Source organism: Streptomyces sp. NPDC044061, from assembly GCF_056434305.1.
Genome location: NZ_JBWKFL010000023.1, coordinates 1 through 56,788, shown reverse-complemented (window position 1 = coordinate 56,788; position 56,788 = coordinate 1). Strand labels below are relative to the sequence as shown.

Here is a 56,788-nt window from a genome sequence, read left to right as displayed (position 1 = left end):
CACCCGATCGAGGGGGACCGACGGTGGCGCCCGCCTTGACTCCGCCGTCCTTGCCGGCCGACGGGGTCTCGAAGGACTCGAGCGCCTCCAGGACGTCCTGGACCCGGGAGATCTCGGTGTTGATGTCCTCGCGCCTGCGCACCAGGATCTCCAGTTCGCGCTTGCCCTCCTCGACCGTCCGCCGTGCCTCGCGGATCGCCTCGGCCTTCAGCTCCTCGGCCTCCCTGACCAGCGTGGCCTTCTTCTGCTCGGCCTCCTTGAGCAGACCCTCCGCCTTCTTGACGGCGGCGATACGGACCTTGCCCGCCTCGGAGCTCGCCTCCGACACCAGCTCCTTGGCCTTCGCCTGCGCCTTGGCCAGCTGCTCCTCGGCGGCCTTGATGAGCGCGTCGCAGCGGTCGCCCGCGGACTTCATCGTCTCGGCGGCCTCGCGCCGGGCCCGCTCGTGCAGCTCCTCGATCTCGGTGGTGAGGCGGTCGCGCAGCTCCTCCGCGCGCTCCCTGATGGCCGTCGCGTCCCGGCGGGCCCCGACCAGCAGCTCGTCCGCGTCCGTGCGGGCCTTCTCCACCCGCGTATTGCCCTCGACGGTCGCCTCGGAGACGATCCGCTCGGCCTCGCTGCGGGCCGCGCCCACCATCGTGTCGGCCTGCGACTCGGCGTCGGCGGTGGTCTTCAGCGCCTGCTGCTGGGCCTCGGTGAGCAGCTTGTCCGCCTCGGCCGTGGTCTCCGTGATGAGCGTGTCGACCTGCTCGGCCGCCTCCGAACGCCGCTTGTTGGCGTCCTTGCGGGCCTCGTCGAGGGTCCGCTCGGCCTCCTGGCGCGCGGAGTTGACCAGCCGATCGGCCTCCGCCTCCGCGTCCGCCCGGAGCCGCTCGGCCTCGCCGCGCAGCCGCTCCGCGTGCTGCTGGGCCGAGCCGACCGTCTCGGCGGCGTCGGCGCGCAGCCGCTCGGCGTCGCCGGTGGCGTCCGCGACGAGCTGCTCGGCGTTCGCGGTGGCCTCGGCACGGACGCGCTCGGCCGCGGCGGCCGTCTCGGTGCGCAGCCGCTCCGCCTCGTTGCCGGCCTCGGTGATGAGCGTGTCCACCTGGGTCGCCGCGTCCGAGCGGATGCGGTTGGCGTCCTCGCGGGCGTCCGCCCGGGTGCGGGCCGCGGCCTGGTCGGCCTCGGCGAGCGAGTCCGACGCCTCCGTGCGCACCCGCTGGGCGTACTCGCCCGCCTCGGAGCGCAGCCGGTCGGACTCGGCGATCGCCTCCCCGACCGTACGCTCGGCCAGCGCCCTGGCGGCCTCCGCCTCCTCGTTCGCCTCCCGCCGGATCCGCGAGGCGTCCTCGCTCGCGCGCTCCCGCTCGGCGTAGGCGTCGGCGCGGACCCGGTCCGCCTCCTCCTCGGCCTCGCGGCGGGTACGGTCCGCCGCGTGCTCGGCGGCCGAGCGCAGCCCGGTGATCTCCTCCTGCGCCTGCTCGTGCAGCCCCGTGACCGAGTCCCGCACCTGCTGGGCGTGCTGCTCGGCGGCGGACACCATCTCGGTGGCGCGCCGGTCGGCCTCCTCGACCAGCCGGGTCGCCTCGGTCTGCGCGTCCTCCACGCGCCTGCGCGCCGAGGCCAGCAGCTCCTCGCTCTGCTCGCGGGCCCGCTCGCGCTCCTGGTCGGCCTCGCCGCGTGCGGCACCGAGCAGTTCCTCGGCCTCACGGCGGCGCCGGGCGGCCTCCTCCTGGGCGGCGGCGAGCGTCTCGGACGCCTCGGTGCCCAGCCGCTCGGCGGCGGCCTGAGCCTCCGCGCGGACCCGGTCGGCGGTGTCCTGGGCCTCGACCTTCAGCCGCTCGGCCTCGGCGGCGGCCTCCGAACGCAGACGTACGGCGACGGCCTCGCCCTCGGCACGCGAGACGGACGCGTCCGACGCGGCCTCGTCGCGCAGCCGTTCGGCCTCGGCCTCGGCCTGCTGCTGGAACGTACGGATCCGCTCGGCGGACTCCGCGCGCAGCCGCTCGGTCTCCTCGGCGGCCTCCCGGCGGATCCGGGCCGCCTCCGCGCGGGCGTCGGCGAGCGCCTGCTCGGCCGCCGCCAGCCGCTCCTGGGCCTCCGTCTGCAGCCGGGTCAGTTCCTCGGCGGCCTCGGCGCGACGGGCCTCGACCGCCCGCTCGGTCTCCTCGTGCAGCTCGCGCGCCGCCTTCTCGGCGTCCGCCCTGACCGTCTCGACCTCTTCGGCGGACTCCGCGCGCAGCCGCTCGGCCTCCTTGCGGGTGCGCTCCAGGGTCTCCTCGGCCTGCCGGCGCAGCGCGGTGGCCCGCTCGATGGCCTCGGTGCGGACCTTCTCGCTGTCGCCGGCCGCCTTCTGCCGCAGCTCGTCGGCGTCCGCCTTGGCCTTGGCCAGCAGCTCCTCGGCGGACCTGGCCGCCTCCTCGATCTGCACCACGGCCTCGCGGCGGGCCTCGGCGCGGATGGACTCGCCCTCGGCGACCGCGTCGGCGCGCAGCTGCTCGGCCTCGCCGCGCAGCCGGCGGGCCTCCTCCTGCAGTTCGACCGTCTTGGCGCGGTACTCCTTGGTGTCGTCCTTCGCCGCGCCCTTGAGCTGCTCGACGATGTCGTGCGCCTCGGCGCGCAGCCGGTCCGCCTCGGCCTCGGCCTCCGTACGGATCCGCTCGGCCTCCTCGGTGGCGGCCTTGGTGGTGTTCCTGGCCTCCTCCGACGCCTTGTTGAGGACGTCCTCGGCGGTCTTGGCGGCCTTGGACAGCTGGGTCGCGCTCTCCTCGGCGGTGATCGTGCGGGCCTTCTCGGAGGCCTCCGCGACGATCTTCTCGGCCTCGGCACGGGCGTCCGCGACGAGCTGCTCGGCGTCCGCCCTGGTGGTCTCGGCCTCCTTGGTGGCCTCCTCGACCAGCCGGGCGACCTGCTCCTTGGCCGTGCGCGTCCGGGTCTCGTTGGCGGCCTCGGCACCGGAGAGCGCCTTGGCGGCCGCGGTCTCCGCCTCGGTGACCAGCTTCTCGGCCTCGGACTGCGCCTTGCGCAGCGCCTCCTCGGCCTCGGCCATGCGCTGCTCGGCGGCCCGGCTCAGCTCGCCGGCCTGCCGGCGGGCGGAGTCCGACTCGGTGGCGGTGGAGCTGCGCAGCTGCTCGGCGTGGTCGGTGGCCTCCTGGGCCTGCGTGGAGGCGGCGTTCAGCAGCCGCTCTGCGTCCGTGCGGGCACGGCGCAGGATCTGCTCGGCCTCCGAGCGGGCGCTCTCGGCGTCGCTCTGCAGCCGCTCGCGGGCCTCGCGGGTCAGCCGCTCGGCCTCGGCACGGGCGGCGGTCATCGCCTGCTCGGTCTCGGCGCGCGACTCGTCCAGCAGCCGGCGGGCCTGCTGCTCGGTGCGGGAGCGCAGCTGCTCGGCCCACGCCACGTTCTCGTTGACGTGCGACTCGACGGTCTGCCGGCGCTCGGCCAGCTCCTGGTCCAGCTGCTGCCGGCGGGTGACCGCCTCCTGGTGCAGCTCGGCCTGGAGGCGGGCGGCCTGCTCGGCGTGCTCCTGCAGGATGCGCTGGGTCTGCGCGCGGGCCTGGCTCAGCTCCCGCTCGGCGTCCTGGCGCAGCTGATCGGCCTGAATCTGGGCGTTGCGGAGCAACTGTTCGGCCTGATAGCCGATGTCACCGCCGTCGTAGGCGGGCCGGGTCATCAGGGTGCGGCGCGCCTCGTGCAGCTTGGCGCGCAGCACCTCGACCTGGTAGCCGAGGTCCTCGGCGTGCTGGATCGCCTTTTCCCGCTCGGTCTTCAGCCGCTTCATCTCGGCCTCGAACCGAGAGAGGTGGTCGACGTCAGCCGCCGGCTCTCGCTCCTGGCTCTCGTAGCCCCGCACTGCGCGGTCCCATCCGTCCCCTGGTCAGCTTCTCCAACGAGCTCCGTCCATCCGCCGAACGGGGCCCCCGGGGAATGGTGTCAGATCAACGGCGGAGCACGGGCTGCTGCCCCGACGCTCGTCCCCCGAAACCCGGACCCCGGTGGTCCCTCCGTCAAAGGTGACGTCGTCCGCCCGGAGGGCGGGCCTCGCGGCGTCCGGTGCGTGCGATCGCAAGGCGCTGGAAGGTCCTCGTAGCGGAGCTACCAGGGCCTTCCGGCAACGCGGCGAGCGTGCGTGCCAGGCGTCGCGAGGCAGACGTCACCTTTGACGGAGGGACCGGGTCGTCCCGGTTGTGGCGACGACCGCCCCCAACCCTACCGGCCCTTATGTACGGGGGTCAGTGCTCGGGCGACTCAACCGGGGCCGAAGTGACCAGTTCTGTCAGGACGCCGTGGCAATCCTTGGGGTGCAGAAAGGTGATCCGCGACCCCATGGAGCCACGTCGTGGCTCGTCGTACAGAACGCGTACGCCCTTGCCGCGGATCTCCGCGGAGTCCCCGTCCACATCCGCCGTACCGAACGCGATGTGGTGGACGCCCTCCCCGTTCTTCGCCAGCCACTTGGCGACCGTGGAGTCCTCCCGGGTCGGTTCCAGCAGCTGGAGGTAGGAGGCGCCGCCGTCGGACGTCTCGTTGATCTTGAGCATGGCCTCGCGTACGCCCTGCTCCTCGTTGACTTCGGTGTGGAACACCTCGAAGCCGTACGTGGCCCGGTAGAACTCGACGGTGGCGTCGAGGTCGTGGCAGGCGATCCCGATGTGGTCGATTCGCGTCAGCATGGATTCAGTGCAGCGCCCCGGAGGTGGTTACGCAACGTGCGCGCGATCACACCGTAAGGCCGATGACGGGTTCCGGTACCGGTCAGTACATTCGAAGTAAACCCTCGTTCACTCCTCGGCTGTGCAGGCCGGTAAGGGGATCGCAGCTCATGTCTTCTGGAACGAACACCTCGGTGATCGTCGCGGGCGCTCGCACGCCCATGGGACGGTTGCTCGGCTCGCTGAAGTCCTTCTCCGGAGCCGATCTCGGTGGCTTCGCGATCAAGGCCGCCCTCGACCGTGCGGGGATCGGTGGCGACCAGGTGCAGTACGTGATCATGGGGCAGGTGCTGCAGGCAGGTGCCGGGCAGATCCCGGCCCGCCAGGCCGCCGTCAAGGCGGGCATCCCGATGAGCATCCCGGCGCTCACCATCAACAAGGTGTGTCTGTCCGGCCTGGACGCGATCGCGCTGGCCGACCAGCTGATCCGCGCCGGCGAGTTCGACATCGTCGTGGCGGGCGGCCAGGAGTCGATGACCAACGCCCCGCACCTGCTGCCCAAGTCCCGTGAGGGCTTCAAGTACGGCGCGGTCGAGATGCTCGACGCGATGGCGTACGACGGCCTGACCGACTCCTTCGAGGGCATCGCCATGGGCGAGTCGACGGAGAAGCACAACACGCGCCTCGGCATCGCCCGCCCGGAGCAGGACGAGATCGCCGCCCTGTCCCACCAGCGCGCCGCCGCCGCGCAGAAGAACGGCGTCTTCGAGGCCGAGATCACCCCGGTCGAGATCCCGCAGCGCAAGGGCGAGCCGGTCGTCTTCAGCAAGGACGAGGGCATTCGCGGCGACACGACCGCGGAGTCGCTGGGCAAGCTGCGCCCCGCCTTCACCCGGGACGGCACGATCACGGCCGGCACCTCCTCGCAGATCTCGGACGGCGCCGCGGCCGTGGTCGTGATGAGCAAGGCCAAGGCCGAGGAGCTGGGCCTGGAGTGGCTCGCGGAGATCGGCGCGCACGGCAACGTGGCCGGGCCGGACAACTCGCTGCAGTCGCAGCCGTCCAACGCCATCCAGCACGCCCTGAAGAAGGAGGGCCTGGGGGTCTCCGACCTCGACCTGATCGAGATCAACGAGGCCTTCGCCGCGGTCGCCGTGCAGTCAATGAAGGACCTCGGCGTGTCCACGGAAAAGGTGAACGTCAACGGCGGCGCCATCGCCCTCGGTCACCCGATCGGCATGTCCGGCGCCCGTCTCGTGCTCCACTTGGCGCTGGAGCTCAAGCGCCGCGGCGGCGGTGTCGGCGCGGCCGCGCTGTGCGGTGGCGGCGGTCAGGGCGACGCCCTGATCGTGCGGGTACCGAAGGCCTGAGTTCCTCTGTACGTCTGCGAAGTGAACGGAGCTGTTTGATGCAGGACGTCTCCTCTCTGGTGGCCCAGGCCAGGGAAGGCCGGCCGCGTGCCGTGGCCCGGCTCATCTCCCTGGTGGAGGGGGCGTCCCCGCAGCTCAGGGAGGTCATGGCGGCGCTCGCGCCGCTGACCGGCAACGCCTACGTGGTGGGCCTGACGGGCTCCCCCGGCGTCGGCAAGTCGACCTCCACCTCCGCCCTCGTCACGGCGTACCGCAAGCAGGGGAAGCGGGTCGGCGTCCTGGCCGTCGACCCGTCGTCCCCGTTCTCCGGCGGCGCCCTGCTCGGCGACCGGGTCCGCATGTCGGACCACGCCTCCGACCCGGGTGTCTACATCCGCTCGATGGCCACCCGGGGTCACCTGGGCGGTCTGGCCTGGGCCGCGCCCCAGGCGATCCGCGTGCTGGACGCGGCGGGCTGCGACGTGATCCTGGTGGAGACGGTCGGCGTCGGCCAGTCGGAGGTGGAGATCGCCTCCCAGGCGGACACGAGCATGGTGCTGCTGGCCCCGGGGATGGGCGACGGCATCCAGGCCGCGAAGGCCGGCATCCTCGAGATCGGCGACGTCTACGTCGTCAACAAGGCGGACCGCGACGGCGCCGACGCCACCGCCCGCGAGCTGAACCACATGCTCGGCCTCGGCGAGTCCCGCGGCCCCGGCGACTGGCGTCCGCCCATCGTCAAGACGGTCGCGGCCCGCGCGGAGGGCGTGGACGAGGTCGTGGAGGCCCTGGAGAAGCACCGGGCCTGGATGGAGGAGCGCGGGGTCCTCGCCGAACGCCGCAGGGCCCGCGCGGCCCGCGAGGTGGAGACCATCGCCGTCACGGCCCTGCGGACACGCATCGGCGACCTGCACGGCGACCGCCGCCTCGACGCGCTCGCGGAGCGCATCGTCGCCGGGCGACTGGACCCGTACCGCGCGGCGGACGAGCTGGTGGCGGGGCTGACGGAGAGCTGAACGTCGTCAACACGGCCCACTCGCTGCTAGGTTGACGGCATGTTCCTCTCCTTGGCGTAGAGCGCACCGGATCGCGGGGCCCGACGGTACGGGCCACCGCGTCCCTCGGTGTCCCCTCTCCGCCTCTCCCCGAGGAACTCCAGCGTGTCCACGCACCCTGCGCGGCCCTCGTACGCCGCCGTCCTGCGCGTCCCGCATGCCCGCCGGACCTTCGCCGCTGCCCTGATCGCCCGCCTGTCCTACGGCACCGTGTCACTCTCGGTGATGCTGTCCGTCATCCGGGCCACCGGGTCCTACCCGGTCTCCGGCGCCGTGATGTCCCTGTTCGGCGGCGCCACCGTCTTCCTGATGCCCCTGCGGGCGTCCCTCGTCGACCGGTACGGTCCGCGCCGCGCCCTGCGCCCGCTGGCCGCCCTCCACGGCACCTTCCTGTGTGCCCTGGCAGCGCTCACCTGGCGCCCCGGGGCGCCGGCGCCGCTCATCGCCGCGGCCGCCGCCCTGGCGGGCGCTTGCGCACCTCCGCTGGGGCCCACCATGCGCGCCCTGTGGGCCGAACTGGTCGCCGACCGGAGCCTCCTGCAGCGCGCCTACGGCCTGGACGGCGTCGCCGAGGAACTGCTGTTCGTGTCCGGGCCCGCGCTGATCGGTGTGCTGGCCGGCTTCGCACCGCCGGCGTCCGGCATCCTGCTGAGCGCGCTGCTGAACGTCGCCGGCACCTGCGCCTTCGTCATGTCCCCGGCGATGACCGGGCCGCACCCCGCCCCGCGCCGGAAGGAGTCCGGCGGCGGGCGTGGCCTGCTGCTCCCGGTCGCCGTGGCCACCTCCGTCGGACTGGCCCTCAGCGGCGTCGAACTGCTGGTGACGGCCTTCGCGGCCGAGCGCTCGTACGACACCGCCCTGGTGCCCTGGGTCCTGGGCGCGCTGTCGGCGGGCAGCGCGGTGGGCGGGCTGGTCAACGGGGCGGTGCGGTGGCGTACGGCCGCCCGCGTACGGCTGTGCCGGTGCGCGGTGGCCCTGGGCCTGGTGATCGCCGCGGCGGGCCTCGCGCCGGGCCTGTGGACCCTCACGGCGGCCATGGCCTGCGCGGGTGCGTTCGTCGCTCCGGCCCTGACGACGGCCTACCTGCTGGCCGACGAGACCGCAGCGGAGGGCTCCCGCACGCGGGCCGGGGCATGGGTGAACACCGGGGTGAACGCGGGAAGCGCGGCCGGAGCGCCGGCGGCGGGGCTGCTGATCGGAGCGCTGCCGCTCGGGACCTGTTTCCTGCTGTCCGGGGCGGTGGCCGTGCTGGCTGTGCTGGCGGTGTTGCCGACGAGGTCCTGGCAGCGCCCAGGGCTGGGCTCCCCCGCTGCCCGGGTGCCTCCTGCCCAGCTCAGGGACGCCCCCGCTGCCCCCTCAGATGCTCGGCGATCGGCTTGAGCGCCTTGTCCAGCTCTATCAGCGCCTCCGGCGAGAGCAGATCGATGAAGTGCCGTCTGACCGACGCCACGTGATGCGGCGCGACCTTCTTCATCGTCTCCATGCCGTGCTCCGTCAGCACGGCGTACAGCCCCCGCCGGTCGGACTCGCAGTTCTCGCGCCGCACCAGGTTCGCGTTCTCCATCCGTGTGATCTGGTGCGAGAGCCGGCTCTTGGACTGCAGGGTCGCGGAGGCCAGGTCGCTCATCCGCATCCGCACGTCGTCCGACTCGGAGAGGTTCACGAGGATCTCGTAGTCGTTCATTGTCAGGCCGAACGGCTGCAGATCCTTTTCGAGCTGGTACGTCAACAGCCTGTTGACCTCCAGGTGGGTGCGCCAGGCGCACTGCTCCGCATCGGTCAGCCAGCGCGTGGCCGTCTCGGTCTCCATGAATGAAGTCTACCTAAGAAGTTGAATGGCGAACTACTTCGGGTGGTGTGACTGTGCGCACGCGTTCGACGTCACACTCCGCAGACTACCGCTCACAGCCCGAAGCGACGCTGGAGGTCCCCCAGCTGTCCGGGAAGGCGCGGTACCCCCGACGATTGCGGACCGTGTCCACCCGGTGCCGCTCCGCCACCGCCGGGGACCCCCGGTTCGGGCGGAACCACTCCTGTCGCCTGCTCGGCCATGAGGGTCTCACTGGACTGCAGCAGGACCGTCCCCGCCCCCACGAACTCGAACTGGTGCTCCTCGCCGGAAGCCCCGCCGAGGCCCGTCATCGCACGTAGACCGCCCATGACACCCGTCAGATACCCGTGGTCGTAGTGATGACAGGGTGACGGGCAGTCGGCCCACCCGACGAGCGCCTGGGGGTCCACCCGGATCGGAGGTTCCATGAACACCACCGGACCGTTAGATGCGGCCACAAACTTCCCGGTTCCGATAAGGGTCAGAAAACCTGGCACGATCGATTGTTTGAGCGCGAGACTTGGCTGAAAAGCGAGCAGATTGCCAGCGCGAATGGTCAAGTTCCCGTCGTCCAGGTCATAGGAGTTGACGTCGAAGGCCCGGTCGGCCAGCAGCATCTTGCCCGAGCCCTCCGCCACGACCCAGTCGCTCGCGTGCAGTGGCGAATGGAACGAGGTACGGACAAGTCGGTCGAGTCGGCCGTGCCCGACGCCGTTGAACTCGATCGCCCCGTAGTAGGCGATCATCTTCCCCTTCTGCAGGAACCACTGCCCGCTCCTGAGCTCGACGCAGAACGTGTACTTGTTCACGTTGTCGTCGGCGGGGAGGGTCATCGGGTCGTGCACCACGGGGCCGCCGGGGGTTCCGTACGCGCTCACAGCTTCTCCTCCGAGGCCTGGACGTACACTGTGCCGCTGCCGCTCAGCTCCAGCTGGAAGGCCTCGCCGGAGCCGCGGCCCACCATGTCGCGCCAGCCGAGCGCGGTGGAGAGCTTGTTGCGGACGTCGCCGTGGTGGGCGACGTAGGCCTGCGGGTCGACGTGGACCGGGCGCTGCGGGGTGATCGGGATCTCGAAGACGCCGCCGTGCGCCATCACCGCCACCGAACCCTGGCCCTGGAGGGTGGTCGTGAACAGGCCCTGCCCGGTGACCTGCCCCCTGACCAGGCCCATGACCCCGCCCTGCGAGCCCATGAACATCGTGCCCTGCCGCAGGGTGCCCTCGAAGGCGAGCAGCCGGTCGGCCTCGACGTACAGGGTGTCGCCGGAGAGGTTGATGACGTGCACATGGTGGCCGCCGTGCCCGAAGAAGACGGACCCGCTGCCCTCGACGCTCATCAGCGGGGTCGCCTCGCCGGCCACCCGCCGCCCGAGCATGGACATCAGCCCGCCCTGGCCGCCCTGCAGGTTGGGCGTGAAGGACACGTCCCCCCTGTAGGCGAGCATCGCGCCGCGCTGGCTGAACAGCCGCTGCCCGGGCAGCACGGTCGCCTCCACCATCTTGGAGTTGATCTCCCGGAAGCTCATCTCACAGGTCCCCCGCGATCGTGTTCCGCTCGCTCGGTTGCACGTACACCAGCCCGTCGCCCTCGAAGCGGATCTGGAAGGCCTCGCCGCCGCCCTCGCCGAAGAGCGTGCGGAACGTCACACCGGACTGGAAGGACTGCCGCACATTGCCCTGGTGGGCGATGTAGGCGCCCGGGTCGACGATCAGCGGGTACTGCGGGCTGACCCGGAGCACCACGGCCGGGCCGTCGGACATGATCGCCGCCTGACCGTGTCCCTCGACGGTGGTCGTGAACAGCCCGTTGCCCTGCGAGGCGCCGCGCAGCCCGGTAAACGTCGTACCCGTCCGCAGCCCCGCGTCCGTCGCCAGCAGGTTGCTCGACTCGACGTAGAGCTTGTCCCCCTGGAGTCCGACCAGGTTGATCTCGGACGCCCGGTCGGCGAACCAGCAGGTCCCCTGTCCCCTCACCTCCATCACCGTCATCTGCTCACCGGTGAGCCGCCGGGTCACCATCCCGCGCAGCCCCTCGCCGCCACCGCTCAGCTTCTTGAAGGCCATCTGCCCGTCGTACGCGACCATCGAGCCGTTCTTCGCCTTCACGGCGTCCCCGGTCATGTCGACGGCGAGCACCTTGCTCCCTTGGAGTCGGAACATCGCCACGCTGGGAAAGTAGCGGCCGAGCGGGTGGGCGGAACAGGGCCCGTGGGTGGACCGCGACCCTGAGCGCACCCCCAGGGGCGAGGTTTGTCAGAATGAGGGAGCGCTTGTGCGTGCGTTCACAAACCGGCAGCCCCTCCTCGCAAACTCCCACCGAAGGTGATCCGTGGACATCAAGACCGCCACCGCCCTCCGCCGCCTCCGCCTGGTCTCCGCCCCGGAGGCCGTGTCCTTCCTGGTCCTGCTCGTCTGTTCGGTGCTGAAGCGCACCACGGACTTCAACGCGGTGCCCGTGATGGGTGCGGTCCACGGTGTGCTGTTCGTCCTGTACGTGATCTTCTGGGCGGACGCCTGGAACCGGACCAAGTGGGGCTTCGGCACCGCAGCCCTCTACTTCGTCCTCTCCGTGCTGCCCACCGGCGGCTTCTTCGCGGAGCGCAGGCTGCGCCGCGAGGCCGAGGACGCCGTCATCGCGGCCCGCGCCCGCAAGGAAGGGGTCGTGAACGCATGATCGTCGCCTTCTCCGTGACGCCCCTGGGGGTCGGTGAGGACGTGGGGGAGTACGTCGCCGACGCCGTCCGCGTGGTCCGCGAGTCGGGCCTGCCCAACCGCACCGACGCGATGTTCACCTCCGTGGAGGGTGAGTGGGACGAGGTGATGGACGTCGTGCGGCGAGCCGTCGCCGTCGTCGAGGAGCGGGCGCCCCGTGTGTCGCTCGTCCTCAAGGCCGACATCCGGCCCGGTGTGACGGACGGGCTCACCTCCAAGGTCGAGACAGTCGAGCGGCATCTGGCGCAGTAGCGCCGGCCGGCGCGCGCGAACCCCGGTCCCGGCGGGCCGGGGTTTTCTTCCGCCCTCGTCTTTGAGCGATCGCTCAAAGGGGTGTACTTTGCCTCTCAGGCACAGTTTGAGCACTCGCTCAAAAGCCGCTCTGACGTGGGGGAACAGCATGGGTCTCTATATAGAGACGTATATTCGCGCCGACCTGGACGAACTCTGGGCGCGTACCCAGGACCCCGCCCGGCACCAGCGCTGGGACCTGCGGTTCACCGAGATCGCCCACCTCCCGCGCGCGGAGGGCGAGCCGCAGCGCTTCCGGTACGCCACCCGTCTGCTGCCGTTCCTCACGGTGTCGGGCACCGGCGTCGCCGCGGGCGAGAGGGACCGCCCCGATGGCACCCGCACCTCCGCCCTGCGCTTCGCCTCCCCGCACCCGCTCTCGCTGCTCGCCGAGGGCAGCGGCTACTGGCGGTACGTGCCCGACGCGCACGGCGTCCGCTTCCTCACCGGCTACGACTACCGCCCCCGCTGGGGCGCCTTCGGCGCGTTCGCCGACCGGCTCGTGTTCCGGCCGCTGATGGGCTGGGCGACCGCCTGGTCCTTCGATCGGCTGCGGCTGTGGCTGGAGCGAGGCATCACCCCCGAGCGGGCCCTGGTCAACTGGCTGGCCGAACTGGCGGTCCGCGCGCTGGTGCTCACCGCGTGCCTGACCGGTCTGGGGCTGAAGTCCGTCATCCGCGTCTTCGGCCCGTTCGGGGCCGCCGTGGCCTACCTGTGCCCGCTGCTGCTGGTGGTCGTGATGTCGCTCGCCCTCCTCAAGGCGCCGCTCGCCTGCACCCCGGCCGCCCGCCGCTGCCTGCGCGCCCCGGTCACCCGGACGCGCGCACCCCGCCTCCTGCGCACCCTGGAGAAGCACGGATGACCACGACGGCGCCGCCGCGCTCGATGTTCCGCACCGTGCTCGGGGACGACTTCGACCGGCTCCACCCCCGGCTCAGGCGCCGCTTCTCGGTGGGCCTGGCGAGCGGCGAGGCCTGCACCGGCCGGGGCGTCATGGACCGGATCTGGCACGGCCCGGCGTTCGTGAAGCCGTTCCTGGCCCTCGGCGCCACCCGCAACATCCTCGTCCCGCGGCCCGGCCGGAACATCCCCTTCGTCATCGAGAACGTGCCGTACACGGACACGTTCGGCCGTGAGACGGTGACCTTCGTGCGCACCTTCGACCTGCCCGGCCGAGCCCGCCGCTTCGACGCCCAGATGGTGCTCAGCCCCAAGGGCGACCGCATCCTCGACTACCTCGGCACCCACCAGCACCTGGCCAGCGAACTCCACTTCGCCGCCGAGCCGAACGGCTCGCTGCTCATCCGCTCCGGAGAGCACCGCTTCCGGGAGGGCCCGGTGGACGTCCGCGTACCCGAGCTGATCGGCGCCACGGCCGAGGTCCGCGAGTCCTACGACGACACCGCCGGCCGCTTCCGCATCCGGGTGAGCGTGGTCAACCGCCGCTTCGGACCGCTCTTCGGCTACGAGGGCTCGTTCACGGCGTCGTACACGAGCGTCGGCGCCGGCGGAGTGCGCCCAGGACTGCGCCCGGTGCGGGAGGAGGCGCGCGCATGAGCCCGGAGACGGCGAAGTCCCAGGAGACGAAGACCAGGCTCCTGGAGGGCGCGCTGCGCACGCTCACCGAACAGGGCATCGCGAAGACCTCGGCCCGCACCGTGGCGGCCGCGGCCGGGGTCAACCAGGCGCTGGTCTTCTACCATTTCGGATCCGTGGACGAACTGCTCGCGGCCGCCTGCCGCTACGGCGCCGAGAAGGCCGTGGCGCACTACCGCACCCGGCTCGCCGCCGTCTCCTCCCTCTCCGAGCTGCTCTCCGTCGGCCGCGAGATCCACGAGGGGCAGCGGGCCGACGGCCACGTCGCGCTCCTCGGCCAGCTCCTGGCCGGCGCGCCCACTCATGCCGCCCTGGGACCGGCCGCGGCCGGCGGCCTCGAGCTGTGGATCACCGAGATCGAGCAGGTCCTGCGCCGGGTGCTGGCCTCGACCCCGTTCGGCGAGTTCGCCGACCCGGCCGGCCTGGCCCGCGCCGTCGCCGCCTCCTTCGTCGGCATCGAGCTGTACGAGGGCGTGGACGAGGCGGGGGCGCACGCCGCCCTGGAGGCCCTGGAACAGCTGGGCGCGCTGGCCGCGGCCATGGAGGAGCTGGGTCCGGTCGCGCAGCGCGCGGTCCGCCACCACCTGCGCCGCACGGGCCGCCGCTGACCCGCGGACGGCGCTCCCTCCGTCAGCGGCGCCAGGAACCCCCGGGAAGGAATCGTGACGGATCTCACCCGGATGTCCGCCGGGCGACCGAAAGCCGAGACAGGGCTGACCGGCATATGACCGGCCGGTAGGGTCTGATGACGTGCCGAAGCCTCTCAGCCTTCCCTTCGACCCCATCGCCCGCGCCGACGAGCTCTGGAAGCAGCGCTGGGGAAACGTGCCCTCCATGTCCGCGATCACCTCGATCATGCGGGCGCAGCAGATTCTGCTGGCCGAGGTCGACGCGGTGGTCAAGCCGTACGAACTGACCTTCGCGCGCTACGAGGCCCTGGTGCTGCTCACCTTCTCCAAGGCCGGCGAGCTGCCGATGTCCAAGATCGGCGAGCGGCTGATGGTGCATCCCACGTCCGTGACGAACACGGTGGACCGGCTGGTGAAGTCCGGTCTGGTGGCCAAGCGACCCAACCCCAACGACGGTCGCGGCACCCTGGCCGTCATCACCGACAAGGGCCGCGAGGTGGTCGACGCGGCCACCCGTGACCTGATGGCGATGGACTTCGGTCTCGGGGTGTACGACGCCGAGGAGTGCGCGGAGATCTTCGCGATGCTGCGCCCGCTGCGGATCTCGGCACACGACTTCGACGAGGAGTGACCCGGGGCAAGATCTCCCGGAACGGGCGGTTACGCTCGACGGCATGAAGAAGAGCGTGCTGACCCGCTACCGCGTCATGGCCTATGTCACCGGTGTGCTGCTGGTCCTGCTGACCCTGGGTGTGATCGCCAAGTACGGGCTGCACATCGACGGGGCGGAGAAGTTCACCACCGTCGTCGGCATCGCGCACGGCTGGCTCTACGTCGTGTACCTGGTCTTCGCCTTCGACCTGGGCGCCAAGGCGAAGTGGCCGGTCGGCAAGCAGCTGTGGGTGCTGCTCGCGGGGACGATCCCGACCGCCGCCTTCTTCGTCGAGCGCAAGGTCAGCCGCGAGCTGGAGACCAGGGTCGCCGACCCGGCCCCGGCCGTCGCCGAGGCGTAGCCTCCACCGCCGCACGGGTGTCGTGTGGCGGTTCCCCATCGACATTTACTAGGACGTCCAAGTAAATTCGACGGTATGGACGCTCACGCCATCGAGGAGGGCCGCCGCCGCTGGCAGGCCCGATACGACTCCGCGCGCAAGCGCGACGCAGATTTCACCACGCTCTCCGGCGATCCCGTGGAGCCGGTGTACGGGCCCCGACCGGGGGACGCGTACGAGGGATTCGAGCGGATCGGCTGGCCCGGGGAGTACCCCTTCACGCGCGGGCTCCATCCGACCGGCTACCGCGGGCGCACCTGGACGATCCGCCAGTTCGCCGGGTTCGGCAACGCCGAGCAGACCAACGAGCGGTACAAGATGATCCTCGCCGCGGGCGGCGGGGGCCTCTCGGTCGCCTTCGACATGCCGACGCTCATGGGCCGCGACTCCGACGACCCCCGCTCGCTCGGCGAGGTCGGGCACTGCGGGGTCGCGATCGACTCGGCCGCCGACATGGAGGTCCTGTTCAAGGACATCCCGCTCGGTGACGTCACGACGTCGATGACGATCAGCGGGCCGGCCGTTCCGGTCTTCTGCATGTACCTGGTCGCCGCCGAGCGGCAGGGCGTGGATCCCGGGGTGCTCAACGGGACCCTCCAGACCGACATCTTCAAGGAGTACATCGCCCAGAAGGAGTGGCTCTTCCAGCCGGAGCCGCATCTGCGGCTCATCGGCGACCTCATGGAGTACTGCGCGGCCGGCATCCCCGCCTACAAGCCGCTGTCCGTCTCCGGCTACCACATCCGTGAGGCGGGCTCGACGGCCGCGCAGGAGCTGGCGTACACGCTCGCGGACGGCTTCGGGTACGTGGAGCTGGGGCTCTCGCGCGGAATGGACGTCGACGTCTTCGCGCCGGGACTGTCCTTCTTCTTCGACGCGCACCTCGACTTCTTCGAGGAGATCGCCAAGTTCCGGGCGGCCCGGCGCATCTGGGCCCGCTGGATGCGGGACGTGTACGGCGCGAAGAGCGACAAGGCGCAGTGGCTGCGATTCCACACGCAGACCGCCGGTGTCTCGCTGACCGCGCAGCAGCCGTACAACAACGTGGTGCGTACGGCCGTGGAGGCGCTGGCCGCCGTGCTCGGCGGGACCAACTCGCTGCACACCAACGCCCTGGACGAGACGCTGGCGCTGCCCAGCGAGCAGGCCGCCGAGATCGCGCTGCGCACGCAGCAGGTGCTGATGGAGGAGACCGGGGTCGCCAACGTGGCGGACCCGCTGGGCGGTTCCTGGTACGTCGAGCAGCTGACCGACCGGATCGAGGCCGACGCGGAGAAGATCTTCGAGCGGATCAAGGAGCGGGGGCTCAGGGCGCACCCGGACGGGAAGCACCCCATCGGGCCCATCACCTCCGGCATCCTGCGCGGCATCGAGGACGGCTGGTTCACCGGCGAGATCGCGGAGTCCGCGTTCCGCTACCAGCAGGCGCTGGAGAAGGGCGAGAAGAGGGTCGTGGGCGTCAACGTCCACACCGGCTCCGCCACCGGGGACCTGGAGATCCTGCGGGTCAGCCACGAGGTGGAGCGGGAGCAGGTCCGGGTGCTGGGCTCCCGGAAGGCCGCGCGTGACGAAGCGGCGGTTCGCGGGGCGCTGGACGGGATGCTCGACGCCGCACGGACCGGGGCCAACATGATCGAGCCGATGCTGGACGCCGTGCGGGCGGAGGCCACGCTGGGCGAGATCTGCGGAGTGCTGCGGGACGAGTGGGGGGTGTACACCGAGCCGGCGGGCTTCTAGGCGCCGTCGCCCGGTGTGGGCGTACCAGGGGGCTCCGCCCCCTGGGCCCCCGGCCTCATGCCCATCCACCGTCCGACTCGGCCGGCCGGGAAGGTACCCCGTCGGCCTGCTGGGACGTCAGGCCCAGGAGCAGCACCCGGGTGAAGCTGCGCACCCAGTCCTCGTCCGCCGGCTTGCCGCTGACCAGGGTGCGGTGGACCACCGCGCCCGCCACCATGTCGAAGATCAGGTCCACGGTGCGGGCGGCCTCGGCCGGATCCGGTTCGGGGGGGAGTTCGCCGCGCCGCTGGGCCCGGGCGCGGCCCTCCAGGACCAGCCGCATCTGGCGGTCCACGATCGAGGCGCGGATGCGTTCGCGCAGGGCGTCGTCCCGGGTGGCCTCCGCGACCACGGCCATCAGGCCGCTCCTGGCCTCCGGCCGCGCCAGGATGGCCGCGAACTGCAGGACCACGCCCTCGATGTCGGCGGCCAGACTGCCGCGGTCGGGCAGCTCCAGCTCGTCGAAGAGCTCGGCGACCGCGTCCACCACCAGCTCGTGCTTGCCCGCCCAGCGGCGGTACAGCGTCGTCTTCGCGACCCCGGCCCGCGTGGCCACGTCTCCCAGCGTGAGCCTGGACCAGCCCAGTTCGACCAGCGCCTGGCGCGTGGCGGCCAGGATCGCGGCGTCCGCGGCCGCGCTGCGCGGGCGTCCGGTACGGCCGACGGGGGTGCGACTCTGCATCTTCCGACCATAACCGGCGGGTCCTGCGGCGTCGTGAGGGAGATCACCGAGGCGTGGTGTCGCGCGGGGTCCTCCTGCCATTACGCTACGACTCGTAGCGAAAGCTCGTGTGGGACGTACACGGGCGACGACCACCGGCGTGGGGTGGGGACCCGGCGCCAACCACACCGCTTTTTCATTCATGCGCGGGAACGGGGGAGGATAGACGCATGCAGCCACGGAACATGTCCATGAGCGGCGTCGTCGACCTCGCCGCGGTGAAGGCGGCCCAGGAGGCCAAGGCCAAGGCCGAGCAGACGCGCGCCGAAACCGCCCGGCAGGGCGGGGTGGGGGCCGTCTCGCCGGCCGATCTCGTCATCGACGTCGACGAAGCCGGCTTCGAGCGCGACGTCCTGCAGCGCTCCGCCGAAGTCCCGGTCGTCATCGACTTCTGGGCCGAGTGGTGTCAGCCCTGCAAGCAGCTGAGCCCGGTCCTGGAGCGGCTGGCCGTCGAGTACGACGGGCGCTTCCTCCTCGCCAAGATCGACGTCGACGCCAACCAGATGCTGATGCAGCAGTTCGGGATCCAGGGGATCCCGGCCGTCTTCGCCGTGGTGGCCGGGCAGGCCCTGCCGCTCTTCCAGGGCGCCGCCGACGAGCAGCAGATCCGGCAGACCCTGGATCAGCTCGTACAGGTCGCCGAGCAGCGCTTCGGGCTGACCGGCCTGACCGTCGACCCGGACGCGCAGCCGGGCGGGGCGCCCCGGCACGAGGTGCCGGTGGGGCCCTACGACGCCCTGCTGGAGGCCGCCGTGCAGGCTCTCGACGCCGGCGACCTGGGCGGGGCCGTCCAGGCCTACCAGAGCGTACTGAGTGACGACCCCGGCAACACGGAGGCCAAACTCGGGCTCGCGCAGGCCGAGTTGCTCCAGCGGGTGCAGGGCATGGACCCGCAGCGGGTGCGCAAGGAGGCCGCCGAGCAGCCGGGTGGCGTGGACGCGCAGATCGCGGCCGCCGACCTGGATCTGGTGGGCGGTCATGTCGAGGACGCCTTCGGGCGGCTCATCGAGACCGTGCGGCTCACGGTGGGTGACGACCGGGACGCGGTGCGGCGCCGGCTGCTGGACCTGTTCGAGGTCGTGGGCCCCGAGGATCCGCGGGTGATCGGGGCGCGCCGGGCACTGGCAAGGGCGCTGTTCTGACCAGTCACTAAACGCCACGGCTTGTGATGCCGGGGTGAAAGATTTGCCGACGAGGCGTCAGGGCGGCCGCGCTTTACCAAATCTTGGTAATCGCGGCTGCTGTTACTGCGAGTAAATCGAGGCCGTTGGTCTGTCTGGTTTCGTCCAGGGATCAACGGCTTTGCTCTGCCCCTTGATGCGACCCAGCGTGGCACTCCGAGACCGGTCGGTCGTCCTCCGGTTATCCGGCCGTTACTAGCCAGTAACGAACCCCCTTGTGCCCGGCGCGAGAATGCACCACGATCGGCGACGCTCGGTCCATTCCCGTACCCCGGCATCCGGTCGGGTCGCGGGAGACTCTGGGTCCCCACCGGGCAGAGCCGGCGGCAGTGGCGCCGGCTCTAGGACAGGGGGGTCTTCGCCACCGGCGAAGCCTGTCCAGAAGGTTGTGCGTGATGCGTGTCAGGCGCGACCAGTGGTTGTCGCTCGGGGGTGATCGCCGGTGATTGGGGCGCGGTTCGCGCCTCGGAGCGCAGGCGCTCTCCTTCCCGAGGACGTAGCACTTCTCCCATCCCTGCCTGGCTGAGCCGCCGACTGGGGCGAGTCCGGGCCAGGAGATGTACGTCCGAGAAGGAGGAAATATGGAGTCCCAGGTGCGTGGCGGGACCAGATGGAAGCGGTTCGCTGTGGTCATGGTGCCCAGCGTCGCCGCTACGGCCGCGATAGGTGTCGCCCTGGCACAGGGCGCTCTCGCTGCATCGTTCAGCGTGTCCGGCCAAGAGTTCAAGGTGACGGCCGACACTCTCCACGGCGAAGGTTTCGCGCAGTACGGGGCAGTCGACGCCGGTTACACGCTCGACGGGAAGAAGACGGCCCACGCCGTCGCCGTCTCGTCGTTCAACGACGCGACCATCACCAACATGTGCCAGTCCGTGGTCACCCCGGACGTGCCGTTCCTCGGCAATGTCACCCTCCGCCTGGAGGCTGGTGGCGCCGGTCACGACAAGGTCCAGGCCCACAACCTGTACATCGACGTCGACGACCTGCAGGCCGACGCGACGTTCAACGGCATCGACATCGGTGTGGCCGCCAAGGACGCCAGCAAGGGTCCGGGCATGAAGGGCAACGGCGAGCAGGCCAACCCCTTCGGCTTCGCCCAGCAGGCCGACTCGGCCGACCTGAGCAACGTGAGGCAGACGGCGTGGGCGACCACCGCCGGAACCTTCAAGCTCAGCGGTCTGCACATGTCGCTGCACAAGGGCGACGGCAAGGGAATCGAGTGCTACTAAGCACTCGGTGACGGGCGGGGGAGCCGACGGTGCCCCCGCCCGTCGCACCTTTCGGCCGCGTCTTCACGCGCGGCACACATCATCACCACAGCAACGCCGCACCAGGGAGCTGTTTTCCATGAGCGCCGAGATCTCTGCCGCCGAATCCGGCCAGTTCCACCGTCGGAGGCTGCAGTTTCGCGCCTGGCGGGGCACCCGTCCGTTCTGGGCCGGGCTGTACGTCCTGCTCAGCGGTCTTCCGATCATGTACTTCCCGTACTTCCACCTCCAGCTCGGTCATCTGACGCTGGCGATGGCGACCACGGCCGGGGCCGGCTCCCTGATCATCGGTGTGCTGCTCGTCGTACTGGGCGTCAGCCTCTGGTTCCAGAAGCACGTGAGGACGTTCGCGGGTGTCGCCGCGATCCTGCTGGCGCTGGTTTCCCTGCCCGTGTCCAACTTCGGTGGCTTCATCATGGGCTTCCTGCTCGCCCTCGTCGGTGGAGCGATGGCCATCGCCTGGGTGCCGGGCGCGCCGCCGCAGCCGGAGCCGCCGGCCGGGGCCGCCCCGGGCGAGGGCGCCGCCCCCGAGACGGCACCGCTGCCGCAGCAGGCCGCGGACGGGATGGGCGAGTCGTACGACCTGTCAGGAAAGAGCCCGGCCAACGAGGCGAACGGGAGGCACAGTGCCGGCTGACGAGGTGACCCACGGGACCGATGTGGACGGGTCCCGTGCGAGAACCGGGCCCCGCCACGCGGCACCCAAGAAGCCGCTGTTCACCAGGTTCCACATGCCGGCCGGCAAGGCGATAGCCTCCGTGGCGATGCCCACGGCGGTTCTCATGGGCATGGGCTTCACGTCGAGCCTCGCTCTCGCCGACAACGGAGGCACTTCGACGTCCAACAGCCAGAAGGCCGCGGACTACAAGGACTGCGTCAAGGCGCTGGACGACTCCGGGGACGCCTCCGCCTCCCCGTCGCCGTCCGCGAGCGAGTCCACCGACAAGGCCACGCCGACCCCCACGGCGAGCGCCGACGCGAAGGACCCGCAGTCGGGCAAGTCCTCGTCGCCGGATTCAGGTTCCGACGACACGGCCACCCCGAAGCCGACGGCCACGTCCGGTTCCTCCGACTCGGGTTCGGGCTCCGGCTCCTCGGGCTCCGGTGGCGGCGACACGGCCACGCCGACCCCGTCGGCGTCCCAGAGCAGCGGTGGCGGCCTGCTGGACACCATCGGCGACACGATCGGTGACGTCCTCACCGGCGGTCGCCAGGACTCCGGCACGTCCGCGAGCCCGACTCCCTCGGCGTCCCAGTCGTCGTCGGACACGTCGTCCTCGACCGGCTCCTCGGACACCGGGTCCGCCGGCAAGGGCAGTGCCACCGACACCGTCACGGACACCGCGAGCAAGGCCGCCAAGACGGTCACGGACACCGTGAAGGACACCACCGACACGGTCTCCAAGACGGCCGAGGACACCACGAAGGCGGTCCAGGACGCGGCCGAGTCGGCCACGCCGAGCCCCTCCGCGAGCTCCACGACGTCCGCGGACGACTGCCCGGCGGCCACCGACGACGAGAGCGGTGTCGACAACAAGGTCCCGGTGGCGGACGACCCCTGGTACCTGAACGCCAGCTCGCTGCTGCTCAAGGGCGCCGACTACCAGGGCATCGTCGAGGTGAAGACGGCCAACGGCACCAAGAAGAAGGTGCTCAAGTACGTCATCTCCGGCGGGACCGACATCGGCGACCTGCACCAGACGGTGAACGACAAGCAGGCGAACAAGACCTACCACGTGCAGGCGTCCAAGGGCTCGACGTCCACCATCCGCGGTGGCGACACCGTGATGTACACCGAGAGCATCTCCGGCAACCTGTTCGGCCTGATCCCGGTGACGTTCAGCCCGGACAGCCCGCCTCCGCTGAACATCCCGCTGATCTACTTCACCAACGTGAAGGTCGTCCAGGCCGCCCAGTTCGGCGGCAACCTGCACGTGCCCGGCATGCACGTGTACACCACCGACTGACCGGCCGCTCAAGCCCGTTCGGGAGCCGCACACAGCTGAGGGCGCCCCCTGTCACAGGGGGCGCCCTCAGCGCCGTACGAGGCCCGTGCGGGCGGCGTCAGCTGCTCTCGCCGCCCAGGTGGTGGACCCGGACCATGTTGGTGGTACCGGGGACGCCGGGGGGCGAGCCGGCGGTGATGACCACCGTGTCGCCGGGGTTGAAGCGGCCCAGGTTCGCCAGCTCCTGGTCCACCATCTCGACCATTTCGTCGGTGCTGTTGACGAAGGGCACGACATGGGGCTCCACGCCCCAGCTGAGGGTCAGCTGGTTGCGGGTGCCCTCGTCGGTGGTGAAGGCGAGGATCGGCTGGGCCGCGCGGTAGCGGGACAGCCGACGGGCGGTGTCGCCGGACTGGGTGAAGGCGATCAGGCCCTTGCCGCCGAGGAAGTCGGCGATCTCGCAGGCCGCGCGGGCCACGGAACCACCCTGGGTGCGCGGCTTCTTGCCGGGCACGAGGGGCTGCAGGCCCTTGGAGAGCAGCTCCTGCTCGGCCGCGGCGACGATCTTCGACATCGTCTTGACCGTCTCGACCGGGTAGGCGCCCACCGAGGACTCCGCCGACAGCATGACCGCGTCCGCGCCGTCCAGGATCGCGTTGGCCACGTCGGAGGCCTCGGCGCGGGTGGGACGGGAGTTGGTGATCATCGACTCCATCATCTGGGTCGCCACGATCACCGGCTTGGCGTTGCGCCGGCACAGCTCGATCAGGCGCTTCTGCACCATGGGGACCTTCTCGAGCGGGTACTCGACGGCGAGGTCGCCACGGGCGACCATCACGCCGTCGAACGCCATCACGACGTCCTCCATGTTCTCCACCGCCTGCGGCTTCTCCACCTTGGCGACGACCGGGACCCGGCGGCCCTCCTCGTCCATCACCTTGTGGACGTCGGCCACGTCCTTGGCGTCCCGGACGAAGGACAGCGCGACCAGGTCGCAGCCCATGCGGAGGGCGAAGCGCAGGTCCTCCACGTCCTTCTCGGACAGCGCCGGCACGTTCACGGCCGCGCCGGGCAGGTTGATGCCCTTGTGGTCGGAGACGACACCGCCCTCGATGACGATCGTCCGCACCCGCGAGCCCTCGACGTCCAGGACCTTCAGCTCGACGTTGCCGTCGTTGATCAGGACCTGGTCGCCGCGCGAGACGTCGCCCGGCAGCCCCTTGTACGTCGTACCGCAGATGTGCTTGTCGCCCGGCACGTCCTCGGTCGTGATGACGAACTCGTCACCGCGTTCCAGTTCGACCGGACCCTCGGCGAAGGTCTCCAGGCGGATCTTCGGGCCCTGCAGGTCGGCGAGGACACCGATGGCCCGGCCGGTCTCCTTGGAAGCGGCACGGACGCGGTCGTACCGCGCCTGGTGCTCGGCGTGGGAGCCATGGCTGAAGTTGAAACGGGCCACATTCATGCCCGCCTCGATCATGGCGACGAGCATCTCGTGGGAGTCGACCGCGGGGCCGAGAGTACAGACGATTTTCGAACGGCGCATGGGGCGATCCTATCGGTTTGTTTCGCTGCGGAATATTCCGTCTGGCGGAAGATACAAATGGGCGGACATGCGCTCAGGCGTGTTACTGCGGTGTGTTGCTAGTTGCCCTTTCCGACCAGTGCGTAGGTCTGCGTGGCGATCTCCAGTTCTTCGTCGGTCGGCACGACGGCGACCGCGACCCGGGCGTCCCCCGGCGAGATCAGCCGCGGATCGCGGCTGCGCACGGCGTTCAGCTCGCCGTCGACCGCGAGGCCCAGCCCCTCCAGCCCGGCGATCGCCGCCTCGCGCACCGGCGCCGCGTTCTCGCCGACCCCGGCCGTGAACGCCACCGCGTCCACCCGCCCGAGCACCGCGTAATAGGCGCCGATGTACTTTTTGAGGCGGTGAATGTAAATGTCGAAGGCCAGCCCGGCCTCTTCGTCGCCCTCGTCGATCCGGCGGCGGATCTCCCGCATGTCATTGTCCCCGCACAGACCGAACAGACCGCTCCTCTTGTTGAGAAGAGTGTCGATCTCATCCATGGACATTCCGCCAACACGCGCCAAATGGAAGATGACCGCCGGATCCAGATCACCGGATCGCGTACCCATCACAAGTCCCTCCAAAGGCGTCAGCCCCATGGAGGTGTCGACGCACCGGCCCTTCTCCACCGCCGACGCCGAGGCGCCGTTGCCGAGGTGCAGCACGATCACGTTCACCTCCGACGGCTCCTTGCCCAGCAGCCGCGCGGTCTCGCGGGAGACGTACGCGTGCGAGGTGCCGTGGAAGCCGTAGCGGCGGATGCGGTGCCGGTCGGCGATCCTCGGGTCGAGCGCGTAGCGCGCAGCGGACTCCGGCATGGTCGTGTGGAACGCCGTGTCGAAGACCGCGACCTGGGGCAGGTCCGGGCGCAGCGCCTGTGCGGTGCGGATGCCGGTGAGGTTGGCCGGGTTGTGCAGCGGCGCGACCGGGATCAGCCGCTCGATCTCGCTGAGCACCGCGTCGTCGATCACCGTCGGCTCGGAGAAGAACATGCCGCCGTGCACCACCCGGTGCCCGATCGCGGCCAGTTCCGGCGACTCCAGGCCCAGACCGTCCCGGGCCAGCTCCTCGGCGACGGCCTTGAGGGCCGAGTCGTGGCCGGCGATCGGGCCGCTCTGCTCACGGGTCTCGCCGGTCGCGGCACAGGTGTGCTCGAGCCGCGAGGTCTGCTCGCCGATGCGCTCGACCAGACCCACCGCGAGCCGGCTGCTGTCCCGCATGTCCAGCAGCTGGTACTTCACCGACGAGGAACCGGAGTTGAGGACGAGGACACGGGTGGGGGTGCTCACTGCTCGGACGCCTTCTCGCTGGGGTGCTGGGCCTGGATCGCCGTGATGGCGACGGTGTTGACGATGTCCTGGACGAGCGCGCCCCGGGACAGGTCGTTGACCGGCTTGCGCAGACCCTGCAGGACCGGGCCGACCGCGATGGCGCCGGCCGAGCGCTGCACGGCCTTGTAGGTGTTGTTGCCGGTGTTGAGGTCGGGGAAGATCAGCACGCTGGCCTGGCCGGCGACCTCGGAGCCGGGCAGCTTGGTGGCGGCGACGGAAGGCTCCACGGCCGCGTCGTACTGGATCGGCCCCTCGATCTTCAGGTCGGACCGCCGCGAGCGCGCCAGCTCGGTCGCCTCGCGCACCTTCTCCACGTCGGCGCCCGAACCGGACGTACCGGTGGAGTACGACAGCATCGCGATCCGCGGCTCCACGCCGAACTGCGCGGCGGTGCCCGCCGACTGGATCGCGATGTCCGCCAGTTGCTCGGCGTTCGGGTCCGGGTTGACCGCGCAGTCGCCGTAGACCAGCACCTTGTCGGCCAGGCACATGAAGAACACCGAGGAGACGATCGAGGTCTCCGGCCTGGTCTTGATGATCTCGAAGGCGGGCCGGATGGTGGCCGCCGTCGAGTGGACCGAGCCCGAGACCATGCCGTCGGCCAGGCCCTCCTGGACCATCAGGGTGCCGAAGTAGTTCACGTCGGAGACGACGTCGTAGGCCAGCTCGACCGTGACGCCCTTGTGGGCGCGCAGCCGGGTGTACTGCTCGGCGAAGGAGTCGCGCAGCTCGGAGGTGGCCGGGTCGATCAGCTGGGTGTCGCCGAGGTCGATGCCCAGGTCGGCGGCCGTCTTGCGGATCCGGTCCACCGGGCCGAGCAGCGTCAGGTCGCACACGCCCCGGCGCAGCAGCACCTCGGCCGCGTGCAGCACCCGTTCCTCGGTGCCCTCCGGCAGCACCACCCGCCGCTTGTCGGCGCGGGCCCGCTCCAGCAGCTTGTGCTCGAACATCATCGGGGTGACCCGGTCGCCGGTCGGCGCGGAGACCCGCAGGGCCAGGTCGGCGGAGTCGGCGTACCGCTCGAACAGACCGAGGGCCGTCTCCGCCTTGCGCGGGGTGGCCGCGGTCATCTTCCCCTCCATCGAGAACAGCCGCTCGGCGGTGGGGAAGCTGTTGCCGGACACCGAGAGCACCGGGGTGCCCGGGGCGAGGCGGGCGGCCAGCGTGAGGATCTCCTCGCTCGGCACCTCGTCCAGCGTCAGCAGCACGCCGGCTATCGGCGGGGTGCCGGCGCTGTGCGCGGCCAGCGAGCCGACGACCAGGTCGGCGCGGTCGCCCGGGGTGACGACCAGGCAGCCCGGGGTCAGGGCGCCCAGGAAGTTGGGCAGCATCGCACCGCCGAAGACGAAGCCCAGCGCGTCCCGGGCGAGCCCGGAGTCGTCGCCCAGCAGCACCCGGGCGCCGAGGGCCTGGGCGATCTGCGCGACCGTCGGCGCGGACAGCGCGGGCTCGTCGGGCAGCACGTACGTGGGCACCGGCAGCCGGTCGGCGAGCCGCTCGGCGATCTCGTCGCGGGCCTCGCGGGCCACCCGGTTGGCGACCATGGCCAGCACGTCGCAGCCCAGGGTGTCGTACGCCCGGTAGGCGTTGCGCGTCTCGGCGAGCACGGACTCCGCCGACTGCCCGCGGCCGCCGACCACCGGGAGCACGGACGCGCCGAACTCGTTGGCGAGGCGGGCGTTCAGGGACAGCTCGTCCGGCAGCTGGGTGCCGGCGAAGTCGGTGCCGAGGACGAGGACCACGTCGTAGTCCCGGGCCACCAGGTGGAAGCGGTCGACCAGCGTGGAGACCAGCTCGTCCGTGCCCTGTTCGGCCTGGAGCGCGGACGCCTCGTGGTAGTCCATGCCGTAGACGGTGGCGGGGTCCTGGGAGAGGCGGTACCGCGACCGCAGCAGCTCGAACATCCGGTCGGGCCTGTCGTGCACGAGCGGGCGGAACACGCCCACCCGGTCGACCTGGCGGGTCAGGAGTTCCATGACCCCCAGCTCGACGACCTGGCGGCCGTCGCCGCGGTCGATCCCGGTCACGTACACGCTGCGCGTCACGTGTGCACTCCGTTTCCTCTGTCTCCGGCCGTCCACCGCGGTCCGTCCACGGCACAAAAATCGCCCACCGAGGTGAGCAGAACCCTCTTGACAATACCCCTGCCGCCGGTTAAGGCGCCCGTCAGGAACTCGCCGCTCCGGTGGACGTGAAACAATCGTCACTGGCTCACCGGCACCGAAAGCGAGCAGGAGACACAGCACCATGCGCATCGGAGTTCTCACCGCAGGCGGCGACTGCCCCGGCCTGAACGCCGTGATCCGGTCGTTGGTGCACCGAGCGGTGGCGCAGTACGGCGACGAGGTCATCGGCTTCGAGGACGGCTACCGGGGTCTGCTCGACCGGCACTACCGCACCCTCGACCTGGACGCGGTCAGCGGCATCCTGGCCCGCGGCGGCACCATCCTCGGCTCCTCCCGCCTGGAGCGCGACCGGCTGCGCGAGGCCTGCGAGCGGGCCACCGACATGGTCGAGGAGTTCGGCATCGACGCGCTGATCCCGATCGGTGGCGAGGGCACCCTGACCGCGGCCCGCATGCTCTCCGACGCGGGCCTGCCGGTCGTCGGCGTCCCCAAGACCATCGACAACGACATCTCCTCCACCGACCGCACCTTCGGCTTCGACACCGCCGTCGGCGTCGCCACCGAGGCGATGGACCGCCTGAAGACCACGGCCGAGTCCCACCAGCGGGTGATGGTCGTCGAGGTCATGGGCCGGCACGCCGGCTGGATCGCCCTGGAGTCCGGCATGGCCGCCGGCGCCCACGGCATCTGCCTGCCCGAGCGCCCCTTCGACCCCGCCGACCTGGTCAAGATGGTCGAGGAACGGTTCTCGCGCGGCAAGAAGTTCGCGGTCGTCTGCGTCGCCGAGGGCGCCCACCCCGTCGAGGGCACCATGGACTACGGCAAGGGTGAGATCGACCAGTACGGCCACGAGCGCTTCCTGGGCATCGGTACGGCGCTGGCGTACGAGCTGGAGCGGCGCCTCGGCAAGGAGGCCAAGCCGGTCATCCTCGGCCACGTCCAGCGCGGCGGCGTCCCGACCGCGTACGACCGCGTCCTCGCCACCCGCTTCGGCTGGCACGCCGTCGAGGCCGCGCACCGCGGCGACTTCGGGAGGATGACCGCGCTGCGCGGAACCGACGTCGTGATGGTGCCCCTCGCGGAGGCGGTCACCGAGCTGAAGACGGTGCCGAAGGACCGGATGGACGAGGCGGAGTCGGTCTTCTAGGCGAGCCCTCCGGGCGGGTCCTCCGGGCGCGCCGGTCTTCTAGGGCTTCCCGGTCTCGACCGCGGTCCAGAAGTTCTCCACGATCCGGTCGAGGAAGTCCCGGCCCGACTCGCTGGCCTCGCGGCTGCCGCCACCCCAGCTGAGGGTGGCGGCCATGTGCCCCTGGTAGTCCTCGTGCAGCTCCTGCAGCACGCCCTCCAGGACCTCCCGGTCCAGAGGCGCGACCTTCGCCACCGGGCGTACGTAGGCCTGCCATCGGGTCGTCACCGCACTGTGCAGCAGCTCGGCGAGCTTCGTCTCGCGGCCCGTCACGGCCACGAAGTCGGGCAGGGCCAGCCGCAGCACCTCCGCGAGCGCGGCCGACTGGCGCTCGTTGCCGCGCCATGTGCCGCTCTCCTCCATCCGCAGATACCCGGGGAGGTCCAGGCCGACGGCGCGGGCGACGTCCTCCGGTGCGATCCCGCGCGCGACGCGGTGCTCCCGCAGGGTCCGCGGCCGGCCGATGAGTTCGCCCGGTGAACACCACAACACGCCCGCCAGTGCGGTGAGTTCGGGGTTGCCGGGGGTCGCCTGGCCGCGCTCCCAGGCGACCACGAGGTCGGGGGTGACGTACGGCAGCCCGTACGAGGCACGCATCCCGTAGGCGACGTGCTCGGGCCCCATACCGAGGGCGGCGCGGAGCCTGCGGGCGGCCGGGGCGTTGAACGGGGGAGCCGAGGAGCCGGAGTGGGGTGAGGGTGGGCGCACCTCGCACAAGCTAGGGCCGGCGGCGCCGGGTGACTACGGTCTGTTCGCCCAGGATCACCGGTTGTAGGAACGTACGGTTCCGGCCGTTCGGTACGTTCCGGCCGTTCGGTAGGTAACGGGCGCACCACCTCCGCCACTCACCCCTTGACGGCGCCGCCCAGGGCGAAGCCACCCCCCAGCTTCCGCGCGACCAGCACGTACAGCAGGATCACCGGCGTCGAGTAGATCACGGAGAACGCGGCGAGCTGTCCGTACGCCACCATGCCCCGGTTGCCGAAGAAGTCGTTGATGCTGACCGAGGCGGGCATCAGGTCCGGGCTGAGCAGCAGCATGAAGGGGACGAAGAAGTTGCCCCACATCATCACGAACGAGAAGACGGTGACGACGGCCAGGCCCGGCCCCATCAGCGGCAGCACGATCCGGGTCAGGGACTGCAGCGCGGACGCCCCGTCCGTCCAGGCCGCCTCCTCCAGCTCCTTCGGCACCCCGTCCATGAAGTTCTTCATCAGCCAGATGGCGAAGGGGAGCTGGGAGGCGGCGAAGAAGAAGACCGTCCCCTGCAGGGTGTCGATCAGATTCACCCGTACGAACAAGGCGTACACCGGCACCATGATCGCGGTGATCGGCAGGCTCGTCGCGAACAGGATCGTCAGCAGGAACGGCCGGTTGAGCCGGGACCGGAACCGGGAGAGGGGATACGCGGCGAGGGCCGCGCAGACGACGGTCAGCACGGTCGCTCCGCCGCACAGGACCAGGCTGTTGAGCAGCGGGGTGTAGGTGATGTCCGGGGTCAGGACGGCGTCGAAGTTGGCCGACGTCAGCCCGTCGGGCGCCTTGACCCTCAGGTCCGCGTGCGGGTCCACGGAGGACAGCAGCACCCAGGCGAGCGGCAGCGCGAAGGCGAGGGCTACGACGATCAGCCCGGCGTCGGCGGCGAGGCGCCGCGAGGGACGGTTGCGGGGCATGGCCGGACCTACACCTCCGTGCGCAGCAGACGCAGATAGACGACGGAGAACAGGGAGCCCACGAGCAGCAGGAGCAGGGCGACGGCGGTGCCGTACCCGATCATGCTGTTCTGGAAGGCCTGTTCGTACATGAACAGGGGCAGGGTCTGGCTCCTGTCGCCGGGCCCGCCCCGGGTCATCACCCAGATCAGCCCGAACACGGAGAGCGTCTGCAGGGTGTTGAGCATGAGGTTGGTGCCGATGGACCGGCGGATCATCGGCAGCGTGATGTGCCACGTCCGCCGCCACCCGCCGGCCCCGTCCACCTCCGCGGCCTCCGTGATCTCGCTCGGTATCTCGTCGAGCGCGGCGGAGTAGACGAGCATCGAGAAGGCCGTGCCGCGCCAGACGTTGGCGAAGGAGACGGCGAGGATGGGAAGCGTGAACAGCCAGTTCTGCGTGGGCAGATGGAGGTGCTCCAGGATGGCGTTGAGGGTGCCCTCGCGCCGGAAGAAGGCGTAGAGCAGAAACCCCGCGACGACTTCCGGCAGCACCCAGGCGGTGATCACGACCCCGCCGGTGAGCGTACGGACGGGCCTGGAGGCGCGCTTCATCAGCGCCGCCAGGGCCAGCCCCAGGGTGTTCTGCCCGACCAGCGAGGACACCACGGTGAACACGAGCGTCAGCCAGACGGCGTTGAGGAAGGCGCCGTCGTGGAAGGCCTTGCGGAAGTTGTCGAAACCGACGAAGGAGGAGTGGGCCTGCCCGGTGAGCTGCAGGTCGGTGAAGGCGATGTAGACGCAGTAGGCGATGGGGCCGGCGAGGAAGAGGAGCAGCAGGACCAGGGCGGGGGCGAGGGGGAGGGCTCTGGCGACCCGGTGCTGCCGCCTCACTTCTGGATCACGTTGCCGTCGGTGACGTCCTTGAGGGTGGTGTCGTAGCCACCGGCCGCCTTGTCGACGGACCGGTCACCGGTGGTCACCCCCTCCATGGCCTCCTGGATGGCGGTGGACACCTTCGGGTACGCGGGGTAGGCGGGCCGGTAGTGCGTGCTCGCGACCAGATCGGTGAAGAACTTGATCCCGGGCTGGGCGGTGACGTAGGCGGGATCGGCGGCGACGTCCTCGCGCACCGCGATGCCGGAGTTGGCGATGTACCACTTCCGTGCGTTGTCCTTCGTCTGCATGGTCCTGATGAAGTCGAAGGCGAGGTCCGGGTGGGCGGCCTTGGCCGGGACGGCCCAGGTCCAGCCGCCGGACATGCTGACCTTGCCCGGGGCCTGCCCGTGCTGGGTGGGCATGTACGCCAGCCCGAGCCGCTTCGACCAGTCCTTCCACTCGTGCCCGCTGCCCGGCAGCCAGTCCTGCGGCAGCCAGGAGCCGTCGAGGTCGATGCCGAGCTTGCCCCGGGGCAGGAGTTCGCCGCGGACGGCCGTGCTGTAGTTGGGATCGAGGGCGTCGGAGACGTCGGGGCCGAGCTTCTCCTTGTAGACGGTCTCCACGAACGAGAGGGAGTCCTTGAAGCCCTGGCTGCCGGCGACCCACTTCTTGCCGGCGGCGTCGTAGAGCGGATCGGTCTTCCCGTCGTTGGTGCCGTACAGCAGCATCTCGAAGGTCTGCATGGTGGCGGCTTCGCCGGCGGGCTTGCCGGTGTAGATGTTCAGCGGGGTGACGCCGGGGACCTTCTTCTTGATGGTCCGGGCGGCGGCGAGGACGTCGTCCCAGGTCCTGGGCTGCCAGTCGGTGGGCAGGCCGGCCTTCTGGAACACGCCCTTGTCGAACCAGAGCCCGCGGGTGTCCGTCCCGTCCGGAACGCCGTACGTCTTCCCGTCCTGCCCCCGTGCCGCCGACTTCGCGGTGTCGATGAACCGCTGCCAGTCCGGCCACTTGGCGAGGTACGGGTCGAGGGGCTTCAGGTATCCGCTGGTGATGTCCGAGTTGATGAGGAAGGTGTCCTCGTACACCAGGTCCGGGGCGGTCCTGGGGGACCGGAGCATCTGCTGCAGCTTCGTGTAGTACTCCGAGTCCGGCGCCTTGATCGGCACGAACTCCACCTTCTTGCCGGGGTACTTCTTCTCGAACTGCTTCTTGATGCCGGCGAGGTAGGTGTCCATCACCTTGATCGAGTTGTCGGTGGACTGCTTGTAGGACACCTTCAGCGTGTTCGGACTGCTGCCGGAGCCGCTGCCGCAGGCGGTGAGGGTGGTCGCGGCGAGGGCGAGGGCGACGAGAGTGGCGGCGGTGGGGCGCACGGGCACTACCTCCTACGGGCTCACTGCGTGGTGACGTGGAGATCGCTGCCGTGTGAACGTAAGAGGAGTGGTCTAGTCAGGTCAATGAGTGTGCCCGGATTGGACGTTGTAGGTTCTCGTCACCTTCGGGGCGGTGCGCGTGCCGAGGGTTCGCCGGCAGGGCAGGACTACGGCCGTCGGTTGTCGTGATCGCGCGGAGGGCCCGGCCATGAGGCATGCCCCTTCCGGTCTCCGGTCTGCTTCCCGACGACGGGTCCGTGGAAGGTCCCGCCCCGGAAGTCGATGTGGTCTCCCGACTGCCTTACCCGGGAGGGCCCTTCCTCGGAGTCGCCCGAGACCCCTCCCCGTGCCGGGTACTTGTGCAGCACCGCCATCGCGACCGCCGCGGCCCGGGCGGCCGCCCTCTGCTGGGAACCCCCGGCGTCGGCGGCGGCCTTTCCGGCGTCCGCGTGGTCGCTGATGCCCCGGATGACGAGGGCGTCCCGGCCCTCCAGGTGGGCCGCGTGGGCCGCTCCCGAGCCCTCCGTCTCGAACGCGGCCGCGTCGTTGTAACGCTCGTGGACATGCCGGGCGATCCCGGACCGGGCGTCCGCCAGGACCACGTCCCCTGTCGCGATCGGCTTGAAGTGCGCCCGTACGTCGGGCATGTCCCGCACGGCGGCACGCGCGGCCGAGAGCAGTGCGTGGGAGCCGTGCCACGCCTCGGGGCGGTCGAGGAGGCCCTCGGGCGTGGCCTTGCCCCCGTGGACGCCGTACACCTTCGTGCCCACCACGACGTCCCCGAGGCCGACGTCCTCCTTGAGACTGCCGGCCACCCCGACGAAGAGCACGGCCCGGGGACGCAGCCAGCCGATGAGCGACGAGGTGAGCGCGGCGGTGTTCCTGGCGCCCTCGCCGAGCTCCGCCGCCGCGATCCGCCATGACGTGCCCGGCAGACGCCCCAGCTCGACGAAGGTCCCGTTGCCGGGGTGGGCGCGTTCCTCCCGCTCCTCGACGTACGCCCGCACCGCCGCGTACTCCAGCGCCAGCGCGGTCAGGACCAGAACAATCGGCTTCGTCTCCGGCACACTCGTAAGGTACTGCCGGGGGAAGGGGGCCGCGTGGCGGAACGGGGCGTGACGGTCGGGCAGTTGCTGCTCACCGAGTACCAGACGATCAAGGACGAGCAGAAGTCGCGGATCGGGTTCCGGGACAATCTGCTGTACGTCACCCTCACGGTGGTGGCCGCGGTGATCGCCGCCGCCGCGCAGGCCGGGCGGACGGAGATGCTGCTCGCGTTGCCGCCGGTGTGCGTGGTGCTCGGGTGGACGTATCTCGTCAACGATCAGAAGATCTCGGCGATCGGAGCTTATGTACGGGACGAGTTGGGGCCCCGGCTCGCCGAGACGGTGCAGCTGGAGGGCGCCGAGGTCTTCCAGTGGGAGGTCGCCCACCGGGGGGACGCGCGCCGGGTCTCGCGGAAGGTCGCGCAGTGCGTCGTGGACCTGCTGGCCTTCTGCGTCGTTCCGTTGAGCGCGCTCGTCGCGTACTGGGTGGGGAACGACGCCTCGGCGGGGCTGGTGGTCCTGTCCGTGCCGGAGGCGGTCTCGGTGGTCGGGCTGGGGGTGTACATCGTTCAGTACGCCGTGCCGTTCGGGGCGGGGGGCGGGAACGGGTGAGCGATCACATCGACTTCCAGGGCGGGGACTTCCGCGGGACGGTCATCGGGAAGGCGGAGTACCGGCAGCGGACGCCCGCTCCGACCGCGTTGGACGCCCTGCCGCCCAGGGCCGCCGGCTTCACCGGGCGCGAGGCGGAGCTGGACCGGCTGCTGTGCGCGCTGAACCCGGCCTCCGGGGCGGACGAACGGCGGGCCGTACTCGTCACCGCGGTCTCCGGGCTCGGCGGTGTCGGCAAGACCGCGCTGGCGGTGGAGGCGGCCTACGCGGCCCGGGAGTCGGGGTGGTTCCCGGGCGGCGTGCTCTTTCTGGACCTGCACGGGTACGACGACGCTCCGGTCACGGCGGACCAGGCGCTTCAGTCGCTGCTGCGGGCGTTGGGAGCCGAGCCCGAGCACGTCCCGGCGACGGCCGACGAGCGGGCGGGGCTCTACCGGTCGATGCTGGCCGAGCGGGATGCCGTGCTGATCCTCGCCGACAACGCCTCCTCGCCGGACCAGGTGTGGCCCCTGCTGCCGGGCGGAGACCGGCACCGGGTTCTCGTCACCTCGCGGGACCGGGTTTCCCAACTGGGTGCGCGGTTGGTGCCGTTGGACCAGCTCACACCTTCCGCCGCCCGGGGACTCCTCGACCGTGCTCTGCGAATCGGGGAGCCGGACGACAACCGTGTCCTGGACGACCCCGAGACGGCACGGGCGCTTGCCGAGCTGTGCGGGCATCTTCCGCTCGCTCTGCAGATCGCGGCCGCGCTGCTGGTGGAGGAGACGGACAAGCCGGTCGCGGAACTCGTCCGTGAACTCGCGGCGTCGTGCGACCGTCTCGCCGATCTCGACGACGGGCGGCGCAGCATCCGGGCCGCCTTCGCCCTTTCGTACCGCCGGCTGCCCCCCGAACAGGCGCGATTGCTGCGTCTCCTCGCCCTTGCGCCGGGTCCCGAGGTGAGTGACGAGGCCGTCGCCGCGCTGGCCGGGGCCGAGGGCCCTCCGCTGCGCGACCTGAAGGCGCTGGCCCGTACGCACCTCGTGGGACGCGGCAGCGGCCGCGTGCGGTGGCGGTTGCATGACCTGGTGCGGGAGTTCGGAAGGGGCGTCGTCGCCCGGACCGGCACCCTGCGGGAGGAGGGCGAGCTGGCACGGGCGAGGCTGCTGGCGTGCTACCACCTGGGTGCCCGGGAGGCCGATGCCCGGCTGCGGTGGCTGCCGGGGGTGCCCGAGCCGGAGAGGTTCACCGACCGCGCCCAGGCGTTGGCGTGGTTCGACGGTGAGCGCGAGGGGCTGCTGGCAGCCGTGCGGTGGGCACGGGACGCCCGTCATGCGCGGGCGGCCGTGTCGTTGGCCGACCACCTGGTGGAGTACTTGCAGGAGCGGAGGTACTTCGACGACTGGATCGCCATGGCGCGGTCCGCCCAGCGGGCCGCCGGCCGTGCCGGGGACCGCCCGGCCGAGGCCCGCGCCCGGAGCAGTCTGGGGTCCGCCCTGCGTCAGGCGGGCAGGGGAGAAGAGGCCATGGAGGCCCATGTGCTGGCCTGTGAACTGCTCCGGGCCGGCGAGGACCGACGGCAGGAGGCCATGGCCGTCAACGCTCTCGGCATCGCTCTCCAGGAGGCAGGGCGACTGGAGGAGGCCATCCAGGTGCACCGCCGCAACAAGGACCTGTTCCGCTCCGTCGGTGACGCCCGGGGCGAGGGACTGGCGTGGACCAACCTCGGGGGTGCCCTGGCCGGGGCGGGCCGCACGGAAGAGGCGATCGAGGCCCACACGCGTGCCTGCGAACTGCTCCTGGAGGCAGGTGACGGTCGGTCGGAGGGTGCGGCGCGGGGCAACCTCGCGAGCAGCCTGCGCCGTGCGGGCCGACTCGAAGAGGCGATCGGCATGTACCGGCAGGCCTTGGCCCTGCACCGGGGAACCGAGGACTGGTACGGCGCCGGCAGCACTCTCCAGGGCATGGCCCGCGCGTACGAGAGCGCCGGTGCTCCCGCAGAGGCCCGTGAGCACTGCCTTCAGGCGCTGGAGGCCTACGAGCGGGCCAACGCTCCTGCGGAGGCCGCCGAAGCCCGCGCACAGGCCGACGCCCTCACCGCCCCTGCGGCACCCACCGGTACACCAGTTCCGGTCTCCCCACCTGACCGTACAGCGGGCTCCGACCGGCCCGGCCCGCCTCCACCAGGTGTTCCAGGTAGCGTCGGGCCGTGATCCGGGAGATTCCCACCGCCTCCGCCACACCCGCCGCCGTCACGCCCTCCGAGGCCTCGCGGAGCGCTCCCGTGACCCGTTCCAGCGTGGGCCCGCTCAGTCCCTTCGGGAGTGCCGCCGGTGACGGTGCTCGCAGTACCGCCAGCGCGCGGTCCACCTCGTCCTGGCCGCTCGCCTCGCCCACCGCCGCGTGGAACTCGGCGTAGCGGACCAGCCGGTCCCGCAGCGTCGCGAAGGTGAACGGCTTGAGCACGTACTGGACCACCCCGAGGGAGACACCCTCCCGGACCACCGCCAGGTCCCGTGCCGACGTCACCGCTATGACGTCCGCCTGATGCCCCGCCGCCCGCAGCGACCGCGCCAGCTGCAGGCCGTGCACGTCCGGCAGGTGCAGGTCCAGCAGCAGCAGATCCACCGCCGTGCGGTCCAGCAACCTCCGCGCCTCCGCCCCCGTGTGGGCCTTCCCGACCGCCACGAATCCCGGCACACGTCCGACGTACATCACGTGCGCGTCGGCGGCCACCGGATCGTCCTCCACCACGAGGACCCTGATCGGCTGCTGCTGATGGGTCATCCGGCGTCACCCACCGACGTGCGCAGCGGCAACCGCACCTCGAACACCGCTCCGCCCTCCTCGGCCTCCGCCACCGTCAACGTCCCGTCGAGCCGGGTGACCGCCTGCCGGGCCAGGGCCAGGCCCAGGCCGCGGCCGCCGGGGCCCGCCGGCTTCGTCGAGAACCCCCGTTGGAATACCAGGTCCGCGTGGGCGGGGTCGACACCGGGTCCGGTGTCCGACACGCGCAGCACCAGTTCGCGGGCCGAGGCGTACGCCGTCACCGTGACCCGCGCCCCGGCGCTGCCCTGCGCCGCGTCGACCGCGTTGTCGATCAGGTTCCCGAGGACCGTCACCAGGTCCCGTGCGGAGAGTCCGGAGGGGAGCAGGCCGTCGTCCAGACGGCTGTCCGCCGACACCACCAGTTCCACGCCCCGCTCGTTGGCCTGTGCCGTCTTGCCCAGCAGCAGCGCCGCCAGCACCGGTTCGCTCACCGCCGCCACCACCTGGTCGGTGAGTGCCTGGGCCAGCTCCAGCTCCGCCGTCGCGAAGTCCACCGCCTCCTCGGCGCGGCCCAGTTCGATCAGCGAGACGACCGTGTGGAGGCGGTTCGCCGCCTCGTGCGCCTGGGACCGCAGGGCCTGGGTGAAACCCCGCTCCGAGTCCAACTCGCCCATGAGGGACTGGAGTTCGGTCACATCGCGCAGGGTGGCCACGGTGCCCCGGCGTTCTCCGCCCGACACCGGCGAGGTGTTGATCACCAGGACGCGCGACGCCGTCAGATGCACCTCGTCCACCCGCGGCTCCGACGAGAGCAGCGCCCCGGTCAGCGGTGTCGGCAGGCCGAGCTCCGCCACCGACCTGCCGATCACGTCCTCCTCCTCGCCCACCCCGAGCAGCTCCCGGCCGCCGTCGTTGATCAGCGCCACCCTGTACTGCCCGTCCAGCATCAGCAGTCCCTCGCGCACCGCGTGCAGCGCCGCCTGGTGGTAGTCGTGCATCCGGCTCAGCTCGGTCGCGTTCATGCCGTGGGTGTGGCGGCGCAGGCGGGCGTTGATCACGTACGTGCCGACCGCGCCCAGCAGCAGCGTGCCGCCGGCCACCCCGAGCAGGGCCGCGACCTGGTCCTGGACCCGTGCGCTGATCGCCTCGACCTTGATGCCGGCGCTGACCAGGCCGATGACCCGGCCGTTCTCCTCCACCGGGGTCACCGCGCGGACGGAGGCCCCGAGGGTGCCGGTGTAGGTCTCGGTGAGGGTGCGGCCGTGCTGGGCGGGGCCGATGTGACCGAGGAAGCGTTTGCCGATCTGCTTCTCGTCAGGATGGGTCCAGCGGATGCCGGACGGGTTCATGATCGTCACGAAGTCGACGTTCGCGTCCCGCATGACCTGCAACGCGTACGGCTGGAGCTCCTTGGTCGGAGCGGGCGTGTGGATCGCCGCGCGGACCGAGGGGGAGTCCGCGATCGACCGGGCCACCGCCGAGGCCTGCCGCGTCGCCGCGTCCTCGGCCTGCCGCTGGTCGCTGACGTAGGTGAACAGCGCGTACCCGGCCACGACCACCGCTATCAGCACGGCCTGCATGGCGAACAGCTGGCCCGCCAGGCTGCGAGGGCGGGGGAGAGAGGGGACGCGCATGTCAGCAGTGTGCCTCTCGGGCCAAGCATGAACTAAATGAACGGAAGGGTGACCGCCCTCACAGACCGGGGGATAGTCCAGGCATCCCCCACAACCCCCGGACGTGAGCCGCACGCCGGTGATGCCGACGAAGACGTCAAGGAGGGCAGCCGTGGCCGCCACTTCCCCCGATACGGCACCTGCCGTACCCCGCGTGAAGCGGGACCGGACCCACTACCTCTACATAGCCGTCATCGTGGCGGTCGCGCTCGGTATCGCCGTGGGGCTCATCTGGCCCGATGCCGGGGTCGAGCTGAAGCCGCTGGGTACCGGCTTCGTGAACCTGATCAAGATGATGATCTCGCCGATCATCTTCTGCACGATCGTGCTCGGAATCGGGTCCGTACGGAAAGCCGCGAAGGTCGGTGCCGTCGGCGGTATCGCGCTCGGCTACTTCACGGTGATGTCGCTCGTGGCGCTCGCCATCGGCCTCGTCGTCGGCAACGTGCTGCACCCGGGCGACGGGCTGCACCTGACCGAGGCGCTCAAGCAGACCGGGCACGCCCAGGTGTCCAGCGACGCGCTGCCGCCCGTGGACTTCGTGCTGTCGATCATCCCGGTCACGTTCGTGTCCGCCTTCACCGAGGGCCAGGTGCTCCAGACCCTGCTGGTCGCCCTGCTCACCGGGTTCGCGCTGCAGGCCATGGGGGCGGCCGGGCAGCCGGTGCTGCGCGGCGTCGAGCACATCCAGCGGCTCGTCTTCCGCATCCTGTCCATGGTCATGTGGGCCGCGCCGATCGGTGCCTTCGGCGCCATCGCGGCGGTGGTCGGTTCGGCCGGCCTGGACGCGCTGAAGAGCCTCGCCGTGCTGATGCTCGGCTTCTACGTCACCTGCGTCCTGTTCGTCTTCATCGTGCTCGGCGCGCTGCTGCGGATCGTCGCGGGACTGAACGTCTTCTCGCTGTTCAAGTACCTCGCCCGCGAGTTCCTGCTGATCCTGTCGACCTCCTCCTCCGAGTCCGCGCTGCCGCGGCTCATCGCGAAGATGGAGCACCTGGGCGTCAGCAAGCCGGTCGTCGGCATCACCGTGCCGACCGGCTACTCCTTCAACCTCGACGGCACGATGATCTACATGACCATGGCCTCGCTGTACATCGCGGACGCCCTGGGCACGCCGATGTCCGTCGGCGAGCAGATCCCGCTGCTGCTCTTCCTGCTGCTGGCCTCCAAGGGCGCGGCGGGCGTCAGCGGCGCGGGCCTCGCCACGCTGGCCGGCGGTCTGCAGTCGCACAAGCCCGCGCTGGTCGACGGCGTCGGTCTGATCGTCGGCATCGACCGCTTCATGAGCGAGGCGCGTGCGCTGACCAACTTCGCGGGCAACGCGGTGGCCACCGTGCTGATCGGCACCTGGACCAAGGAGATCGACAAGGGCCGGGTCAAGCAGGTGCTCGCCGGGGAGCTGCCGTTCGACGAGACGACGCTGCAGGACGAGAACCGGGCCCCGGCGGCCGAGCTCCCCGAGCCCCGCGAGGGCGGCGAGAAGGAACTGGCCAAGGCGTAGGCGCTCCGCCCCCGCCCCCCTCTGCTCCGGACGCCCGGCCCCGCCTGAACCCGGGCCGGGCGTCCGGTCACGCCGCCGGGCGGCTGAGTCTCCCCCGTTCACTCAGCCGCCCGGCCTCCACCTTCCGTCACTCCCCACTCACCTTGGCCACCAGCCCGGTGGCCGTGGAGGCGGGCACGCCCGCCGCGGTCAGCACCGTGACCGTGGCCGAGCGGCCCGCCTCCCGTGCTTCCACCAGGCCGTCGTTCACCGCCTCCATCACGGCGAAAAGCATCTGCTCGTGCACGTACGCGAGGGCCGGCGCGGGCAGCGGGGAGCTGAAGACGCCCTCGTCCAGACCGCGCTGCAGCAGCTGGATCTTGTTCTCGCGCACGGGCGCGAGGCGCTCGCGGATGCCCTGCACGGTGACCGTGCGCTGGGCCAGCGCGACCAGCAGCCGGTAGCGGTCGGCGATCTCCCAGATCGCGAGCACCGACCGGGCCACCGCCTCCGCCGGGTCGGCCACCGCCTCCCGGGCGCCCGCGTCCGCGTCCGTCAGCGCGTCGACCGCCCCGTCGACGAGGGTGCTGATCAGCGCCTCGCGGCTCGGGAAATGGCCGTACACGGTCCGTCGTACGACCCCTGCGGCGCGGGCGATCTGGTCCATGGAGGCGTCGGGGTCGCGCAGCAGCTCGGCGAGGGCGACGTCGAGGATGCGGCGCCGGTTGGCGTCGGCGCGGCTGGTGTTACCCGTGGTCATGGCAGTCATTCTGCACGCACCTCCTCGACTTGCACAGTGTTGTGCAACGACGTACATTGCACATGGTTGTGCAATTGCACGGCGCTGTGCAATTCTCGTCGCGTACCGAGGAAGGCGATCCCTGCCATGCGACTCGTCATGAACGAACCGGTCGAAAGGACGGACCGCCCCTACGCCCGGCGCTGGTGGGCGCTCCTGGTGCTCTGCCTGAGTCTGCTGATCATCGTGATGGCCAACACCGCCCTCACGGTCGCGGCGCCCGACATGACCCGCGACCTCGGGCTGTCCAGTGCCGACCTGCAGTGGGTGATCGACGGCTACACCGTCCCGTACGCGGCGCTGATGCTGCTGCTCGGCGCGATCGGGGACAAGTACAGCCGGCGCGGGGCGCTCGTGCTCGGGCTGGTCGTCTTCGGCGGCGGAGCCGTCGGCGGATACCTGGCCGACTCCTCCACGGCCGTCATAGCGGCCCGCGCCGTGATGGGCGTCGGCGCCGCGCTGATCATGCCCGCCACGCTCTCCCTGCTCGCCGCGACCTTCCCGCGCGCCGAGCGCGCCAAGGCCATCACCCTGTGGACCGCCACCGCGGGGCTCGCCATCGCCGCCGGACCGGTGGTCGCGGGTGCCCTGCTGCGCGACCACGGCTGGTCCTCGACCTTCCTGATCAACGTGCCCGTCGCCGCGGTCGCGATCGTCGGCGCCCTCGTCCTCGTACCGTCGTCCAGGGCCGGGCACCACGACCGGATCGACTACGTCGGCGGCCTGCTGTCGGTCGTCTGGAGCGGCTCGCTGGTCTACATGATCATCGAGGGGCCGCACTTCGGCTGGGGCACCAAGGCCGTCACCGCCGCGGTCGCCGCGGGCGCGGGCCTGGTCGCCTTCGTCCTCTGGGAACTGCGCCACCCCCGCCCGATCCTGGACGTCCGCCGCTTCACCGACCGCCGCTTCGCGGGTTCCAACCTGGCCGTCGCCCTGTTCTTCCTCGCCGTCTTCGGCGCCTTCTACTACCTCACCCAGCACCTGCAGTTCGTGCTCGGCTACGACGCCCTGGAGACCGGCGTCCGCATGCTGCCGCTGGCCGGCGCGGTCTTCGTCGGCTCGGCCCTCACCGGCTGGCTCACCCCGCGCGTCGGCATGAAGTGGACGGTCGGTGCGGGCATGGTCGGCGGTACGACGGCACTCGCGCTGCTGACGCGGGTGCACGCGGGCTCGGGCTACGGTGACTTCGTGGCGCCCCTAGTCATCCTGGGCCTCGCCATCGGCCTCGCCCTCTCGCCCTGCACCGACGCGATCATGGGCGCCTTCCCGGAGTCCGAACTGGGCGTCGGCGGCGCGGTCAACGACACCTCGCTGGAACTTGGCGGTTCGCTCGGCATCGCGATCCTCGGCTCGCTGCTCGCCACCTCGTACGGCGACCACCTCACCGACGCCACCGCGGACAGCAAGCTCCCGGCGAGCGCCCTGGCCACCGCCCGGGACTCGGTCGGCGCCGGGTACGCGGTCGCGCAGGGCATCGGCGACAAGGCACACCAGCTGGCCGCGCAGGCGGCACGGACGAGCGATCCGCAGCAGGCCGCGCAGCTCAAGCAGCAGGCCGCACAACTCGCCTCCGGAGCACGGCAGATGGCGGACGCGGTCGGCTCGTCCTTCGCCGACGCCGTCGCCCGCACCAGCCTGGTCGGCGCGGTGATCCTGGGCATCGGCACGGTCCTGGTGGCCGTCCTGCTGCCGCGCCGCGAGGCCGCCGCGGCCGAGGTGCGGGAGGAGGAGCGGGAACTCGCGCACAGCGCAGCCGACTGACCTGGGCGCACCGCCATGCACTAGCGTGCCGAGCCGGATCAACCGGAACGGCACGTTCGTGCGTGGCGTCTGTACGGGTATGGAGGCACGGGGGATGAAGATCGACTGGGACCGGCGGACCTGCGCGCGCAAGGGACATGTGACCTACGCGCCCGACGATCCCCGCCTGCGGGTACGGCTGCACGCGCAGACCGCGCTCGGTGACGTGTGGCGCTGTCTGCGCTGCGGCGACTTCGTGCTCGGCGAGCCGCACAACTCGGGGCCGGCCGAGGAGGCTCCGCTGGTGGCGCGCGGGAAGGTGCTGCGGGACCTGTTCATCCTGCGCTTCCTGGCGATCGAGCGGGCCGTGCGCGGGGTGTTCATCGTGCTGGTCGCGGTCGCGGTGTGGAAGTTCAGCAACAGCCAGGACGCGGTACGCCGCCTCTTCAACGAGAACCTGAACGTCTTCCGCCCGGTCTTCCGGCACTTCCACTACGACCTCGACCACTCGCCGGTCGTCGGCTCCGTCCAGAAGGCCTTCGGCTACAGGCACAACACGCTGCTGCTGGTCGCGGCCCTGCTGCTGGCCTACGCGCTGATCGAGCTGATCGAGGCGGTCGGCCTGTGGTACGCCAAGCGCTGGGCGGAGTACCTGACGGTGGTCGCCACCGCCGCCTTCCTCCCGCTGGAGATCTACGAACTGACCGAGAAGGTCAGCTACCTGAAGATCGCCACCCTGGTCCTCAACATCCTCGCGGTCCTCTACATCGCCCTGGCCAAGCGCCTGTTCGGCCTGCGCGGCGGCCGCAAGAAGTTCGAGGAGGAGCGCCACAGCGCGTCCCTGCTGGAGGTGGAGGAGTCGGCGGGGGTGGCCGCCCGGTAATACCGTTCCGCGAGCGGGGGACGCGGTCCGCCGTTCCCGTCACGATGCCGTGCTGCGCAGGTGCGCAGGCACGGCCCACCACTGGTCCGGGCGATCCACCACCGGAGCGTCCGGACCGGTCTCGATGAACCGGCCGAGGCGCAGCAGATAGGCCGCGATGCCCGCCGCGCCCTGCATCCACGCCGTGCCCGGGGGCAGCAGCGGTGGGTCCTTGCGGTGTTCCAGGAAGCGCCAGCGCGCGCCCGCCTCGTCCCTGATCGCCCGCTGCACCAGCGCGTCGCCCATCCCGCGTGCTGCCCGTACCAGAGTGTCCGCCCGCGCTGTCATGGCGCAGTCCTGCGCCGCGTCCAGAAGCACATCCCCGACGCCCGCCGTACCGCAGCAGCGGCCGTCGTTGTCCCAGAAGCCGGGACGGAGGCGCTCCGGGACCCCCGAAGTGAGGATCGAGGTCGCACAACGGTGCCGCAGTTCGCCGACCCCGAAGCCCGCCACCTCCGCCACCCCCGCGTGCGACAGCGCAGCGAACAGGTGCGACGTGCCCGCCGGGCCGTGGCACCACGTGTACGTCACCGGTTCCACCTCCCGCGTCGACGGCGGGATGGTGTGCGGGACGACGAAACCGCCGTCCTCCAGCGAGCCCACCGACAGCACGTGCCGGGCCCCCTGTACGGCGGCGGCGACGAAGTCCTCGCGGTCCAGGGCCGCACCCGCCACCGCCAGCGCCGCGGCCACCCCGGCGGTGCCGTGCGAGTAGTTCGGCGCCCTCCACCGTGTGCTCGGCGCCATCCCCCAGTCCAGGCCCGCCTCCGTACGGTCCGCCACGTGCAGCAGGGCCTCGCAGCCCGTCGTCGCGATCGTCTCCGCGAACTCGCCCCCGGCCCAGACCGCCGTCAGCACCACGCCCGCGGCGCCCATGATGATGTCGTTCATTGGCTCGTCGGAACCCGGTTCGAACTCGACCGTGCTCTTCCACCCCTCGGAGGTCGCCAGGTCGGCCAGTCGCCGCAGAGCGACCGATTCCCCGCCCGGGGCGAGGAGCTTCAGCGCCATGGCGTCGCCTGCCAGGCCGGCGTAGAGCGACGGCTCGCTTCTGCCCCTCGCCTGCGCCGACAGTCTGGTCACGATCCCCGTTGCCAGGGTCTGCTCCCGTCCGCTCAGTTCCCGGTACTGCGCGATCTCCGCCAGTACCGGGGCCAGGCCCGCGATCCCCGCGTACAGCGTGTCGCGTTCCTTCGCGTCCGCCGTGTCCTGGGCGTCCTCCGACACCGCCTCCGGCAGCCATGGGCCTTCGTCCTCGCGTACCTGGCCCAGCACCCACGACCAGGCGGCCTCGCCCAGTTCCCGATATGCGTCGCTCGCCACCACCCGACCACGCTACAACTGCGCGATTCCTACGGGTACCTACGCGCGCCGGTCCCCGATCGGGGACCGCGTGGCCCGCGTCAGCCGCGCCAGTTCCCCTTCGCCGAGCATCAGATCCGCCGCTCCCGCCGAATTCCGGACGGTCTCGGGACGGCTCGCGCCCGGGATCGGGATCACGGCCGGGGAGAGCGCCGACAGCCAGGCGAGGCACACCTGTTGGGGACTCACCCCGAGCTCCCTCGCCACTTCGTGGAACGCGGCGAACCGTTCCGTGCCGGGCAACCCCGACGGCCCGTCCAGCGAGCTGCGCGAGATCCCGCCCAGCGGGCTCCAGGGCAGGAACGCGAGGCCCAGCTCGGTGCACAGCCGCAACTCGGCCTCGCTGTCGCGGACCTCGGGGGAGTAGCTGTTCTGGACCGACACGAGCCGGTCGCCGAGGATGGCGCGGGCCCGGCGGATCTGGTCGGTGTCCACGTTGGAGAGCCCGGCCAGCCGGATCGTGCCCGCGTCCAGCAGCTCGCGCAGCGCGCCGACGGACTCCTCGAAGGGCACGTCAGGGTCGGGCTTGTGCAGCTGGTACAGGCCGATCGCCTCGACGCCGAGCCGTTCGCGGGAGGCCTCGGCGGCCGCCTTGAGGTGCCGGGGCGAGCCCGTCACCGTCCAGCTGCCGTCGGCCGGGCGGCCCCGGCCGCCCTTGGTGGCCACGAGCACGCCGTCCGTGTCACCGCCGTAGGTCGCGAGGGCGCGGGCGACGAGGAGTTCGCTGTGGCCGGGGTCCTGGCCCGGCAGGTGGTAGGAGTCGGCAGTGTCCAGCAGCGTCACGCCCGCGTCCAGGGCCGCGTGCACCGTGGCGAGGGCGCGTTCCGCGTCCGGCCGGCCCTCGATGGACAGCGGCATGACCCCGAGCCCGACCGTGCTCACCCGGACCCCGCCCAGCATGCGGTGGCGCATCAGCCGGCCTTTCCGAGTGTCTCCGCGACGGCCCACGGCAGCCACTGCCGTACGTCACCGAAGGCGAAACCCAGCCTGGTGGCCCGGGAGTTGTCCATGCCGTAGCGATGGCGGAAGGCGAAGGGGGAGGTCTCGGCCGAGGCGGTGGGCTCGAACACCGTTCTGCCGTCCGGGAGTCGGGCGGCCACCGCCGCGCACAGCTCTTCCAGGCTCAGCAGGCCGTGGGAGGCGGCGTTCACCGGGCCCGTGAAGTCCTGGCGGGCCGCCCAGAAGAGGAAGTCCGCGATCTCCTCGACGTGGATGTACGTCGCCGGGTGGGTGACGGGCGGTACGGCTATGGGGGCGCCGGTGCGGATGCGGTCCGCGTAGTGCTGGAGCCGTCCGGTGAAGTCGTCGTCGCCGCCCAGCACATGAGCCACGCGGACGGACGCGAAGGGCAGGCCCGAGGCCGTGAACACCGCCTCGGCCTGCCGCTTGCCCTCGCCGTAGTGCGCCTCGAGGAACTCCGGGTCGTCCCAGGGGAGCGCCAGGTCCACGGCGACCGCGCCCGGGTCGACCGCGCTCTCGGGCACCGGCGCCGGGGAGTCCTCGCGTTCGTACACCTCCACCGTCGAGGTCATCACATAGCGTCCGGTGCGCCCCGCGAACACCCGGCGGGCGATCTCCGCCTGGCGCGGGGTGTAGCAGACCTGGTCGAGGACGACGTCGAACACGCGGCTGCCGATCGCCTCGGACAGGGCCTGCTCGTCGTCGCGGTCGGCCGGCAGATGCGCCACGCCCGGCGGTGGCGCGGACGATCCCCGGTTGAGGACCGTGACCCGGTCACCGGCTTTCAGCAGGCGGGCGATCAGCCGCTTGCCGAAATAGCGGTTGCCGCCGATGACCAGTACCTCTCGTGCGTTTCCCATGACCATAATTCTCCGGGCTTCACATCGGCCTCAGAAGGGGGAGACATGGGAGATACGGCCACCGCACCGAAAGAACCGCGGCAGCCGCGCGCCCTGGCCGACGAAACGTCGGTGGCCTTCGACGCGGTGGACCGGCATGTCCTCGAACTGCTGCAGACCGACGGGCGGATCAAGCTCAGCGAGCTGGGGCGGCGGGTCAGCCTGAGCCCCGCGGCGGTGGCCGAGCGGGTGCGCCGGCTGGAGGCGGCGGGAGTGGTCGAGGGCTACGGCGCCCAGGTCGTGCCGGCCCGCCTCGGGTACGGCATCCAGGCGTTCATCCGGGTGAACCCGCACGGCGGCTACACCCTCAAGCACCCGAGGACCCGGGAGCTGATCGACCGCCCGGAGATCACCGAGGTGCACCACGTGGTCGGCGAGGACTGCTGGATCCTCAAGGTCGCCGTCGGCGACACCGCGCACCTGGAGGAGATCCTGGAGCAGACCTCGGCACTCGGCCGTACGACGACCTCGATCGTGCTCTCGTCCCCGGTGCGCCGCAAGCCGCTGCTGCCCCCGGCCTTGCCCTGACGCCGACGTCAACGCCTACGGTCGAGGACATGCGAATCGGCGAGCTGGCCGCACGGGCCGGAACCACCACCCGCACCCTGCGCTACTACGAGGCACGGGGGCTGCTGTCCGCCCGGCGCGACGACAAGGGACACCGCCGTTACGACGAGGGCGATCTCAGGCTGCTCCGGCAGATCCGGACGCTGCAGGACTTCGGGTTCGACCTGGAGGAGACGCGGCCGTTCGTGGAGTGCCTGCGGGCCGGGCACCCGGAGGGCGACTCCTGCCCGGCCTCGCTCGTGGTCTATCGGCGCAAGCTGGACGAGCTGGACGCGCTCATCGGACAGCTGACGGCGGTGCGGGAGACGGTCGCGGGGCAGCTGGAGCGGGCCGAGCGGGCGCGGGACGCGCTGGCCGCCGAGGCGCTGGTTCCGGGTGGTCCGGAACCCGTGTGCGAGCTGGGAGGGCTGACGCGGTGAGCTTGGTGAGCGGACTGACCGAGGTGACGGACGCGGACTTCGAGACGGAGGTGCTCGGCGCCGACCTGCCGGTGCTGGTGCAGTTCACGGCCGACTGGTGCGGGCCGTGCCGGCAGCTGGCGCCGGTGCTGAAGGACGTCGCCTTCGAGGAGGGCGACCGGCTGAAGATCGTCCAGCTGGACGTGGACCGCAATCCGGGGACGACGGTCGCCTACGGCGTGCTGTCCACCCCGACCCTCATGGTCTTCCAGGACGGTGAGCCGGTCCGGTCCATGGTGGGCGCGCGGCCCAAGCGGCGGCTGCTCCAGGAGCTGGCGGACGTGCTGTAGATCCGGTCCCGAACGCGGAAAATCCCCCGAGCAATTGCGCTCGGGGGATTTCTGTGCGTATATTCAGTGGTTCGCGACTTCAATTCGAAAAGTCGCAAAGAAGTTCAGTGAGCACAGTATATCCGGGCGGGAGTGGAATTGTCAAACACCGACTTTCCAGACGATGAATTGCGGCACGAGCAGGAATTCATCGACGGACTGTACGCGCGCGTGGACGTGCTGCGCGGCGAGGCCGAGACGTCGGTCACGGACGCGCTCGCCCAGGGAGACAAGCCCATGCAGGCCCGGCTGGAGCGGGACATCCTGGTCGCCGAGCGCTCGGGGCTGCTCACCGCGCTGAACGCCGTGGACGGCTCGCTCTGCTTCGGCCGTATCGACCTCGCCGACGGCGCGGTCCACCACATCGGCCGGATCGGGCTGCGCGAGGACGACGCCCGGCGCACCCCCATCCTGATCGACTGGCGGGCCGGCGTCGCCCGCCCCTTCTACCTGGCCACCGGGCACACCACGATGGGTCTGCGCCGCCGCCGGCACATCTCCACCGAGGGCCGCACCGTGACCTCGCTGCACGACGAGATCCTCGACCTCGGCGACGCCACCCGCACCGGCCACGAGGACCCCACCGGGGACGCCGTGCTGCTGGCCGCGCTCAACTCGGCGCGCACCGGCCGCATGAGCGACATCGTGCAGACCATCCAGGCCGAGCAGGACGAGATCATCCGGGCGCCGCACCGCGGGGTGCTCGTGGTCGAGGGCGGCCCGGGCACGGGCAAGACGGCGGTGGCCCTGCACCGTGCCGCCTACCTGCTCTACGAACACCGGGAGCTGCTGGCCCGCCGGGCGGTCCTCATCGTCGGACCCAACCCGGCCTTCCTCGGCTACATCGGCGAGGTGCTGCCCTCGCTCGGCGAGACCGGAGTGCTGCTGGCCACGGTCGGCGAGCTGTTCCCCGGGGTGAAGGCCACCGCCACCGACACCCCCGAGGCGGCCGCCGTGAAGGGCCGCGCCGACATGGCCGAGGTGCTCGCCGCCGTCGTACGCGACCGGCAGGCCCTGCCCGACCCGGTCATCGCGATCGAGCACGACCGCGAGGTGCTGATGCTGGACGACGGTCTGGTCGGCGTCGCCCGCGAGCGCACACGTGCCGCCAAGCTGCCGCACAACGCGGCCCGCGAGCACTTCGAGGGGCACATCCTCAACACGCTCACCGAGCTGTACGCCGAGCGCGTGGGCACCGACCCGTACGACGGCAGCAGCCTGCTGGACGCCTCCGACATCACCCAGATCCGTGACGAGATCGCGGAGAACCCGGAAGTCTGGTCCGCGATCGACCAGTTGTGGCCCAGGATCACCCCGCGGCGCCTGGTCGCCGACTTCCTCGCCGAGCCGGACGGCTACCTCTCCGAGACGGACGCCGACGCGATCCGCCGCCCGGTGACCCGGGCCTGGACCGTGGCCGACGTGCCCCTGCTGGACGAGGCGGCCGAACTCCTCGGCGAGGACGACCGGGTGACCCGGGCCCGCGCCGAGCGGGAACGCGAGGCACAGGTGGCCTACGCCCAGGGCGTGCTGGACGTCTCCTACGCCTCCCGGACTTACGAGTTCGAGGACAAGGAAGACGGTGACCCGGATGCCTCCGAGGTGCTGTCGGCGCACGACATCATCGACGCCGAGCGGTTCGCCGAGCGGCAGGAGGAGGCGGACCACCGCAGCGCCGCCGAGCGGGCCGCGGCCGACCGGACCTGGGCGTTCGGGCACATCATCGTGGACGAGGCGCAGGAGTTGTCCCCGATGGCCTGGCGGCTGCTGATGCGGCGCACCCCCACCCGCTCGATGACCCTGGTCGGCGACCCCGCCCAGACCGCGGAGGCGGCCGGCGTCGGCTCGTGGTCGGACATCCTCGCCCCCTACGTCGAGGACCGCTGGGAGCACACCCGTCTCGGCGTCAACTACCGCACCCCGTCCGAGATCATGGAGCTGGCGGCGGCCGTGGTCCGCGCCGAGAACCCGGACTTCGAACCGCCGAGTTCGGTCCGTTCGACCGGGGTACGGCCCTGGGTGCGCCCGGTGCCCGACGACCTGCCCGGCGCGGTCGCCAAGGCCGCCGCCGAACTCACCCCCGCCGAGGGGAGGCTGGCGGTGATCGCCCCGCGCGAGCTGCACCGGACGCTGGCCGCCCGGCTCGACGGGGTCACGGCCGGCGCCGAGCCCGACCTGACGCGGAGCGTCGTGCTCCTCGACCCCCGGCAGTCCAAGGGCCTGGAGTTCGACTCCGTCCTGGTCGTGGAGCCGGGCCGCTACGGCACGAGCGACCTGTACGTGGCTCTCACCCGGGCCACGCAGCGGCTGGGCGTGCTGCACACCGGGACGCTGCCGCCGGGCCTGGCCGACGGCGAGTGACGCGGGGGGTCTGAGGGCAGGCGCGCTCAGACCCCCTTCTCTTCCTTCTCTCCTTCCTCTTCATTTCTCTTCATCTCTTCGGGCCGCCGCAATTTCATGCCCTTCGTCGACGTCAGCCCCCGCTCGGGATGTGCGCGGAAGGCCGCGGTCCAGGCCGTGGGCGGGCAGGACGCGCCGTTCGGATGCTGTTCGCTCAGCCGGGCCCGTCGGCTGTCGCGGACGACGACCCGGCCGTCCTTCCGGGACGTCACCGTGAGCCGCACCGGGACCGGGCCGGCGCCGATGTCGTCCGGCAGCCGTACCGACAGCGCCCGGATCGGATCGTCGGGGTCGCCGGAGGCCCCCTGCGCACAGTGGCCGTCCACGCACAGCCGTACCGTCACCGCGTCCCGCCGTTCGCCGAAGTCGCTGGGCCGCCACATCACGGAGACGCCCGACTCCATGTCCATCAGGGTGCACGGCGTGCCCCGGCCGCAGCCCGTCAGGGCAACCGCCACCATGCCCACAACCACGACGATCCGCCGCATGTCCCCCCACCCCTCCGCCCCGCCCGGCGCCCGAGCGTAGGCGAAGGGCGGGCCGGACGCGAAGGGCGGGTCAGGCCGGCCGCAGCCACACCGTCGACAGCGGGGGCAGGGTCAGCCGGATGCTCGCCGGGCGGCCGTGCCAGGCCTGGGGCTCGGGCTTGACGACGTCGGGGTTGGTGACGTCGCCGCCGCCGTAGCCGCCGGCGTCGGTGTTGAGCACCTCCACCCAGGCCGGTACGTCCTCGGGCACGCCGAGGCGGTAGTCGTGCCGGACCACCGGCGCCAGGTGGGAGACCGCGAGGAGCGGGGTGCCGTCGGCGTCCAGGCGCAGGAACGCGAAGACGTTGTCGTCCGCCGCGTCCCCGGTGATCCACTGGAAGCCCGCCGGGTCGGTGTCCCGCTGCCACAGTGCCGGGGTCGTCCGGTACAGCCCGTTCAGGTCCCGCACCAGGTTCCGCACACCCCGGTGGTCGGCCTCGGCGCCGTAGGACGGGTCGAGCAGCCACCAGTCGGGGCCGTGTGCCTCGGACCACTCCGCGCCCTGCGCGAACTCCTGCCCCATGAAGAGCAGCTGCTTGCCGGGATGGGCCCACATGTAGCCCAGGTAGGCGCGCTGGTTCGCGCGCTGCTGCCACCAGTCGCCCGGCATCTTCGACACCAGGGACCGCTTGCCGTGCACGACCTCGTCGTGGGAGATCGGCAGCACGTAGTTCTCGCTGTACGCGTACACCATCGAGAAGGTCATCTCGTGGTGGTGGTACTTGCGGTGCACGGGGTCGTGGCTCATGTACTGCAGCGAGTCGTGCATCCAGCCCATGTTCCACTTCAGGCCGAAACCGAGCCCGCCGAAACCGCTCGGGCCCTTGTGGTGGGTGGGGCGGGTGACACCGTCCCACGCGGTGGACTCCTCGGCGATGGTCACCACGCCCGGGCAGCGCCGGTAGACGGTGGCGTTCATCTCCTGCAGGAAGGCGACCGCGTCCAGGTTCTCCCGGCCGCCGTGCTCGTTCGGGGTCCACTGGCCGGGCTCGCGCGAGTAGTCGAGGTAGAGCATGGAGGCGACGGCGTCCACGCGCAGGCCGTCGATGTGGAACTCCTCGCACCAGTACACGGCGTTCGCCACCAGGAAGTTGCGCACCTCGCGGCGGCCGAAGTCGAACTCCAGCGTGCCCCAGTCGGGGTGGGCGGCCCGCAGCGGATCGTGGTGCTCGTACAACGGACGGCCGTCGAACTCGGCCAGCGCCCACGCGTCGCGCGGGAAGTGCGCCGGCACCCAGTCCATCAGCACGCCGATGCCGGCCTGGTGCAGCCGGTCCACCAGGTACTTGAAGTCGTCCGGGGTGCCGAGGCGGGCCGTCGGCGCGTAGAAGCCGGTGACCTGGTAGCCCCAGGAACCGCCGAAGGGGTGCTCGGCGACCGGCATCAGCTCCACGTGCGTGAAGCCCATGTCCGCCACGTACGCGGGAAGTTGCTCGGCCAGCTGCCGGTACGTGAGGCCGGGCCGCCAGGACGGCAGATGGACCTCGTACACGGAGAACGGCGCCTCGTGCACGGGGGTGTCGGCACGGTGGGCCATCCACTCCCCGTCGCCCCACTCGTGGTGCGAGGCGTGCACGATCGAGGAGGTGGCGGGCGGGACCTCGGTGCGACGGGCCAGCGGGTCGGCGCGCAGGGTGCGCGACCCGTCCGGGCGGGTGATCTCGAACTTGTACAGCTCGCCCTCGCCGACGCCCGGCACGAACAGCTCCCACACCCCGGAGGAACCGAGCGAGCGCATCGGGAAACCGGTGGCGTCCCAGAAGTCGAAGGTTCCCGCGATCCGCACGCCCCGCGCGTTCGGAGCCCAGACCGCGAACCGGGTGCCCGTCACGCCCTGGTGGGTCGTCACGTGCGCGCCGAGCGTCCGCCACAGCTCCTCGTGGCGGCCCTCTCCGATCAGGTGCAGGTCCAGCTCGCCGAGCGTGGGCAGGAAGCGGTAGGCGTCCTCTGCCTCGTGGACGGTGCCGTCGTACGTCACGAGCAGCCGGTAGGCGGGCACCTCGGTGAGCGGGAGCAGCCCGGAGAAGAAGCCGTCGCCGTCGTCGTGCAGTTCCGCCCGCAGGTCGCCGGAGACCACGCCTGCCGCCTGTGCGTAGGGGCGGAAGACACGGAAGGCGACGCCGCCCGGGACCGGGTGGGCGCCGAGGACGGCGTGCGGGTCGTGGTGGGTGCCGTGCAGCAACCGCTCGCGGTCGCCGGCGTCGACGGCCGGGGAGACGGCCACCTCCAGCGCGGGCCCGGGCACGGCGGGCGGTGCGGGCCGCGAAAGGTCCCGCGGTACCGGCTCCGGGGAGGGCGCCGGCACCGTCCTGGGGGCGGCGGGCCGCGGAGTGCGCGCGTTCGGAACCTTGTTCTTCGCGGACGCGCTCCTTTCGGCCACGTTCTTCTCGGCCGCGTTCTTGGCGGCGGCCTTGCTCTTGCCGGACTTGTTCTTCGAGGTGGATGACTTCTTGGACGTCACGGACGGGTCTCCCGGGCGAGGGTCGGGTCGGACGTGGCGAGGCGGCGGACCGCCGAGAGGGGTACGGGGAGCCAGTCGGGGCGGTGCCGGGCCTCGTAGACGACCTCGTAGACGGCCTTGTCGGTCTCGTAGGCCCGCAGCAGCACGGGATCGGTGCGCGGATCGCGGCCGGCGGCCTCCGCGTACCCGGAGCAGTAGGCGGACCGGCACCGGTGCGCCCACTCCGGCGCCGGCGGGCTCGGCGAGTGGGCGGCGTAGTCGAAGGAGCGCAGCATCCCGGCGATGTCCCGCACCGGCGGCTGCGGCATGCGCCGCTCGGCCAGCGGCCGGGCCGGCTCGCCCTCGAAGTCGATCAGCGACCACTCTCCGGACGGCGAGCGCAGACACTGGCCGAGATGCAGGTCGCCGTGGATGCGCTGGGCGGTCCAGGTACGCCCCTCGGCGGCCAGGCCGGCCAGCGCCTCGAAGGCGGAGCGCAGCCCGCGCTCGTACGGCCGCAGCACCGGCACCGCCTGGACCGCGGCCTCCAGCCGCTCGGTCATGCCCCCCACCAGCAGCCCCAGCTGGGCCTGGCCCAGCGTGACCGTAGGCAGGGCACGGGCGAGCGCGGTGTGCACCTCGGCGGTGGCCCGGCCCAGGGCTCGGGCCTCGGCGACGAAGTCCTCGCCCTTGGCCAGCTCCCGCAGCGCCAGCTCCCAGCCGTCGGCCGCACCGTTCACGAACGGCTGGAGCACGGCCAGCACATACGAGTCGGCATCCAGCTCGGCATGGAGCCACGCCGTCGGCGCGGGCACCCGGGCGCAGCCCTCGCGGGCCAGCGCGAGCGGTATCTCGAGGTCGGGGTTGACACCGGGGACGACCCGGCGCAACAGCTTCAGAATGAACGTGTCGCCGTAGACGATCGACGAGTTGGACTGCTCGGCGGTCATCAGGCGCGCCACGAGTCCCTCCCGGATCTCCTGGCGCGGGTCCCGCTCGAACCGCAGCCCACCGATGCGGGCCTGGGTGCGCAGGGCCTCCAGGAGCACGTCGGCGGGCCGGGGGTCGTACAGGGCCTCGTACACCGTGCGGCCGGCCAGCGGGCCCTTCTCCACATGGCCGATGAGCGCGGGCGCGAGCCGGGGCGGCAGCGCCTCGCGCACGCCTATCAGGAGCTGGTAGCAGTCGCCCGGGTGCGGCGGTGCGCCCAGCACGGGTGGCTGGTGGACGCGGACGAGCAGGTGGTACAGCCCCAGCCGGCCGTCAGGGGGCAGCAGTTCGGTGGCGGCCACCGGGGTGAGCCCGGTGACCGGCCGTCCCTTGCCCGCGAACCAGCGCTGCCTGGGCAGCCACTCGCACAACAGCGGTTCGAGCGAGGCGAGGAGGTGACCGGAAGTCGGGGTGGTGCCGGAAGAGGTGACCGTTTCGCCCATGGGCGTCACGTCCTTTCCCCGGATCGTCGGGGTGTTACTGATGCGTGCCCCCGGTGGGGCGGAGGAAACCGCCCCACCGGTGCCTGGCCTACGCGGCGTCCCGGCGCAGCCGGAACCAGTAGAAGCCGTGCCCCGCCAGCGTCAGCAGGTACGGCAGTTCGCCGATCGCCGGGAACCGGACCCCGCCGAACAGCTCGACCGGATGCCGCCCGCTGAACCGCCTGAGGTCCAGCTCCGTGGGCTGCGCGAACCGCGAGAAGTTGTGCACGCACAGCACCAGGTCGTCCCCTCCTTCCTCGGTCAGGGGGGCCTCGCGGAGGAAGGCGAGAACGGCAGGGTTGGACGACTGCAACTCGTTGTAGGACCCCAGTCCGAAGGCAGGATTCTGCTTGCGGATCTCGATCATGCGGCGGGTCCAGTGCAGCAGCGACGACGGCGAGGACATGGAGGCCTCGACGTTGGTGACCTGGTAGCCGTGGACGGGATCCATGATCGTCGGCAGGTAGAGGCGCCCGGGGTCACAGGACGAGAAGCCCGCGTTGCGGTCGGGGGTCCACTGCATCGGGGTGCGCACCGCGTCGCGGTCGCCGAGCCAGATGTTGTCGCCCATGCCGATCTCGTCGCCGTAGTAGAGGATCGGCGAGCCGGGCAGGGACAGCAGCAGGGCGGTGAACAGCTCGATCTGGTTGCGGTCGTTGTCGAGCAGCGGCGCGAGACGGCGCCGGATGCCGATGTTGGCGCGCATACGCGGATCCTTCGCGTACTCGGCCCACATGTAGTCGCGTTCCTCGTCGGTGACCATTTCCAGGGTCAGCTCGTCGTGGTTGCGCAGGAAGATGCCCCACTGGCAGCCCGAGGGGATCGCCGGGGTCTTGGCGAGGATCTCCGAGACGGGGTAGCGGGACTCACGGCGGACGGCCATGAAGATGCGCGGCATGACGGGGAAGTGGAACGCCATGTGGCACTCGTCGCCGCCGGACCGGTAGTCGCCGAAGTAGTCGACCACATCCTCCGGCCACTGGTTCGCCTCCGCCAGCAGCACGGTGTCCGGGTACTGGGCGTCGATCTCCTTGCGCACCCGCTTGAGGAACTCATGGGTCGCCGGCAGGTTCTCGCAGTTGGTGCCCTCCTGCTGGTACAGGTACGGCACGGCGTCCAGGCGGAACCCGTCGATGCCGAGATCCAGCCAGAACTTCAGCGCGGAGATCATCTCCTCCTGCACCGCCGGGTTCTCGTAGTTCAGGTCCGGCTGGTGCGAGAAGAAGCGGTGCCAGTAGTACTGCTTGCGTACGGGGTCGTACGTCCAGTTGGAGGCCTCGGTGTCGACGAAGATGATCCGCGCGTCCTGGAACTGCTTGTCGTCGTCGGCCCAGACGTAGTAGTCGCCGTACGGCCCCTTCGGATCCCGCCTCGACTCCTGGAACCACGGGTGCTGGTCGCTGGTGTGGTTCATGACGAAGTCGATGATCACGCGCATGCCGCGCTGGTGGGCGGCGTCCACGAACTCCACGAAGTCGGCGAGGTCACCGAATTCGGGGAGTACGGCGGTGTAGTCGGAGACGTCGTAACCACCGTCACGCAGTGGCGACTTGAAGAACGGCGGCAGCCAGAGGCAGTCGACGCCGAGCCACTGCAGGTAGTCCAGCTTGGCTGTCAGGCCCTTGAGGTCGCCGACGCCGTCGCCGTTGCTGTCCTGGAACGAGCGGACGAGTACCTCGTAGAAGACGGCACGTTTGAACCAATCGGGGTCCCGGTCCTTGGCGGGAGTGTCCTCGAAGGTGTCCGGGACGGGCTCGTTGACGATCATATTGTGGGTGACCCTCCGATCTGCGGGGTGGACGGTCGCAGAACCGAGAAGACATGCGCGGGCCTGTGGCCCGGTTCGAGTCGCACATAGTTGGCCCTGCCCCAGTGATGGGTCTCACCGGTGAGCTCGTCGCGCACCGGCACCGACTCGTGCCAGTCCAGGCCGAGTTGCGGCATGTCCAACGAGACCGTGGCCTCCTGGGTGTGGTGGGGGTCGAGGTTGACGACCACCAGAACCGTGTTCGATCCGCTCCGCTTGCTGTAGGCGATCACCTCGTCCTTGTCGGTGTGATGGAAGTGGAGGTCGCGCAGCTGCCGCAGAGCCGGATTGCGCCGCCGGACGTCGTTGAGCCGGGTGATGAGGGGGGCGATGGTGCCGCCCCGGCGTGCGGCGGCTTCCCAGTCGCGGTGTTTGAGCTGGTACTTCTCGGAGTCGAGGT

General features: G+C 71.1%; 50 protein-coding genes and 1 pseudogene (1 of these 51 cut by a window edge). 25 read left to right on the top strand and 26 right to left on the bottom strand.

The genetic code is table 11. The features are described from left to right. Positions 1-3,829, bottom strand: the 5' portion of a protein-coding gene (gene scy / locus AC07CM_RS32165) for a polarized growth protein Scy (RefSeq protein ID WP_478879992.1). 20 nt of this gene lie to the left of the window's left edge; only the first 3,829 of its 3,849 coding nucleotides appear in the window; the start codon lies at positions 3,827-3,829; its stop codon lies beyond the left edge, outside the window. A gap of 379 nt (positions 3,830-4,208) precedes the next feature. Continuing rightward, positions 4,209-4,649 (bottom strand): methylmalonyl-CoA epimerase, encoded by a 441-nt coding sequence (gene mce / locus AC07CM_RS32160; protein ID WP_478879991.1) that lies wholly within the window; start codon positions 4,647-4,649, stop codon positions 4,209-4,211. Positions 4,650-4,798: 149 nt separating this feature from the next. On the opposite strand from mce, the gene AC07CM_RS32155 reads away from it, so the two are divergent. From AC07CM_RS32155 to AC07CM_RS32145, 3 genes are all read left to right on the top strand, one after another. After that, on the top strand, positions 4,799-5,998 hold the full coding sequence (locus AC07CM_RS32155; protein WP_478879990.1) for an acetyl-CoA C-acetyltransferase: 1,200 nt from the start codon (positions 4,799-4,801) through the stop codon (positions 5,996-5,998). Positions 5,999-6,036: 38 nt separating this feature from the next. Beyond that, positions 6,037-6,993: a methylmalonyl Co-A mutase-associated GTPase MeaB gene (gene meaB, locus AC07CM_RS32150; protein ID WP_478879989.1), complete on the top strand. Its 957-nt coding sequence runs from the start codon at positions 6,037-6,039 to the stop codon at positions 6,991-6,993. 144 nt (positions 6,994-7,137) lie between these two features. Next, positions 7,138-8,412, top strand: coding sequence for an MFS transporter (locus tag AC07CM_RS32145; protein ID WP_478879988.1), 1,275 nt, complete (start codon positions 7,138-7,140; stop codon positions 8,410-8,412). Here the strand turns inward: AC07CM_RS32145 and AC07CM_RS32140 are convergent. The 4 genes from AC07CM_RS32140 to AC07CM_RS32125 all read right to left on the bottom strand — a co-directional run bounded on the left by AC07CM_RS32140 (position 8,366) and on the right by AC07CM_RS32125 (position 11,022). Then, a complete protein-coding gene (locus AC07CM_RS32140; RefSeq protein WP_031171854.1) occupies positions 8,366-8,842 on the bottom strand; it encodes a MarR family winged helix-turn-helix transcriptional regulator in 477 nt (158 codons plus the stop codon). The two genes, AC07CM_RS32145 and AC07CM_RS32140, sit on opposite strands and share 47 nt — an antisense overlap. A 92-nt stretch (positions 8,843-8,934) precedes the next feature. Continuing rightward, positions 8,935-9,741 (bottom strand): AIM24 family protein, encoded by an 807-nt coding sequence (locus AC07CM_RS32135; RefSeq protein WP_478879987.1) that lies wholly within the window; start codon positions 9,739-9,741, stop codon positions 8,935-8,937. Next, complete coding sequence (locus AC07CM_RS32130) at positions 9,738-10,388, bottom strand: AIM24 family protein (RefSeq protein WP_478879986.1); 651 nt, start codon at positions 10,386-10,388, stop codon at positions 9,738-9,740. The genes AC07CM_RS32135 and AC07CM_RS32130 overlap by 4 nt, the downstream gene beginning before the upstream one ends. A 1-nt stretch (position 10,389) precedes the next feature. Beyond that, the gene (locus AC07CM_RS32125) at positions 10,390-11,022 is read right to left on the bottom strand and encodes an AIM24 family protein (protein ID WP_478880056.1); all 633 of its coding nucleotides are present in this window, start codon (positions 11,020-11,022) and stop codon (positions 10,390-10,392) included. Between the two features lie 169 nt (positions 11,023-11,191). On the opposite strand from AC07CM_RS32125, the gene AC07CM_RS32120 reads away from it, so the two are divergent. The 8 genes from AC07CM_RS32120 to AC07CM_RS32085 all read left to right on the top strand — a co-directional run bounded on the left by AC07CM_RS32120 (position 11,192) and on the right by AC07CM_RS32085 (position 16,879). Beyond that, a complete protein-coding gene (locus tag AC07CM_RS32120; protein ID WP_478879985.1) occupies positions 11,192-11,536 on the top strand; it encodes a DUF3817 domain-containing protein in 345 nt (114 codons plus the stop codon). Then, complete coding sequence (locus AC07CM_RS32115; protein WP_478879984.1) at positions 11,533-11,826, top strand: MTH1187 family thiamine-binding protein; 294 nt, start codon at positions 11,533-11,535, stop codon at positions 11,824-11,826. Before AC07CM_RS32120 ends, AC07CM_RS32115 begins: the two co-directional genes overlap by 4 nt. A 148-nt stretch (positions 11,827-11,974) precedes the next feature. Continuing rightward, positions 11,975-12,727, top strand: coding sequence for a hypothetical protein (locus AC07CM_RS32110; RefSeq protein ID WP_478879983.1), 753 nt, complete (start codon positions 11,975-11,977; stop codon positions 12,725-12,727). Beyond that, a complete protein-coding gene (locus AC07CM_RS32105) occupies positions 12,724-13,422 on the top strand; it encodes a DUF4166 domain-containing protein (RefSeq protein ID WP_478879982.1) in 699 nt (232 codons plus the stop codon). Before AC07CM_RS32110 ends, AC07CM_RS32105 begins: the two co-directional genes overlap by 4 nt. Further along, complete coding sequence (locus AC07CM_RS32100) at positions 13,419-14,069, top strand: TetR/AcrR family transcriptional regulator (RefSeq protein WP_478879981.1); 651 nt, start codon at positions 13,419-13,421, stop codon at positions 14,067-14,069. The genes AC07CM_RS32105 and AC07CM_RS32100 overlap by 4 nt, the downstream gene beginning before the upstream one ends. Before the next feature lie 142 nt (positions 14,070-14,211). After that, entirely contained in the window at positions 14,212-14,721 is a 510-nt protein-coding gene (locus tag AC07CM_RS32095) for a MarR family winged helix-turn-helix transcriptional regulator (protein WP_478879980.1), read from the top strand. 43 nt (positions 14,722-14,764) lie between these two features. Continuing rightward, positions 14,765-15,103, top strand: a complete 339-nt coding sequence (locus AC07CM_RS32090) for a DUF3817 domain-containing protein (RefSeq protein ID WP_478879979.1) — start codon at positions 14,765-14,767, stop codon at positions 15,101-15,103. Between the two features lie 75 nt (positions 15,104-15,178). After that, on the top strand, positions 15,179-16,879 hold the full coding sequence (locus tag AC07CM_RS32085) for an acyl-CoA mutase large subunit family protein (RefSeq protein ID WP_478879978.1): 1,701 nt from the start codon (positions 15,179-15,181) through the stop codon (positions 16,877-16,879). A gap of 55 nt (positions 16,880-16,934) precedes the next feature. On the opposite strand, the gene AC07CM_RS32080 is transcribed toward AC07CM_RS32085, so the two are convergent. After that, positions 16,935-17,600, bottom strand: a complete 666-nt coding sequence (locus AC07CM_RS32080; protein WP_478879977.1) for a TetR/AcrR family transcriptional regulator — start codon at positions 17,598-17,600, stop codon at positions 16,935-16,937. A gap of 209 nt (positions 17,601-17,809) precedes the next feature. Between AC07CM_RS32080 and AC07CM_RS32075 the strand changes: the two genes are divergently transcribed. From AC07CM_RS32075 to AC07CM_RS32060, 4 genes are all read left to right on the top strand, one after another. Next, positions 17,810-18,781: a tetratricopeptide repeat protein gene (locus tag AC07CM_RS32075; RefSeq protein WP_478879976.1), complete on the top strand. Its 972-nt coding sequence runs from the start codon at positions 17,810-17,812 to the stop codon at positions 18,779-18,781. A 620-nt stretch (positions 18,782-19,401) separates the two neighbouring features. After that, positions 19,402-20,049 carry a DUF6230 family protein gene (locus AC07CM_RS32070; protein ID WP_478879975.1) on the top strand — a complete coding sequence of 216 codons (648 nt, stop codon included), beginning with the start codon at positions 19,402-19,404 and terminating at the stop codon, positions 20,047-20,049. A gap of 118 nt (positions 20,050-20,167) precedes the next feature. After that, entirely contained in the window at positions 20,168-20,725 is a 558-nt protein-coding gene (locus AC07CM_RS32065) for a DUF6114 domain-containing protein (protein WP_478879974.1), read from the top strand. Then, a complete protein-coding gene (locus tag AC07CM_RS32060; protein ID WP_478879973.1) occupies positions 20,715-22,055 on the top strand; it encodes a hypothetical protein in 1,341 nt (446 codons plus the stop codon). The genes AC07CM_RS32065 and AC07CM_RS32060 overlap by 11 nt, the downstream gene beginning before the upstream one ends. A 97-nt stretch (positions 22,056-22,152) precedes the next feature. On the opposite strand, the gene pyk is transcribed toward AC07CM_RS32060, so the two are convergent. From pyk to pta, 3 genes are all read right to left on the bottom strand, one after another. Continuing rightward, positions 22,153-23,580, bottom strand: a complete 1,428-nt coding sequence (gene pyk, locus AC07CM_RS32055) for a pyruvate kinase (protein WP_478879972.1) — start codon at positions 23,578-23,580, stop codon at positions 22,153-22,155. A 98-nt stretch (positions 23,581-23,678) separates the two neighbouring features. Continuing rightward, positions 23,679-24,890 (bottom strand): acetate kinase, encoded by a 1,212-nt coding sequence (locus tag AC07CM_RS32050; protein WP_478879971.1) that lies wholly within the window; start codon positions 24,888-24,890, stop codon positions 23,679-23,681. Beyond that, positions 24,887-26,977 carry a phosphate acetyltransferase gene (gene pta, locus AC07CM_RS32045; protein ID WP_478879970.1) on the bottom strand — a complete coding sequence of 697 codons (2,091 nt, stop codon included), beginning with the start codon at positions 26,975-26,977 and terminating at the stop codon, positions 24,887-24,889. Before pta ends, AC07CM_RS32050 begins: the two co-directional genes overlap by 4 nt. Before the next feature lie 202 nt (positions 26,978-27,179). On the opposite strand from pta, the gene AC07CM_RS32040 reads away from it, so the two are divergent. After that, the gene (locus AC07CM_RS32040) at positions 27,180-28,205 is read left to right on the top strand and encodes an ATP-dependent 6-phosphofructokinase (RefSeq protein ID WP_478879969.1); all 1,026 of its coding nucleotides are present in this window, start codon (positions 27,180-27,182) and stop codon (positions 28,203-28,205) included. 39 nt (positions 28,206-28,244) lie between these two features. Here the strand turns inward: AC07CM_RS32040 and AC07CM_RS32035 are convergent, their stop codons facing one another. The 5 genes from AC07CM_RS32035 to AC07CM_RS32015 all read right to left on the bottom strand — a co-directional run bounded on the left by AC07CM_RS32035 (position 28,245) and on the right by AC07CM_RS32015 (position 33,214). Then, a complete protein-coding gene (locus AC07CM_RS32035) occupies positions 28,245-28,952 on the bottom strand; it encodes a helix-turn-helix domain-containing protein (protein WP_478879968.1) in 708 nt (235 codons plus the stop codon). Positions 28,953-29,089: 137 nt separating this feature from the next. Further along, positions 29,090-29,917 carry a carbohydrate ABC transporter permease gene (locus AC07CM_RS32030; RefSeq protein ID WP_478879967.1) on the bottom strand — a complete coding sequence of 276 codons (828 nt, stop codon included), beginning with the start codon at positions 29,915-29,917 and terminating at the stop codon, positions 29,090-29,092. Positions 29,918-29,925: 8 nt separating this feature from the next. Beyond that, the gene (locus tag AC07CM_RS32025) at positions 29,926-30,789 is read right to left on the bottom strand and encodes a carbohydrate ABC transporter permease (protein WP_478879966.1); all 864 of its coding nucleotides are present in this window, start codon (positions 30,787-30,789) and stop codon (positions 29,926-29,928) included. After that, complete coding sequence (locus tag AC07CM_RS32020) at positions 30,786-32,147, bottom strand: extracellular solute-binding protein (RefSeq protein ID WP_478879965.1); 1,362 nt, start codon at positions 32,145-32,147, stop codon at positions 30,786-30,788. Before AC07CM_RS32020 ends, AC07CM_RS32025 begins: the two co-directional genes overlap by 4 nt. Before the next feature lie 167 nt (positions 32,148-32,314). Then, positions 32,315-33,214, bottom strand: a complete 900-nt coding sequence (locus AC07CM_RS32015; RefSeq protein WP_478879964.1) for a 5'-methylthioadenosine/S-adenosylhomocysteine nucleosidase — start codon at positions 33,212-33,214, stop codon at positions 32,315-32,317. Positions 33,215-33,247: 33 nt separating this feature from the next. On the opposite strand from AC07CM_RS32015, the gene AC07CM_RS32010 reads away from it, so the two are divergent. After that, positions 33,248-33,805: a hypothetical protein gene (locus tag AC07CM_RS32010; RefSeq protein WP_478879963.1), complete on the top strand. Its 558-nt coding sequence runs from the start codon at positions 33,248-33,250 to the stop codon at positions 33,803-33,805. Continuing rightward, entirely contained in the window at positions 33,802-35,997 is a 2,196-nt protein-coding gene (locus AC07CM_RS32005) for a tetratricopeptide repeat protein (protein ID WP_478879962.1), read from the top strand. The genes AC07CM_RS32010 and AC07CM_RS32005 overlap by 4 nt, the downstream gene beginning before the upstream one ends. Here the strand turns inward: AC07CM_RS32005 and AC07CM_RS32000 are convergent. Together AC07CM_RS32000 and AC07CM_RS31995 are read right to left on the bottom strand one after the other, a co-directional pair. Then, on the bottom strand, positions 35,879-36,571 hold the full coding sequence (locus AC07CM_RS32000; protein WP_478879961.1) for a response regulator: 693 nt from the start codon (positions 36,569-36,571) through the stop codon (positions 35,879-35,881). The genes AC07CM_RS32005 and AC07CM_RS32000 overlap by 119 nt on opposite strands. Next, on the bottom strand, positions 36,568-38,187 hold the full coding sequence (locus tag AC07CM_RS31995) for an ATP-binding protein (protein ID WP_478879960.1): 1,620 nt from the start codon (positions 38,185-38,187) through the stop codon (positions 36,568-36,570). Before AC07CM_RS31995 ends, AC07CM_RS32000 begins: the two co-directional genes overlap by 4 nt. A gap of 151 nt (positions 38,188-38,338) precedes the next feature. Here AC07CM_RS31995 and AC07CM_RS31990 point away from each other — a divergent pair, with 151 nt between their 5' ends. Next, the gene (locus AC07CM_RS31990) at positions 38,339-39,727 is read left to right on the top strand and encodes a cation:dicarboxylate symporter family transporter (protein ID WP_478879959.1); all 1,389 of its coding nucleotides are present in this window, start codon (positions 38,339-38,341) and stop codon (positions 39,725-39,727) included. 127 nt (positions 39,728-39,854) lie between these two features. On the opposite strand, the gene AC07CM_RS31985 is transcribed toward AC07CM_RS31990, so the two are convergent. Continuing rightward, on the bottom strand, positions 39,855-40,475 hold the full coding sequence (locus AC07CM_RS31985; RefSeq protein ID WP_478879958.1) for a TetR/AcrR family transcriptional regulator: 621 nt from the start codon (positions 40,473-40,475) through the stop codon (positions 39,855-39,857). A 117-nt stretch (positions 40,476-40,592) separates the two neighbouring features. Between AC07CM_RS31985 and AC07CM_RS31980 the strand changes: the two genes are divergently transcribed. Together AC07CM_RS31980 and AC07CM_RS31975 are read left to right on the top strand one after the other, a co-directional pair. Next, positions 40,593-42,266: an MFS transporter gene (locus AC07CM_RS31980; RefSeq protein ID WP_478879957.1), complete on the top strand. Its 1,674-nt coding sequence runs from the start codon at positions 40,593-40,595 to the stop codon at positions 42,264-42,266. 94 nt (positions 42,267-42,360) lie between these two features. Beyond that, a complete protein-coding gene (locus AC07CM_RS31975; protein WP_478879956.1) occupies positions 42,361-43,128 on the top strand; it encodes a DUF2127 domain-containing protein in 768 nt (255 codons plus the stop codon). A gap of 39 nt (positions 43,129-43,167) precedes the next feature. Here AC07CM_RS31975 and AC07CM_RS31970 read toward each other — a convergent pair whose 3' ends face one another. From AC07CM_RS31970 to AC07CM_RS31960, 3 genes are read right to left on the bottom strand one after another with little or no spacing between them, the layout of a single operon-like run. Continuing rightward, complete coding sequence (locus AC07CM_RS31970) at positions 43,168-44,490, bottom strand: lanthionine synthetase LanC family protein (RefSeq protein ID WP_478879955.1); 1,323 nt, start codon at positions 44,488-44,490, stop codon at positions 43,168-43,170. Positions 44,491-44,529: 39 nt separating this feature from the next. Further along, complete coding sequence (locus AC07CM_RS31965) at positions 44,530-45,441, bottom strand: aldo/keto reductase (RefSeq protein ID WP_478879954.1); 912 nt, start codon at positions 45,439-45,441, stop codon at positions 44,530-44,532. After that, positions 45,441-46,349, bottom strand: coding sequence for an NAD-dependent epimerase/dehydratase family protein (locus AC07CM_RS31960; protein WP_478879953.1), 909 nt, complete (start codon positions 46,347-46,349; stop codon positions 45,441-45,443). The genes AC07CM_RS31965 and AC07CM_RS31960 overlap by 1 nt, the downstream gene beginning before the upstream one ends. A gap of 45 nt (positions 46,350-46,394) precedes the next feature. Here AC07CM_RS31960 and AC07CM_RS31955 point away from each other — a divergent pair, with 45 nt between their 5' ends. The 4 genes from AC07CM_RS31955 to AC07CM_RS31940 all read left to right on the top strand — a co-directional run bounded on the left by AC07CM_RS31955 (position 46,395) and on the right by AC07CM_RS31940 (position 50,103). Then, the gene (locus AC07CM_RS31955) at positions 46,395-46,916 is read left to right on the top strand and encodes an Lrp/AsnC family transcriptional regulator (protein WP_478879952.1); all 522 of its coding nucleotides are present in this window, start codon (positions 46,395-46,397) and stop codon (positions 46,914-46,916) included. A 29-nt stretch (positions 46,917-46,945) separates the two neighbouring features. Beyond that, positions 46,946-47,374 (top strand): MerR family transcriptional regulator, encoded by a 429-nt coding sequence (locus AC07CM_RS31950; RefSeq protein ID WP_478879951.1) that lies wholly within the window; start codon positions 46,946-46,948, stop codon positions 47,372-47,374. Positions 47,375-47,388: 14 nt separating this feature from the next. After that, positions 47,389-47,703 (top strand): thioredoxin, encoded by a 315-nt coding sequence (gene trxA / locus AC07CM_RS31945; protein ID WP_478880055.1) that lies wholly within the window; start codon positions 47,389-47,391, stop codon positions 47,701-47,703. Positions 47,704-47,871: 168 nt separating this feature from the next. Beyond that, a complete protein-coding gene (locus tag AC07CM_RS31940; RefSeq protein ID WP_478880054.1) occupies positions 47,872-50,103 on the top strand; it encodes a HelD family protein in 2,232 nt (743 codons plus the stop codon). Positions 50,104-50,129: 26 nt separating this feature from the next. Here the strand turns inward: AC07CM_RS31940 and AC07CM_RS31935 are convergent, their stop codons facing one another. The 5 genes and pseudogenes from AC07CM_RS31935 to AC07CM_RS31915 all read right to left on the bottom strand — a co-directional run. After that, a complete protein-coding gene (locus tag AC07CM_RS31935) occupies positions 50,130-50,630 on the bottom strand; it encodes a hypothetical protein (protein ID WP_478879950.1) in 501 nt (166 codons plus the stop codon). 70 nt (positions 50,631-50,700) lie between these two features. Next, positions 50,701-53,130: a 1,4-alpha-glucan branching enzyme gene (gene glgB / locus AC07CM_RS31930; protein WP_478879949.1), complete on the bottom strand. Its 2,430-nt coding sequence runs from the start codon at positions 53,128-53,130 to the stop codon at positions 50,701-50,703. After that, positions 53,127-54,542 (bottom strand): maltokinase N-terminal cap-like domain-containing protein, encoded by a 1,416-nt coding sequence (locus AC07CM_RS31925; RefSeq protein ID WP_478879948.1) that lies wholly within the window; start codon positions 54,540-54,542, stop codon positions 53,127-53,129. Before AC07CM_RS31925 ends, glgB begins: the two co-directional genes overlap by 4 nt. A gap of 88 nt (positions 54,543-54,630) precedes the next feature. Continuing rightward, positions 54,631-56,349 (bottom strand): maltose alpha-D-glucosyltransferase, encoded by a 1,719-nt coding sequence (gene treS / locus AC07CM_RS31920; protein ID WP_478879947.1) that lies wholly within the window; start codon positions 56,347-56,349, stop codon positions 54,631-54,633. Next, positions 56,346-56,788, bottom strand: a pseudogene (locus AC07CM_RS31915) (alpha-1,4-glucan--maltose-1-phosphate maltosyltransferase); the annotation flags it as partial. The pseudogene AC07CM_RS31915 and the gene treS, both read right to left, overlap by 4 nt.

Excerpts from the sequence above, each read along its gene's own strand:
- AC07CM_RS32075 (WP_478879976.1), top strand. The coding sequence starts at position 17,810 with ATGCAGCCACGGAACATGTCCATGAGCGGCGTCGTCGACCTCGCCGCG.
- AC07CM_RS31995 (WP_478879960.1), bottom strand. The coding sequence starts at position 38,187 with ATGCGCGTCCCCTCTCTCCCCCGCCCTCGCAGCCTGGCGGGCCAGCTG.
- AC07CM_RS31950 (WP_478879951.1), top strand. The coding sequence starts at position 46,946 with ATGCGAATCGGCGAGCTGGCCGCACGGGCCGGAACCACCACCCGCACC.
- AC07CM_RS32070 (WP_478879975.1), top strand. The coding sequence starts at position 19,402 with ATGGAGTCCCAGGTGCGTGGCGGGACCAGATGGAAGCGGTTCGCTGTG.
- mce (WP_478879991.1), bottom strand. The coding sequence starts at position 4,649 with ATGCTGACGCGAATCGACCACATCGGGATCGCCTGCCACGACCTCGAC.
- meaB (WP_478879989.1), top strand. The coding sequence starts at position 6,037 with ATGCAGGACGTCTCCTCTCTGGTGGCCCAGGCCAGGGAAGGCCGGCCG.
- AC07CM_RS31935 (WP_478879950.1), bottom strand. The coding sequence starts at position 50,630 with ATGCGGCGGATCGTCGTGGTTGTGGGCATGGTGGCGGTTGCCCTGACG.
- AC07CM_RS31975 (WP_478879956.1), top strand. The coding sequence starts at position 42,361 with ATGAAGATCGACTGGGACCGGCGGACCTGCGCGCGCAAGGGACATGTG.
- AC07CM_RS32105 (WP_478879982.1), top strand. The coding sequence starts at position 12,724 with ATGACCACGACGGCGCCGCCGCGCTCGATGTTCCGCACCGTGCTCGGG.
- AC07CM_RS32065 (WP_478879974.1), top strand. The coding sequence starts at position 20,168 with ATGAGCGCCGAGATCTCTGCCGCCGAATCCGGCCAGTTCCACCGTCGG.
- AC07CM_RS32080 (WP_478879977.1), bottom strand. The coding sequence starts at position 17,600 with ATGCAGAGTCGCACCCCCGTCGGCCGTACCGGACGCCCGCGCAGCGCG.
- AC07CM_RS32110 (WP_478879983.1), top strand. The coding sequence starts at position 11,975 with ATGGGTCTCTATATAGAGACGTATATTCGCGCCGACCTGGACGAACTC.
- AC07CM_RS32130 (WP_478879986.1), bottom strand. The coding sequence starts at position 10,388 with ATGAGCTTCCGGGAGATCAACTCCAAGATGGTGGAGGCGACCGTGCTG.
- AC07CM_RS32100 (WP_478879981.1), top strand. The coding sequence starts at position 13,419 with ATGAGCCCGGAGACGGCGAAGTCCCAGGAGACGAAGACCAGGCTCCTG.
- AC07CM_RS31965 (WP_478879954.1), bottom strand. The coding sequence starts at position 45,441 with ATGCGCCACCGCATGCTGGGCGGGGTCCGGGTGAGCACGGTCGGGCTC.
- AC07CM_RS31925 (WP_478879948.1), bottom strand. The coding sequence starts at position 54,542 with ATGGGCGAAACGGTCACCTCTTCCGGCACCACCCCGACTTCCGGTCAC.
- AC07CM_RS31955 (WP_478879952.1), top strand. The coding sequence starts at position 46,395 with ATGGGAGATACGGCCACCGCACCGAAAGAACCGCGGCAGCCGCGCGCC.
- AC07CM_RS32040 (WP_478879969.1), top strand. The coding sequence starts at position 27,180 with ATGCGCATCGGAGTTCTCACCGCAGGCGGCGACTGCCCCGGCCTGAAC.
- AC07CM_RS32140 (WP_031171854.1), bottom strand. The coding sequence starts at position 8,842 with ATGGAGACCGAGACGGCCACGCGCTGGCTGACCGATGCGGAGCAGTGC.
- AC07CM_RS32085 (WP_478879978.1), top strand. The coding sequence starts at position 15,179 with ATGGACGCTCACGCCATCGAGGAGGGCCGCCGCCGCTGGCAGGCCCGA.
- pyk (WP_478879972.1), bottom strand. The coding sequence starts at position 23,580 with ATGCGCCGTTCGAAAATCGTCTGTACTCTCGGCCCCGCGGTCGACTCC.
- AC07CM_RS32155 (WP_478879990.1), top strand. The coding sequence starts at position 4,799 with ATGTCTTCTGGAACGAACACCTCGGTGATCGTCGCGGGCGCTCGCACG.
- AC07CM_RS32090 (WP_478879979.1), top strand. The coding sequence starts at position 14,765 with ATGAAGAAGAGCGTGCTGACCCGCTACCGCGTCATGGCCTATGTCACC.
- AC07CM_RS31985 (WP_478879958.1), bottom strand. The coding sequence starts at position 40,475 with ATGACTGCCATGACCACGGGTAACACCAGCCGCGCCGACGCCAACCGG.
- treS (WP_478879947.1), bottom strand. The coding sequence starts at position 56,349 with ATGATCGTCAACGAGCCCGTCCCGGACACCTTCGAGGACACTCCCGCC.
- AC07CM_RS32030 (WP_478879967.1), bottom strand. The coding sequence starts at position 29,917 with ATGCCCCGCAACCGTCCCTCGCGGCGCCTCGCCGCCGACGCCGGGCTG.
- AC07CM_RS32125 (WP_478880056.1), bottom strand. The coding sequence starts at position 11,022 with ATGTTCCGACTCCAAGGGAGCAAGGTGCTCGCCGTCGACATGACCGGG.
- AC07CM_RS31960 (WP_478879953.1), bottom strand. The coding sequence starts at position 46,349 with ATGGGAAACGCACGAGAGGTACTGGTCATCGGCGGCAACCGCTATTTC.
- AC07CM_RS31980 (WP_478879957.1), top strand. The coding sequence starts at position 40,593 with ATGCGACTCGTCATGAACGAACCGGTCGAAAGGACGGACCGCCCCTAC.
- AC07CM_RS32000 (WP_478879961.1), bottom strand. The coding sequence starts at position 36,571 with ATGACCCATCAGCAGCAGCCGATCAGGGTCCTCGTGGTGGAGGACGAT.
- AC07CM_RS32115 (WP_478879984.1), top strand. The coding sequence starts at position 11,533 with ATGATCGTCGCCTTCTCCGTGACGCCCCTGGGGGTCGGTGAGGACGTG.